General features: G+C 67.4%; 44 protein-coding genes and 1 riboswitch (2 of these 45 cut by a window edge). Of the genes, 25 read left to right on the top strand and 19 right to left on the bottom strand.

All coding sequences use genetic code 11. The features are described from left to right. Positions 1-1,263, top strand: the 3' portion of a protein-coding gene (locus F0U60_RS34735; protein ID WP_395806354.1) for a hypothetical protein. Its footprint begins 438 nt before the window's first position; 1,263 of the gene's 1,701 nt are visible here — the last part of the coding sequence; its start codon lies beyond the left edge, outside the window; its stop codon occupies positions 1,261-1,263. Between the two features lie 9 nt (positions 1,264-1,272). Here F0U60_RS34735 and F0U60_RS34730 read toward each other — a convergent pair whose 3' ends face one another. The 4 genes from F0U60_RS34730 to F0U60_RS34715 all read right to left on the bottom strand — a co-directional run bounded on the left by F0U60_RS34730 (position 1,273) and on the right by F0U60_RS34715 (position 5,164). After that, positions 1,273-2,301: a hypothetical protein gene (locus F0U60_RS34730; protein ID WP_395806353.1), complete on the bottom strand. Its 1,029-nt coding sequence runs from the start codon at positions 2,299-2,301 to the stop codon at positions 1,273-1,275. A 127-nt stretch (positions 2,302-2,428) separates the two neighbouring features. Further along, positions 2,429-3,691 carry a tyrosine--tRNA ligase gene (gene tyrS / locus F0U60_RS34725; protein WP_395806352.1) on the bottom strand — a complete coding sequence of 421 codons (1,263 nt, stop codon included), beginning with the start codon at positions 3,689-3,691 and terminating at the stop codon, positions 2,429-2,431. Between the two features lie 58 nt (positions 3,692-3,749). Further along, positions 3,750-4,541 carry a TIGR00282 family metallophosphoesterase gene (locus F0U60_RS34720; protein WP_395806351.1) on the bottom strand — a complete coding sequence of 264 codons (792 nt, stop codon included), beginning with the start codon at positions 4,539-4,541 and terminating at the stop codon, positions 3,750-3,752. Beyond that, entirely contained in the window at positions 4,538-5,164 is a 627-nt protein-coding gene (locus F0U60_RS34715; RefSeq protein ID WP_239014312.1) for a 5-formyltetrahydrofolate cyclo-ligase, read from the bottom strand. The genes F0U60_RS34720 and F0U60_RS34715 overlap by 4 nt, the downstream gene beginning before the upstream one ends. Before the next feature lie 380 nt (positions 5,165-5,544). On the opposite strand from F0U60_RS34715, the gene F0U60_RS34710 reads away from it, so the two are divergent. The 3 genes from F0U60_RS34710 to F0U60_RS34700 all read left to right on the top strand — a co-directional run bounded on the left by F0U60_RS34710 (position 5,545) and on the right by F0U60_RS34700 (position 7,716). Then, entirely contained in the window at positions 5,545-6,480 is a 936-nt protein-coding gene (locus F0U60_RS34710; RefSeq protein ID WP_395806350.1) for a tetratricopeptide repeat protein, read from the top strand. Positions 6,481-6,484: 4 nt separating this feature from the next. Continuing rightward, complete coding sequence (locus F0U60_RS34705) at positions 6,485-7,426, top strand: serine/threonine-protein kinase (protein ID WP_395806349.1); 942 nt, start codon at positions 6,485-6,487, stop codon at positions 7,424-7,426. A 122-nt stretch (positions 7,427-7,548) separates the two neighbouring features. Then, positions 7,549-7,716, top strand: coding sequence for a hypothetical protein (locus F0U60_RS34700; RefSeq protein WP_395806348.1), 168 nt, complete (start codon positions 7,549-7,551; stop codon positions 7,714-7,716). 87 nt (positions 7,717-7,803) lie between these two features. Here the strand turns inward: F0U60_RS34700 and F0U60_RS34695 are convergent, their stop codons facing one another. The 9 genes from F0U60_RS34695 to F0U60_RS34655 all read right to left on the bottom strand — a co-directional run bounded on the left by F0U60_RS34695 (position 7,804) and on the right by F0U60_RS34655 (position 19,734). Continuing rightward, positions 7,804-8,949, bottom strand: coding sequence for a cysteine desulfurase family protein (locus F0U60_RS34695; RefSeq protein ID WP_395806347.1), 1,146 nt, complete (start codon positions 8,947-8,949; stop codon positions 7,804-7,806). Then, positions 8,946-10,070 (bottom strand): bifunctional oligoribonuclease/PAP phosphatase NrnA, encoded by a 1,125-nt coding sequence (locus F0U60_RS34690; protein WP_395806346.1) that lies wholly within the window; start codon positions 10,068-10,070, stop codon positions 8,946-8,948. Before F0U60_RS34690 ends, F0U60_RS34695 begins: the two co-directional genes overlap by 4 nt. Positions 10,071-10,081: 11 nt before the next feature. Then, positions 10,082-10,879, bottom strand: a complete 798-nt coding sequence (locus F0U60_RS34685; protein ID WP_395806345.1) for a deoxyribonuclease IV — start codon at positions 10,877-10,879, stop codon at positions 10,082-10,084. Between the two features lie 39 nt (positions 10,880-10,918). Further along, positions 10,919-11,755: a Fic family protein gene (locus F0U60_RS34680; protein ID WP_395806344.1), complete on the bottom strand. Its 837-nt coding sequence runs from the start codon at positions 11,753-11,755 to the stop codon at positions 10,919-10,921. A gap of 134 nt (positions 11,756-11,889) precedes the next feature. Further along, entirely contained in the window at positions 11,890-13,224 is a 1,335-nt protein-coding gene (locus F0U60_RS34675; RefSeq protein ID WP_395806343.1) for an AAA family ATPase, read from the bottom strand. 67 nt (positions 13,225-13,291) lie between these two features. Beyond that, positions 13,292-14,239: a branched-chain amino acid transaminase gene (locus F0U60_RS34670; protein WP_395806342.1), complete on the bottom strand. Its 948-nt coding sequence runs from the start codon at positions 14,237-14,239 to the stop codon at positions 13,292-13,294. Between the two features lie 87 nt (positions 14,240-14,326). Continuing rightward, complete coding sequence (locus tag F0U60_RS34665; protein ID WP_395806341.1) at positions 14,327-15,751, bottom strand: patatin-like phospholipase family protein; 1,425 nt, start codon at positions 15,749-15,751, stop codon at positions 14,327-14,329. Between the two features lie 12 nt (positions 15,752-15,763). Next, the gene (gene glnE / locus F0U60_RS34660; protein ID WP_395806340.1) at positions 15,764-18,796 is read right to left on the bottom strand and encodes a bifunctional [glutamate--ammonia ligase]-adenylyl-L-tyrosine phosphorylase/[glutamate--ammonia-ligase] adenylyltransferase; all 3,033 of its coding nucleotides are present in this window, start codon (positions 18,794-18,796) and stop codon (positions 15,764-15,766) included. Next, on the bottom strand, positions 18,793-19,734 hold the full coding sequence (locus tag F0U60_RS34655; RefSeq protein WP_395806339.1) for an AAA family ATPase: 942 nt from the start codon (positions 19,732-19,734) through the stop codon (positions 18,793-18,795). The genes glnE and F0U60_RS34655 overlap by 4 nt, the downstream gene beginning before the upstream one ends. Positions 19,735-19,920: 186 nt before the next feature. On the opposite strand from F0U60_RS34655, the gene F0U60_RS34650 reads away from it, so the two are divergent. Next, complete coding sequence (locus tag F0U60_RS34650) at positions 19,921-20,139, top strand: hypothetical protein (protein WP_395806338.1); 219 nt, start codon at positions 19,921-19,923, stop codon at positions 20,137-20,139. Between the two features lie 62 nt (positions 20,140-20,201). Here the strand turns inward: F0U60_RS34650 and F0U60_RS34645 are convergent, their stop codons facing one another. Both F0U60_RS34645 and F0U60_RS34640 read right to left on the bottom strand, forming a co-directional pair. Beyond that, on the bottom strand, positions 20,202-24,251 hold the full coding sequence (locus tag F0U60_RS34645) for a response regulator (RefSeq protein ID WP_395806337.1): 4,050 nt from the start codon (positions 24,249-24,251) through the stop codon (positions 20,202-20,204). Positions 24,252-24,374: 123 nt separating this feature from the next. Continuing rightward, positions 24,375-26,606, bottom strand: a complete 2,232-nt coding sequence (locus F0U60_RS34640; RefSeq protein ID WP_395806336.1) for a glycosyltransferase family 4 protein — start codon at positions 26,604-26,606, stop codon at positions 24,375-24,377. 132 nt (positions 26,607-26,738) lie between these two features. Between F0U60_RS34640 and F0U60_RS34635 the strand changes: the two genes are divergently transcribed. The 3 genes from F0U60_RS34635 to F0U60_RS34625 all read left to right on the top strand — a co-directional run bounded on the left by F0U60_RS34635 (position 26,739) and on the right by F0U60_RS34625 (position 31,738). Next, positions 26,739-28,553: a DUF4912 domain-containing protein gene (locus F0U60_RS34635; RefSeq protein WP_395806335.1), complete on the top strand. Its 1,815-nt coding sequence runs from the start codon at positions 26,739-26,741 to the stop codon at positions 28,551-28,553. Between the two features lie 10 nt (positions 28,554-28,563). After that, positions 28,564-30,153: a glycoside hydrolase family 57 protein gene (locus tag F0U60_RS34630; protein ID WP_395806334.1), complete on the top strand. Its 1,590-nt coding sequence runs from the start codon at positions 28,564-28,566 to the stop codon at positions 30,151-30,153. Positions 30,154-30,289: 136 nt separating this feature from the next. Beyond that, on the top strand, positions 30,290-31,738 hold the full coding sequence (locus tag F0U60_RS34625; RefSeq protein ID WP_395806333.1) for a trypsin-like peptidase domain-containing protein: 1,449 nt from the start codon (positions 30,290-30,292) through the stop codon (positions 31,736-31,738). 112 nt (positions 31,739-31,850) lie between these two features. Here the strand turns inward: F0U60_RS34625 and F0U60_RS34620 are convergent, their stop codons facing one another. After that, the gene (locus tag F0U60_RS34620) at positions 31,851-33,758 is read right to left on the bottom strand and encodes a diguanylate cyclase (protein WP_395806332.1); all 1,908 of its coding nucleotides are present in this window, start codon (positions 33,756-33,758) and stop codon (positions 31,851-31,853) included. Between the two features lie 175 nt (positions 33,759-33,933). Here F0U60_RS34620 and pgeF point away from each other — a divergent pair, with 175 nt between their 5' ends. The 8 genes from pgeF to F0U60_RS34580 all read left to right on the top strand — a co-directional run bounded on the left by pgeF (position 33,934) and on the right by F0U60_RS34580 (position 42,784). After that, complete coding sequence (pgeF, locus tag F0U60_RS34615) at positions 33,934-34,704, top strand: peptidoglycan editing factor PgeF (protein ID WP_395806331.1); 771 nt, start codon at positions 33,934-33,936, stop codon at positions 34,702-34,704. Positions 34,705-34,775: 71 nt separating this feature from the next. Continuing rightward, positions 34,776-35,609, top strand: a complete 834-nt coding sequence (locus F0U60_RS34610) for a tetratricopeptide repeat protein (protein WP_395806330.1) — start codon at positions 34,776-34,778, stop codon at positions 35,607-35,609. A gap of 22 nt (positions 35,610-35,631) precedes the next feature. Continuing rightward, complete coding sequence (locus F0U60_RS34605) at positions 35,632-36,876, top strand: LysM peptidoglycan-binding domain-containing protein (RefSeq protein ID WP_395806329.1); 1,245 nt, start codon at positions 35,632-35,634, stop codon at positions 36,874-36,876. A gap of 182 nt (positions 36,877-37,058) precedes the next feature. Continuing rightward, positions 37,059-38,180, top strand: a complete 1,122-nt coding sequence (locus tag F0U60_RS34600; RefSeq protein WP_395806328.1) for a DNA-processing protein DprA — start codon at positions 37,059-37,061, stop codon at positions 38,178-38,180. An 8-nt stretch (positions 38,181-38,188) separates the two neighbouring features. Continuing rightward, positions 38,189-40,783, top strand: coding sequence for a type I DNA topoisomerase (gene topA / locus F0U60_RS34595; RefSeq protein WP_395806327.1), 2,595 nt, complete (start codon positions 38,189-38,191; stop codon positions 40,781-40,783). Positions 40,784-40,911: 128 nt separating this feature from the next. Continuing rightward, positions 40,912-41,649, top strand: a complete 738-nt coding sequence (locus F0U60_RS34590; protein WP_395806326.1) for a MotA/TolQ/ExbB proton channel family protein — start codon at positions 40,912-40,914, stop codon at positions 41,647-41,649. 19 nt (positions 41,650-41,668) lie between these two features. Continuing rightward, the gene (locus F0U60_RS34585; RefSeq protein WP_395806325.1) at positions 41,669-42,193 is read left to right on the top strand and encodes an ExbD/TolR family protein; all 525 of its coding nucleotides are present in this window, start codon (positions 41,669-41,671) and stop codon (positions 42,191-42,193) included. A 60-nt stretch (positions 42,194-42,253) separates the two neighbouring features. Beyond that, entirely contained in the window at positions 42,254-42,784 is a 531-nt protein-coding gene (locus F0U60_RS34580) for an ExbD/TolR family protein (protein WP_395825583.1), read from the top strand. A gap of 48 nt (positions 42,785-42,832) precedes the next feature. Here the strand turns inward: F0U60_RS34580 and F0U60_RS34575 are convergent, their stop codons facing one another. Then, positions 42,833-43,219, bottom strand: coding sequence for a TraR/DksA family transcriptional regulator (locus F0U60_RS34575; protein ID WP_395806324.1), 387 nt, complete (start codon positions 43,217-43,219; stop codon positions 42,833-42,835). A 277-nt stretch (positions 43,220-43,496) separates the two neighbouring features. On the opposite strand from F0U60_RS34575, the gene trmFO reads away from it, so the two are divergent. From trmFO to F0U60_RS34550, 5 genes are all read left to right on the top strand, one after another. Then, complete coding sequence (gene trmFO / locus F0U60_RS34570) at positions 43,497-44,852, top strand: methylenetetrahydrofolate--tRNA-(uracil(54)-C(5))-methyltransferase (FADH(2)-oxidizing) TrmFO (protein WP_395806323.1); 1,356 nt, start codon at positions 43,497-43,499, stop codon at positions 44,850-44,852. Then, the gene (locus tag F0U60_RS34565) at positions 44,849-46,459 is read left to right on the top strand and encodes a gliding motility protein (RefSeq protein WP_395806322.1); all 1,611 of its coding nucleotides are present in this window, start codon (positions 44,849-44,851) and stop codon (positions 46,457-46,459) included. The genes trmFO and F0U60_RS34565 overlap by 4 nt, the downstream gene beginning before the upstream one ends. A gap of 43 nt (positions 46,460-46,502) precedes the next feature. After that, positions 46,503-47,411 (top strand): tyrosine recombinase XerC, encoded by a 909-nt coding sequence (locus tag F0U60_RS34560; protein ID WP_395806321.1) that lies wholly within the window; start codon positions 46,503-46,505, stop codon positions 47,409-47,411. A gap of 228 nt (positions 47,412-47,639) precedes the next feature. Beyond that, a complete protein-coding gene (locus F0U60_RS34555) occupies positions 47,640-49,103 on the top strand; it encodes a beta-1,3-glucanase family protein (RefSeq protein ID WP_395806320.1) in 1,464 nt (487 codons plus the stop codon). 116 nt (positions 49,104-49,219) lie between these two features. Next, positions 49,220-51,118: an RICIN domain-containing protein gene (locus tag F0U60_RS34550; protein ID WP_395806319.1), complete on the top strand. Its 1,899-nt coding sequence runs from the start codon at positions 49,220-49,222 to the stop codon at positions 51,116-51,118. A 24-nt stretch (positions 51,119-51,142) separates the two neighbouring features. Here F0U60_RS34550 and F0U60_RS34545 read toward each other — a convergent pair whose 3' ends face one another. Further along, a complete protein-coding gene (locus F0U60_RS34545) occupies positions 51,143-51,994 on the bottom strand; it encodes an alpha/beta fold hydrolase (protein WP_395806318.1) in 852 nt (283 codons plus the stop codon). Positions 51,995-52,218: 224 nt separating this feature from the next. Between F0U60_RS34545 and F0U60_RS34540 the strand changes: the two genes are divergently transcribed. Genes F0U60_RS34540 through F0U60_RS34530 form a run of 3 tightly spaced genes read left to right on the top strand, consistent with a single transcriptional unit; the run spans position 52,219 to position 55,978 of the window. Beyond that, positions 52,219-52,755 (top strand): (2Fe-2S)-binding protein, encoded by a 537-nt coding sequence (locus tag F0U60_RS34540; protein ID WP_395806317.1) that lies wholly within the window; start codon positions 52,219-52,221, stop codon positions 52,753-52,755. Beyond that, a complete protein-coding gene (locus F0U60_RS34535) occupies positions 52,752-53,747 on the top strand; it encodes an FAD binding domain-containing protein (RefSeq protein ID WP_395806316.1) in 996 nt (331 codons plus the stop codon). Before F0U60_RS34540 ends, F0U60_RS34535 begins: the two co-directional genes overlap by 4 nt. Next, the gene (locus F0U60_RS34530; RefSeq protein ID WP_395806315.1) at positions 53,744-55,978 is read left to right on the top strand and encodes a xanthine dehydrogenase family protein molybdopterin-binding subunit; all 2,235 of its coding nucleotides are present in this window, start codon (positions 53,744-53,746) and stop codon (positions 55,976-55,978) included. The genes F0U60_RS34535 and F0U60_RS34530 overlap by 4 nt, the downstream gene beginning before the upstream one ends. A 23-nt stretch (positions 55,979-56,001) precedes the next feature. On the opposite strand, the gene F0U60_RS34525 is transcribed toward F0U60_RS34530, so the two are convergent. Next, a complete protein-coding gene (locus F0U60_RS34525) occupies positions 56,002-56,757 on the bottom strand; it encodes a class I SAM-dependent methyltransferase (protein WP_395806314.1) in 756 nt (251 codons plus the stop codon). Positions 56,758-56,891: 134 nt separating this feature from the next. Further along, positions 56,892-56,995, top strand: a riboswitch (TPP riboswitch). Positions 56,996-57,138: 143 nt separating this feature from the next. Between F0U60_RS34525 and F0U60_RS34520 the strand changes: the two genes are divergently transcribed. Further along, positions 57,139-57,671: the 5' portion of an FAD-dependent oxidoreductase gene (locus F0U60_RS34520; RefSeq protein WP_395806313.1), read on the top strand. It continues 430 nt past the right edge of the window; only the first 533 of its 963 coding nucleotides appear in the window; the start codon lies at positions 57,139-57,141; its stop codon lies beyond the right edge, outside the window.

Here is a 57,671-nt window from a genome sequence, read left to right as displayed (position 1 = left end):
GTGTCCCGGACGGTAGGCGCTCTCAAGGGTGACTCGGACGCCTTCCTGGCCCGGCTGGATCTGGACGGCACCGTGCGCTGGTTCATGTACCTGGACGGCCCGGGCCTGGACGAGGGCCGCGACGTCAACGTCTACGAGAAGGATGGGAACCGGGTGGTGTACGTCGTCGGGAAACGGGATGACGATGTGTTCGTCACCCAGGTGGACGACACCTCGGCCAGCGATCCAGCCATCGCGTGGAGCACCACCTTCGGGAGCCCGGGCGTCGACGTGGCGTACGCGGTGGCGACCAACGAATTCCACCGGGTGTTCGTGGGAGGCTCCGTGAGCCAATCCGTCTCGTCGGGCCTCCCCACTCCGCTGAATACCTTTGGCGGAGGTACGAGCGACGGCTTTATCGCTCAATTGAATCCAAAGGGCGGCACGGTGAACTGGTTCCAGTACCTGGGCGGCAACGGGCCCGATGACGTCCGGGACCTCTTGAACCAGCCAGAATCAGGCGGTGTCACGGCCGTCGGCAACAGCCTCTCCACGAACTTCCCACCGGAGTTCACGCGCAGAGGACAGGAGATCTTCCTGGTCCGGGTCGTGACCGACAACGGCGGCCTTCAGGAAAAGAAACTCCTGGTCGGCGAAGGTGGCGAGTACATGGAAGGCCATGCCTCGGCGGACGTTGTTGGCAACATCTATTTCGGTGGGAGTACGACCTCCCCGAACCTGGCCCTCAATGCCTTCGATCCGCACCTTGACCCCGGCACCTTCCAGAACGATGGCTTCGTCGCCATGGTGGATCCGGACCTGACGGGGTTCGTCTGGGCATCCTACGTGGGAGGACCCGCCTCCCTTTCCGAGGCCGTGATGGGGGTATCCGCGGTTCCAAGAGGACAACTCACATTCATGGGGCACTCCAATGCCTCGGAGGCGGGCGTGCTCGTGGTGGACGTCGGCGATGATCTCCAGCCGAACGGAGGCATGGAGGGTTTCGTCTTCCGCCTGCCGGTGGATCCGAATGCCAAACCGCCGGACGGAGGAACCACGCCTGGCCAGGACGGAGGAACCACGCCTGGTCAGGACGGAGGAACCACACCCGGCCAGGATGGAGGCCTTCCCGGGCCGAATGACGCTGGCGTCGACCCGGGACAGCCGGACGATGAGCAGCGCTCCCCGCTGGGTTGGGGCTGCGGCAGCGCCGGGGGTGGTGCTTCGGTGGGCGCGGTCGCGCTGATGGCGCTGGCCCTGTTGCTGCGCCGCGCTCGCTCCTGAGCGGGCCGACTACTCGCCGCAGGTGGAGCGCTCGTCGGTGGGGTAGAGCGAGGCGATGCCGTAGGTGCCATTGCGCGTCCCGCACCAGATGCGCCACGAGGTGCCGCCGAGGTCCGGAGCCGAGTACACGCCACCTTCCTTCTTGGCTCCATCGCGCGCGCAGCAGCGAGCGAAGGCACGGGTGCCGACGGCCACCATGGCCACCGGGTCTGTCTCCTGTGTCGTGAAGCCTCCGAGCTTCTTCTCCGCACAGGACCAGGGCGCCACGCCGCGGAAGCGGATGAGGTACTGCGAGCCCTGCAGGGGCTTGCCTTTGCGGCCCGGGCCATCGAAGCAGAGCTTTCCTTCGGACTCGAGCTGCGCGTAGCGCGGCAGGTAGTGCAGCCCGCCGATGGTCCGGGTGGTCCAGTCGTCGCCGCAGAAGACGTGGGTGAAGGCGTTGCGCGGTCCCGTGCTCACCCAGAGGCCGGTGAGCCACTCGATGTTGGCCTGGCGCGAGCCCGGGCGCCCCGCCACGGACAAGGCGCGCTGGATGCGCGGGTCGTCATAGTGCGTGGAGATGAAGCGCTGCACGTCCCCGCGGCTCACCGAGGCGTCCGGTCGCGCCGGGCACATCCCGAGCACTTCGCGATCCACAGGCGTGAGCGTGGGCGCCTGGCGGAAGAGGGGAGGTCCGTCGCAACGGGTGGCGCAGCCCCGGGCCTGGGGGACGTCGGAGGGCAGGGGCGCTGCCTCGGGGGCCCGGTCCTTGGATGCCAGGAACTCACCACTGTGACGCGGCTTCTCCGGGAGCTCCGCCGTGCCGTCGCACTTCACCCAGCCTTCGCCCGTGGCGCCCTTCAGTTTGCACCACGCTCGTCCGGGGCCACCCTTCTTGATGACCGGGTAGGCCGTATTCGGCTCAACGGTGAAGACGACCTTCTTGGAGTCGGGTTCCGACACGGCCTCCAGCCGGGTGCCGGACACGAAGGCGCCCGAGGCGTAAGCACTGAAGGGGAGGGTGCACAGAGCGATGAGCAGCAGGGTCAGGGTCCGCATGCCGCGCAGGATACCCGCCCTGCTTCCCCTCTGAACCAGGCAGGCTCTCCTCCGGGTGACACGGTCCGCGTGGAGAGCACGCCCGGTCAGGGCTCGAAGTTCACGGTCGTGCTCCCCCGCGGCCAGGTCAGGCCAGCTTGATGCGCGCGGACTTGTGCTTGCCCACCTGCACCAGGTACTCGCCCGCGTCCAGCTCGTGCTTCGGGTCGGACACCTTCTCCCCATTCACCCGCACACCGCCCTGGCCCATCAGCTTGCGACCTTCCGTGAGCGACGCCACCAGCTTCGCCTCCGCGAGGGCCTTGGCCAGCAGCATCTTCGGCGCCCCGCCCAGCGACAGCTCCACCAGCGGCTGATCCTCGGCGACGATCTTCTTCTGTGAGTAGCGCTCCTCCCACGCCTGCATCGCCTTGCGCGCCGACTCCTCGTCGTGGAAGCGCGCGGCCATTTCCTGAGCGAACCCGGACTTTGCCGCCTTCGGGTGCAGCTCCCCGCTCGTCACCTTCGCCTTCAGTTCGGCCAGCTCCTTGAGCGACCGGGACGACAGCAGCTCGTAGTAGCGCCACATCAGGTCGTCCGTGATGCTCATCAGCTTGCCGTAGATCTGATCCGGCGAGTCGCTGATGCCCACGTAGTTGTCCAGGCTCTTGGACATCTTGTCGCCGACGATCTTCCCGTCGACCATCTTCGCGTCCAGGCCCTCGAGGATGGGTCCGGTCATGATGACCTGCGGCTCCATTCCCTCGTCCTTCATGAGCTGCCGGCCCACCAGCAGGTTGAAGAGCTGGTCCGTCGCGCCCAGCTCCACGTCCGCCTTGAGCGCCACCGAGTCGTAGCCCTGCAGCAGCGGGTACAGGAACTCGTGGATGGAGATGGTGCGGTTCTCGCGGAAGCGCTTCTTGAAGTCATCGCGCTCCAGCATGCGCTGTACCGAGTAGCGCGCCGCCAGGCGGATCATTCCCTCCGTGCCCAGCGTGTCCAACCACTCGGAGTTGAAGCGCACCTGCGTCTTCGCCGCGTCCAGCACCTTGAAGACCTGGTCCTGGTACGTCTTGGCGTTGACCTTCACCTCGTCGCGGGTGAGCGCGGGGCGCGTGACGTTCTTCCCGGAGGGATCGCCAATCAGCGCGGTGAAGTCACCGATGAGGAAGACCACCTGGTGGCCGAAGTCCTGGAAGCGCCGCATGCGCGTGAGCAGCAGCGAGTGGCCCAGGTGCAGGTCCGGACGGCTCGGATCAAAGCCCGCCTTGATGATGAGCGGCTTGCCCGTCTCATACGAGCGCTCGAGCTTCTTCTTCAGATCCTCGGGCACCTGGATGTCCACGGTGCCTCGGGTCACTTCCTCGAACTGCTCCTGGGGGGTCGCCTTGCGCAGCGGATTTTCGGACATGACGCCGCGCAACCTAGCCGAAAACCCGGCCAGGTTGACACAGAAGGAGAGCGGGGGCCTACGTGCCCGGCAGGTGCTCGCGGATGCGCTCGATGCTCCGCGCCTTCCCCGTCTTGTCATCCATGTCGATGATCACACCCTGGAGGTAGACCAGGTTCTTGGCCAGCTCGTAGGGGACGTGGCGCAGGGTGATGAAGCGCTCGATGGAGAGCTCCTTCTTCATCCCGATGACGGAGTCCAGCGGGCCGCACATGCCCACGTCGGTGATGTAGGCCGTGCCGCCGGGCAGAATCCGCTCGTCGGCCGTCTGCACGTGGGTGTGGGTGCCCACCACGGCGGACACCTTGCCGTCCAGGTGGGCGCCCATGGCGTTCTTCTCGCTGGTGGCCTCGCAGTGCATGTCCACCAGGATGCAGGGCGTCTGCTTGCGCAGCTCCGCCACCAGCTCCGGCGCCACCGTGAACGGGTTGTCCAGGGGCTTCATGTTGACGCGGCCCTCGAGGTTGAGCACCCCGAGCTTGCGCCCATCCGGCGTCTGGATGACGGTGTGCCCCTTGCCCGGCGCCCCCTTCGGGTAGTTGGCCGGGCGCAGCAGCAGGTTCGGGTTGTCCTGAACCCAGGGGAGGATCTGCTTCTTGGTCCAGAAATGGTTGCCGCTCGTCAGGAGGTTGACCTCACTGGCGAGCAGCGCTTCGGCCGACTCGGGGGAGATCCCGGCGCCGCCCTCGCTGTTTTCAGCGTTGGCGACGACCAGGTCCACCGAGTGGCGCGCGATCAGCTTGGGAAGAAGGGTGCGCACGGCCGTGACGCCCGGCTTGCCCACCACATCGCCCATGAAGAGTACTTTCACGTGTCGAGGAAGTCCCAGTCGCGGTAGAGCCCGCGCATTGTCTCCGACTCGGTGACGACGAGGTCCATGTCCACGTCGTCATTCGTTGTCGGCATGGTGTCGACGATCTGATCGCCGAAGGCCAGTCCCACCCGGCGGCTGCGGGCCGAGGCCGCCTTGAGCGTGGCGTCATAGTAACCGCCACCCCGGCCTAGTCGCTTGCCGTCGCGCGTGAAGCCCAGCCCAGGCACCACGAACAGATCGATCTGGTCCACCGGGATGAGCTCCGCGGAGTTGGTGGGCTCGCGCACTCCAAGCCGCCCCGGCTCCAGCTCGGCCTCGGACTTAATGGCCCGGAAGGACAGGATACGTCCATGGACGTGGGACAGCGGGTAGCAGACGATCTTCTCGTCCTGCAGCGCCGCGATGAGGATGTCCCGTGTGGGCACCTCGCCCCGAATGGGAGCGTAGAGCGCCACCGTCCTCGCCTTTTGGTAGTAGGGCGTGGCCAGGAACCGCGCCTGAACCTTGAGCCCCCGCTCGTCGATGATGTCCGGCGTCATCGCCTTGCGCCGCGCCGTCAGCTCCTCGCGCAGCGACACCTTCCGAGCCGTCCCCTCTTGTGCCACCGTCTCGCTCGCCACCTGCCCCGCTCCCGACAAGAGTAAGAAAAAGTCCCCCGCAGCATGGCCGTGTGCCTAGCGTCCATTGAACCCTAAAAAAGCCAGGTGGGGTTCGAAGTCGAAGCTCCGTAGGCTTCCCTCATCCCGCGAGGGGAGGGCTTGCACATGGAGCCCGAAACGGACCCCGATATGGACGTATCGGTTCGAATTTCTGCTGGGCATCACGCGCCCCGCAGGGGACAGCCCTTCAACAAGCCTTTCCTTACTGCAAATCCCTGAAACTCCTGGAGAAACCCAGGAATTGCTGAAGGAATGATATGAACGCAGGGGGGTTGGGTCAAGCCATTGGCGCACGTTTACAAGGCAGCCGACCCCCTCCTATGATGGAGGGGCTCCCACTCATGGCGTCCGTTTCCATAACAATTGGCCTCGCGGCCGTCGTCGCCGCAGCCCCAGGAGCCGCCAGGGCGGAGACGGTCCTCCAGGGGGGCTACCAGGCGAACGTGCTGGGTCGGGTCGAGTTGAGCGCCGAGAAGGAGAGGCTCGTGGCGTTCGCCACCGGAGGAGGCCCCTGTGATTTTGCCCCCCGGAGCCGGGTGCTGGAAGGGGAGCTTCAGGGCAACGTGCTGGTGGGGCAGCTCACCTTGTGTCTGCAGGGGCCATCCTGTCCCACGATGGACACCTTGCCCATCCTCGCCCTGTTCAGCCCGGAGGATCGCACGCTGACGGCCTATGTGCGGCCGCGAGCAGGGTGTCAGGTGCCGGTGTTGGGCAAGGGGGGGGTGATGGTGCTGCAGCCGGTGGGGGAGGCGCCCTCGGCGGCCTCGGTACGTGGCGGGGCGTCCTCCATGGCGCGCCTGCGAGGGGAGAAGCGCAACCCTGAGGCGGCCAAGGCGGCGCTGGAGCGGGGCAACCGACTCCTGGGGGAGAAGAACTGGGGCGGCTCGGTCGCCGAGTTCGAGCGGAGCATCTCCTACGACGATCGCAACTGGGTGGCCTTCTTCGGCTTGGGCACCGCCTGGTTGATGCGAGGTCAGGCGTCCGATGCCATCGAGGCCCTGAATCGGGCCTGGGCGCTCAATCCGAAGGATCCGCGCGTTCATTATAACCTGGCGTGTGCCTACAGCCGGATCAGCGACAAGAAGCAGGCCTTGGCCCACCTGGGGCTGGCGGTGAAGCTCGGCTTCACCATCGCCGAGGGCTCCCTGGATGCCGAGCTGGACAAGCTGCTGGGATCGGATCCCGAGTCCTTCGGGAAGTACCTCCAGCTGACCCAACAGGCCTACACCAACCACGCCAAGGCTTCTGCCGGAAGGCGGCAACAGACGGGACCGTGAGCGCGTGAGCACCTCTCCCACGCCGCGGATCCCCCGGATCCTCGGCAACTACGAAATCCTATCGCAGCTCGGCAAGGGGGGCATGGCCGAGGTCTTCCGCGCTCGCGTCCGCTCCGGGCCGCGTCAGGGCTGGACCGTGGCGCTCAAGCGGCTGTTGCCCGCGCTCACCAAGGATCCGGCGTCCGTCGCCCTCTTTGTCGCCGAGGCCCGCCTCACCAAGCAGCTGGATCATCCCAACATCGTCCAGGTGCTCGACGTGGGGCTTGTCGAGGGCCAGTACTTCATCGTCATGGAGCTGGTGGACGGCAGGGACCTGGGTCACATCCTCCGCCGCTGCAAGCTGCGTGGCATCCACCTGCCCCTGGACTTCTCCATCTACCTGGGCCGGGTGCTGCTCGAGTCCCTGGCCTACGCCCACTCCGTCTCGGGTCCCCAGGGTGAGTCGCTGGGCATCGTCCACTGCGACATCTCGCCCTCCAACCTGTTCATCTCGCGGCTGGGGGACATCAAGCTGGGCGACTTCGGCGTGGCCCGCCTGCGCGTGGATGGTGTGCTCCAGGGCGGTGAGGTGCTCGGCAAGCCCTACTACCTCTCGCCCGAGGCCCTGCAGGGCGCTATCTCGCCGCAGGTGGACCTGTGGGCCGCTACCGTCGTGCTCTATGAGCTGCTGACGCTTCAGCGCCCCTTTACTGGCTCTACCCCGGAAGAGGTCTTCACGAAGATCGTCTACCGGGACTATCTGCCGCCGAGCCTCATCCGCCCGGAGATCCCCGAGGCCCTGGACGAGGTCATCCACAGGGGGTTCTCGGTCAATCCCGAGGACCGGTTCCCCTCCGCCGAGGCCTTCGCCGAGGCCCTGGCGCCGCACTATGACGAGCGGGTGGGCACCTCGTTGGCCATCGCCGCCGTCGTCCGCGGGTTGTTTGGGATCACCGACGCGAAGTGAGCCAGCTCCCTCTCCCTCTGGGAGAGGGTAGGGGTGAGGGTATTCGCTCCCTTGTCTGCTCGCTCCTGGATGCCGGTTGTCCCTTCGATGCCGATCTTCCCCTCCACGAGGGAGGATTCGAGATGGCGACCGAGAAGGAGAAGAAGCCGCAGGAGACCCGCGAGGCCGATACCGAGCGCAAGGTCGAGCACAAGCCGGACAACCCCAAGGAGTCCCACGAGGGCTCTCCGGGCTATGGCCAGCCCCCGGGCGACGTTCGCGAGAAGCAGCTCCCTGATCAGAAGTGGTGAGCCCGGGGTTTTGGGTTCAGGGGGGCGGAGTTGAGGCCACGGGAGGGCATACCCTCACCCCAGCCCTCTCCCAGAGGGAGAGGGGGCTTACACGTTGAGGGCACGGGCCCTCGGGACGTGGGTGGTGAGGGCCTCTACGACCCGGAGCACCTCCGCCTCCGTCGTCGTCGGGCCAAGGGAGAAGCGCAGAGCGCCGTGCGCCTGCGCGGGCGTGAGTCCCATCGCCAGCAACACGTGCGAGGGGGTGAGCGTCCCCGAGGCGCACGCTGCTCCCGACGACACACAGATTCCTTCTAGGTCCAGCGCGATCAGCAGCGCCTCGCCGTCCGCTCCGTGGAAGCACAGGTTGCTCGTGTTCGGCACCCGCAGCGCTCCCTCTCCGTTCACCGTCACGTCCGCGAGACGCGAGCGTACCTCGTACTCGAAGGTGTCTCGCAGCGTCTGTACCCGCGCCGCGTGCGTCGGCTGCTCTTCGTGGGCCAGCTCCAGGGCCAGCGCCAGGGCCTCTGCGTAGGGCACGTTTTGTGTCCCTCCGCGCAGTCCCGCTTCCTGGTGTCCCGGTGTCAGCGCTTGGACCTCCACGCCCTTGCGCACTACCAGCACGCCCGCTCCCGCTGGGCCTCCGAACTTGTGCGCCGACAGCGTCAGCAGATCCGCGTCCACCTCACGCAGGTGTGTGGGCAGCTTCCCCGCCGCCTGCACCGCGTCCGTGTGGAACAGGATGCCCCTCTGCCGGCAGGCCCTCGACAGCTCCGCCACCGGCTGCACCACGCCCGTCTCGTTGTTCGCCCACATCAACGAGCACAGCACTGTCTCCGGTGTGAGCGCCTCCAGCATCGCCTCCAGCGCCACCTGGCCGTTCCGACCCGGGCTCACCCGCACCACCTCCGCCCCCTGCGCCTCCAGTTGCTTCAGCGCCGCCAGCACCGCGGGGTGCTCGATGGTTGAGGTCACCACGCGCCGCCGCCGTGGCTCCTTCCGCGCCAGCCAGGCTCCCTTCAACGCCAGTGCGTCCGACTCCGAGCCCGAGCTGGTGAAGCACACCTCCTTCGGCTCGCATCCCAGCACGCGCGCCACTCGGGCCCGCGCCGCGTCCAGCCTGCCCCGAGCCTCTCGCCCGCTCCGGTGCACGCTCGAGGCGTTGCCCCAACCTCCCTCGGAGAACGCCCGCGAGAGCAGCGTGGCGACTTCCGGCCGCACCGGCGCGGCCGCGTTGTGGTCCCAGTAGATCACGGCGAAGGTGCGGACAGCAGTCCCACGGGCCGCTCGTCCGCCACTCCAAAGGCCTCGAGAAAGCGGCGTACCAGCTCGCGCTTGAGCGCCTTGCGTTGCGTCGCTCGCCCCGACAGCGGAATCCGCGCGCCCGCCATGCTGCCGTGGCCTCCCGACGAGCCCCCGTAGTCCTCGCAGATCTCCCGGATGAGCCGGCCCGCATTCATCCGCCGGTCCTTCACCCTCAACGACAGGAAGAGCTGGTTGCGGTACGTGGCGTAGGCCAGCGACCACTTCATCCCCTCGAGGAACATCAGCCGCTCGGCCACCTCGGCCACCATGTCCGGAGAGTAGACTTCCTCCAGGTCCGTCACGATGGCCGTGTCCCCGTACACCTTCGCCCGCTCGTAAGCCGTGTGGTACAGCTGGAAGTAGCGCGCGGGCAGCTCGGGGTGTTCGATCTGTCCCAGCAGCTGCTTGTCCATCCGCGGGAACAGCCACAGGTACGTGTCGATGTCCGTCTGGGTCGTCTCGCGCCCCAGGTCTCGCGTGTCCGCCTTCAGGCCGTAGAAGAGCGCGGTGGCGACCTCTGTCGACGGCTCCATCCTCGCGGCACGCAGGTACTCCACGAGCATCGTCGAGGTGGCGCCGAAGTCACCGCCCACATCCGCGAAGGGCGCCTCCAGGCTCTCGTCGCGCAACGGGTGGTGGTCAATGACGATGTCCACCTCGCCCCGCAGACGCGGGGGGATGGCGTGGTTGCCCGTGGGCGGCTGAGTGTCCACCAGGGCCAGCAGATCGTACTCGTCCAGATCGAGCTGCGCGATGGGCACCACGGGCAGGCGGAGCACCTTCACGAAGGCGATGTTCTCCGCACGGCCAATGATGCCGCCATAACCCACCCGAGCCTCCTCCACGTCAGCCCGCTCCTTCAACAGGTGGGCCAGCGCTACCGCCGAGGCGATGGAGTCGGGATCCGGGTTGTCATGGGTGAGCACCAGGGCCTTCTTGTGACCCTTGGCCACCCGGAGCAGCCGCTCCAGCTTGGCTCGCGCCGGCAGGGTCGCGATCCGTGGCGGGGGCTCGGTGCCCTCTCCGCCTCCTGGCGTCCTGCGGCTGTTGGCTGTCGGTGTAGCAGGCATGGGTGCGCTGTTTACTTCCTCCGGCGGAGCGATTCGAGAAGACTGATGGCTTCTGGATAACGTTCCGGGAAAGGTGTCTCCAGGATTCCAATGGTGTTGACGAACCGCGAATCCTTCATGAGGCAGCGGAAGGGCGTGAGCCCGATCGCTCCCTTGCCCACCTCCTCGTGACGATCCACCCGACAGCCCAACGGCTTTTTGCTGTCGTTGAGGTGGATGCAGTGCACCCGCTCCAGCCCCAGCACCCGGTCACACTCGGCCATCACCTCATGGTAACCGGCTTCCGTCGACAAATCGTATCCGGCGGCGAACAGATGGCAGGTATCCAAACAGATGCCCAGCCGCCCCGCGTCTTCTGTCCGGGAGAGCACCTCAGCCAGGTGCTCGAAGCGCCAGCCCAAGCAGTTGCCCTGGCCCGCCGTCACCTCCAGGCAAATACGGGACTGGAAGCGCGGCGTGCGCGCGTGCACCTCGTCCAAGGCCTGGGCGATCAACGCCAGCCCGCGTTGCTCGTCCGGATGGACACCGGGGTGAAGGATGAGAAAGGGGATGCCCAGGCGCTCACAGCGGGTGAGCTCCTCGACGACGCAGTCCAGCGACTTCTCGCGCTGCGCCGGCTCCTCTGTGCCGAGGTTCACCAGGTAGCTGCCATGCGCCACCACTGGCAGCCCTGTGCGCCGCACCTCCTCGCGGAAGGCGTGGCACTCCTCCTCGGTGAGGGGCGGGGCCTTCCAGCCCCGCGCGTTCTTCGTGAAGACCTGCAGGCTGCGCGCGCCATGCTCCTCGGCACGCGCCAGCGCTCGGCTCACGCCTCCAGCGATGGACTCGTGAGCCCCGACACGCACGGCCTAGTTGATGGCCTTGTAACGGCGCCCCATGTCCTTGAAGAACTTCACGCCGTTGTCCTGCGAGTTCTCGATGGCGTCCATCAGCAGCGTGCGGAACACGCCCTCGGCACCGCGCAGCGACTCGTAGTACCGCTGGCGATCGATGGAGTGGATGATCGCCGGCATGTACCCGTTGCGCAGCAACACGAGGTTGGTGAGCATCCGGCCGACCTTCCCGCTGTTCTCCGTGAAGGGGAAGATCTGCATGAACTTGTGCTGGACCACCGCCGCCTGCTTGATGGGGTGGAACTCACGGAACTCGGCGCTACCGGTGTAGTCCACCAGCTTCTCCAGCAAGGGCTGGATCTTCGCCGGCTGGGCGATCTCGTGGAAGTACGTGCGGTGCAGGGGCATGTCCTTGCGGTAGCCGCTGCGCTCGCGCTCCTTGGCCAGCTCCTTCTCCGTGCGCTCGCGCCGCTCGATGTTGGCGCGGACCGCCTGCGCCTCCGGCGTGTTGCCGCACAGCAGATCATGGATGCGCTTGATGGTGGTCAGCGTGATCTGCGTCTGCTTCTTGCCGGTGGAGGCGGCCTCTTCGCGCAGGAAGTCGCACGCGGCCTTCTGGTTGCGGATCTCCAGCACCACCGGGATCATCGCCGGATCCATGCTGGCGCGTTCGGGGAACAGGGCCGACACCAGCTCCTGCTGGGTGTAGACCGTCCCCTCGAGTGCCGCGTCGTGGTAGATCCACGACATCTCGAACCGCTCGAGGAACTCGCGGCCCTTCTCCTTGTAGATGCCAAGGTAGTCGCGCAGCGTTTCGTTCTTCTCGTCAATCTCTTGGTAGCGTTCCTTCACGGACGTGACGCTCCTTCACACCGGTTCCCCTGTATGACCGGCGGATCGGATCTGGAACAGCCCGACCAGCGGGGACAACTCCCTCATTATTGTAGAAATTCCAGGTGTTTAGGACAATTAAAACGCTACCTACCTCATAGGCTGACCAGGAAGACCTCGCATGCCTGGTCGAGCAGATCCTTGGAGAGGGCAGGCGGAATCTGCCTGTAACGCGCGGCGTCCTTGATGAGCTGCACCAGGTCTCTGGGGTGGCAGGCCCGCATCTGCATGCTGCGGGGCTTGTAGTAGTGCTCGATGAGGTAGGTGACGGCCTGATCCACGTAGGGAATGCCCGCCGCCTCGCACACCCGGGCGAAGATCTCCCGGTAGACCTCTTCGTCGGGGTTGGTCACCTCGATTTTGTACTTGATGCGGCGCAGGAAGGCCTCGTCCACCAGCTCCTTGGGGTCCAGGTTGGTGGAGAAGACGAGCAGCTGATCAAAGGGGATCTCGAACTTCTTGCCCGTGTGCAGGGTGAGGAAGTCCACCCGCTTCTCCAGGGGGACGATCCACCGGTTGAGCAGGTCCGTGGGGTGGACCTTCTGGCGGCCGAAGTCGTCGATGAGCAGCATCCCGCCGTTGGCCTTCACCTGGAACGGGGCCTCGTAGAAGCGCGCGGTGGGCGAGTAGATGAGATCCAGGGTCTCGAGCGTCAGCTCACCTCCCACCACCACGGCCGGCCGACGGCACAGCTGCCAGCGGTGGTCCATCTCCAGGGTGGCCCGGCGGCCCGCGGCGTCGCGCTCGGACTCGAGCCGGATGGGGGTGTGGTTGAGGGCGTCGAAGACCTTGATGATCTGGTTGTCGATCTCCAGACAGTGGGGGATGAAGACCTCGCCGCCGAACATGCGGCTGATGGCCTCGGCGAGGCTCGTCTTGCCGTTGCCCGGAGGGCCGTAGAGGAAGAGCGAGCGGCCCGAGTTCACCGCCGGCCCCAGCTTGTCCATCAGGTCCGCGTTGACGGTGAGGTGGGCCAGGCCCATGACCAGGTCCTCCCGGCTGATGACGGGGCTCTCCTCGGTCTGGGCGGTGATGAGGGCGTTGTACTGCTCGATGGGGACGGGGGCGGGGCCCACGTAGGTGCTGCGCTCGATGGCGCCCCGGGTGTACTCGCGGCCCTTCTCGGTGAGGATGAACTCCACCGAGGCGCGTCCGAAGCCCTTGCCGCCCCGGAGATCCACCAGCTTCTCCGCGGCAAGGAAGTCCACCACGCGCTCGATGACTCCGGGCCAGGGCAGCCGCAGCTCCTGGGCAATGTCCATGCCCGTGCCAGTGCCCTGGTAGTACAGGTAGCGCAGGGCGATGTCCGACAGCAGGCCAATCTTCAGGCCCGTCTCCTCCAGCGACTTCGGCTCCGGAGGAGCGATGTCGAGGATGGCCGGGTTCTCGAGATTGAAGGGATTGGGGGCGACGTCGTACTCGGGGCGCATCGGCTTCTCCTTCTAGCCGATCCGCCCCCCTTTCGGGTACGTCCGTGAGCCCCTGGCTGCCCTGGGCTCAGACGTAGGTGAGCCACTCGGTGTAGCGCGGCTCCAGGCCCCGGACCGCGCGGAAGTAGGTCTCCTGGACGTACTGGGTGATGAGGCCGGGCTTGCCGGTGCCCACGGTGCGGTTGTCCACCTCGCGCACCGGGGTGATCTCCGCGGCGGTGCCAGTGAAGAAGACCTCGTTGGCGATGTAGAGGGCGTCGCGGGTGACGGTGACCTCCTCTACCTGGCGGCCCGAGTCGCGGAGGATCTTCAGCACCGAGTCGCGGGTGATGCCGTCGAGGATGGGCGAGGAGAGGGGCGGGGTCTTGATGATGCCCTTCTTGTTGACGAGGAAGATGTTCTCGCCGGAGGCCTCGGCGACGAAGCCGCTGATGTCCAGGAGGATGGCCTCGTCGTAGCCGGCGAGCACGGCCTCGCGCTTGGCGAGGATGGAGTTGACGTACTGGCCGGAGATCTTCCCGCGCACCATGTTCACGTTGACGTGCATGCGGGTGAAGGAGCTCACCTTGGCGCGGATGCCCTCGCGGATGCCCTTCTCTCCCAGGTACGCGCCCCAGTCCCAGGCGGTGATCGCCACGCGGGTGGGATTGATGGCGCCCAGGCCCATGGCGCCGTCACCCATGAAGGCGATGGGGCGCAGGTAGGCCCCGTTGGCGAAGAGCTCCTTCTGCGCGCGCAGCAGCTCCAGGCACGCCTCCATGAGCTGCTCCGGCGTGAAGGGGAGCTTCATCATGCAGATGTGGGCCGAGTCGAAAAGTCGCTCGATGTGCTCGCGGAGGCGGAACACCGCAAGTCGGCCGTCGTGGGTGCGATAGGCGCGGATGCCCTCGAAGACCCCCAGCCCGTAGTGCAGGGCGTGGGTCATGACGGGCACGTGGCCGTCGTCCCATTTCACCAGCTTGCCATCGAGCCAGATCTGATCGGAGCGCACGACGTTGGAGGAAGTCGAGCTCATAAACGGGGGTCCTCTTTGTCTGGAAGGGGGAGACCGCTCTGCGGGCGGTATTCTTCCAGGAGAACGTTTGAAATCAAAGTGTCCCGGTCAGCCAATGCTCGGAAGTGGAGCGAGCATGCGCGTCAAGAAGGGCATGTCCGAGCCGAGCTGCTTGCGACCGAAGTGCATGGCCTTGGTGGCCAGCGCCACAGAGGGCACCAGCTCCAGAGGCGAGAGCGTGGTGCCGAAGCGCTTCACCAGATGGGCGTAGGTGAGGTTGGGCGCCACCGTCATGGCCGCGAGCCGTTGCAGGGGCAGCCAGAAGGGTGTGCTCAGCCGGGGCGCGAAGCCATCCAGCGCGAGGATGAAGGCGTTGCGCGTGCCGATGTTGCCGTGGTGCACCGCCTTCCACGCCGCCTTCACCGGGAGGTTGTCCACCAACCCTCCGTCCATCAGCCGGAAGATGCCCTTCTCCTCCATCAGCCCATCCAGCAGGCCCCGCATGTGCGCGTCCTCGCGCAGCATGTCGTAGTGGATGACGCCGGGCAGGGACGAGGAGAAGCCCGCTGCGTCGATCGCGTCGAACTCGGCCGTCTTGTCGTCCAGGCCCAGGTGGAGCTTCACCATGATCTCCGGCCGCGTGAAGAACTCGGCCAGCGTTCCCATGGCGGCCTGGATGCGGCGCGCCACGCCCGCGGGGCTCAACAGGCTCACGGGGCTCGTGCCCAGCAGGCGCTCGTAGTACTCGAGGGGCCTGGGCAGCATGCCCCGACGGATGCCTCCCACGGCGACGATGATGGGCACCGGCAGATCCTTCAACCGCATGCCCGCGTCCAGGGGTGAGCCCGGACCTGCGTTGAAGTAGCGGCCCAACCCTGCTCGCAAGAACAGGCGCATCGCCGCCGGCATCCCGTAGCGGTTCTCCGTGGAGATGAAGCGGAAGAGCTTCCGCCAGGAGAGGTTACGGATGATGCCCACCAGCTCGCTCTGGTCGAAGCGTGCCATCCGCGAGCGCATCAGCATCAAGATGGCGCCCATGGAGGTGCCTGCCAGCAGCGACGGCTTGAGGCCGTGCTCGTCCAGCAGGCTCATCACGCCCATGTACACGTAGGCGGTGCCCCCGCCGCCGCCGGCTACCACCACCAGCGACTTGTGCTGCAACTCACGGTGGAGCACCTCCTCGGGCATGCGTCCATGCAGGTGCTGGACGAGCTCGGCGCGCAGCTTCACGACCTGGGCACGCAGGTCGCGCACGTGTGGCACAAGCTGATCCCGTGTCATTCGGCGCGTGCCGAGCAGCACCGGGCCGAGCCTCCGCGACACGTTCTCGCGGAAGGGCGCGGTCCAGGTCTCCACCGAGTGGTCATGGCCCTCGTGGCGGAGCTTGTAGAGGCGCGAGAGCGACAGCGCGGTGCGCAGCACGGCCTCCTCGCGCGAGTCCAGCAGCGACGGCGAGTCCACCGTCGCACGCACCAGGGCCAGCTCCATCTCTTCGAGCGGCCGGAGAATCTGAAAGCGTTGCTTCAGGAGCACGGTCGGGAGAACTCAGGCACGGCGCGGAGCGCGCAGCACCCGAGCATACACGTCCCGCACGCCAGCGGCGCAGGCGCGGTACCGGGCGAGGAAGGTTTCTCCCGGGGTGGGGCCGATCTCCCCCATGCGGCGCGCGAGCTGCGCCAGGGGCCGGCCACTGGTGGGCATGTGCGCCAGGGAGCTGGCGTGCACGAGCCGCAGCCGGTTCTCCACGCGCCGCAGGAAGAGGTAGCCCTGGCGGAGGACCTCGGCGTCCTCGGGCGCAATGCGGCCCTCGGCCTGGAGTCCTTCCAGGGCCGCGAGCGTGTTGGTGCTCCGCACCCTGGGGAAGTCCCGGCCGTGCACCAGCTGCAGGTACTGGACGGTGAACTCCACGTCCACCAGCCCGCCCTGGCCCAGCTTCGGGTTGAGCTGCTGCGCGTTCTCGTGGGCCAGCTCGCGCTCCATGCGCATGCGCAGCCGGTCGATCTCCGCCGCCGCGTCCGGGGGCAGGGGACGCTCGTAGACGAGTGGGGTGAGCACTTCGTCTTGTAGCGCGCGGAATCGCGTGGCGTCTCCCGCAGCCGGGCGCGCCTTGATGAGCGCCTGGCGCTCCCAGAGCTGGGCCCGTTTTTGATGGTGCTCGCGGAAGGCGTCCTGGCTCACCACCAGCGCCCCCTGGTTCCCCGAGGGCCTCAGCCGCGCGTCGATTTTATAGAGGTGGCCCTCGCGCAGCTGCACCTGGAGCAGCGTCATCAACCGCTGCACCGTCTTGGCGAAGTACTCGTGGTGGGTGATGACGCCCCGGCTGCCTCCGCTCGTCTCCGCCTGGCCGTTGCCGCTGTAGACGAAGATGATGTCCAGGTCCGAGTGGTAACCCAGCTCGTACCCGCCCAGCTTGCCCATGGCGATGACCACCAGCCCCTCGCGCTGGCCGCTCGCGTCCAGCGGCAGGCCGTAACGTTCGCGCTGCTCCTCCTGCGCCAGGAAGAGACACTCATCGAGGATGGCGTCCGCCACCGCCGTGAGCTGCCGCGCTACCTCCGGCACCGTGAGATCTCCGCCGATGTCGTTGAGCCCGATGCGCAGCACTTCCTCGTTCTTGAAGCGCGGCATCGATGCGTGCTTGTCCTCCGCGTCCGTGTGCCGTCCCATCCGTGCCGCCAGCTCCTGCCGGATGCGCTCGGGCGACTTCATCGCCTCGTCGAGCTGCGCCTGCACCAACGCGTCCAGCAGCTCCGGGTGCCGCAGGAAGATGCGCGACAGGTAGTCGCTCTGCCCGAAGAGGTTGAAGAGGCGGCGGCTGGCTCGCGGCATGCTCGTCAGCAGCGCCAGGTAGCCCTCGGGTTGGTGCAGCCGCGCGAGGAAGTCCGAGAAGTGCAGCAGCGCCTGGTCTGGATCTGGCGTTTGGGCCAGCTCCGACAGCAGCCGCACCGCCTTCACCCCCAAGCCCCCATGGATGAAAGGAGATTGGGGCACTCGGGAGAGCCGCTCCAGCTCGGCCAGGGCCCGCTCCGGGTCCTCGAAGCCCCGCTTGCTGAGTGCCTCTTGGCGCCCCTCCGGTGGCACGTCTGGATCCAACGCGAGCGCCAGGAGGGGTTCATCGGGGAGCTCGTCCCGCGCCGTCTGGCCCAGCAGCGTGTTGAAGGCCTCCAGCACGAAGCGCCGGTGTCGCTCCAGCTCGGCGCGGAAGGCGTCCCAGTCCCGGTAGCCCAGGGAGGTTGCGAGACGGCGGCGCTCGCGCTCACCCGTGGGCAGCGCCTGCGTCTGCCGCTCCTCCAGCATCTGCAGCCGATTCTCCACCCGACGCAGGAAGACGTACGCCTCCTCCAGCGCGTCCGCGTCCGGCCCCGAGACGAAGCCCGCTCGCTCCAGCTTGCGCAGCGCGCGCATCGTCCGTGCTTCGCGCAGCGTGGGGTCCTTGCCTCCCTGCAACAGCTGGAGCGCGTTGACGAAGAACTCCACCTCGCGGATTCCCCCGGGGCCCAGCTTCACGTCATCCGCGCTCGCCTTGCCACGCAGGTCGATCTGCGCCTTCAGATCTCTCAGGCCGTCCACCGCCGACAGGTCCAGGCTCCGCCGCCAGATGAAAGGCCCCAGCTCGCTCAGCAGCTCCTCCGCGAGCCCTGCGTCTCCTGCCACCGCCCGCGCTTTGAGGAGCGCCGCCCGCTCCCACATGCGTCCGAACGACTCGTAGTACGCCAGCGACGCCGACAGCGAGAGGACCATGGCCCCCGCGCGGCCCTGAGGGCGCAGATTCAGGTCCACCCGGTAGCAGAAGCCTTCCTCCGTCACCTGGGTGAGCGCCTGCGTCACGGCCTCACCCAGCCGCGTGTAGTACTGCACGTTGGGCAGGGCCCCCGCGCTGCCGCCCGTCGTGTGGCCGTCCGCCCGGTACAGGTAGACGAGGTCCACATCCGAGCTGAAGTTGAGATCCTCGCCTCCCAGCTTGCCCATGCCGAGGATGCAGAAGCCCGGCGTGTCCGGTGTGCCGTACTTCGCTTGGACGGAGCGCTCGGCCCACGCCAGCGCGGCACCGATGAGCGCATCCGCCAGCGCCGTCTGCTCGCGGCCTAGCTCCGCCATGGGCGCGCGCAGGGTCGCGTCCCGGACCATGAGGCGCAGGAGCTCACGGTATTTGTAGCGGCGCAGGCGGCGTCGCAGTCCCGCTGCGTCCGTTGGGGCGATGCGGCGAGTGGCCCCCAGGGCCTCGCGGCGGTAGTGCTCCCGGGGTTTCTCCCGAGTCAGGGTGCGTGAGCCCGCGAGCCAGCGCAGCAGACCGGGCCGAGCGGCCAGCAGGCGCGGAGCAAAGGTGCTCGCGTGGAAGACTGCCGGCAGCCAGTCCAGCAGACGCGAGAGGGCCGGTTCGGGCAGACCCTGGAGTCCTTCCTGGATCCGGTCAAAGGCCGCGATGATTTCGTCAGGGACCGAGGTTCGCTTCGCAGCCTGGTGGAGCCGCTCGGCCACGGGAGCGCCGAGTGCAGACACCAAGGCCGAGAGCTCCTTGGCGGCGCGCTTCGGGTTCTCGAAACCCTCCGCGCTCAGCGTTTCCTCGGTCCAGGTCATGCCTGCGCGATCTGCGCCAGGTTGCTCTTCGCCTTCTCGATGTCCCCCTCGTGTTTGAGCACCAGGTTCAAGGTCGCTGCCACCAGGTCCGCCGACAGCGTCTCCGCGTTGAGCAGCGCCAGGCTCTGCACCCAGTCCAGCGTCTCGCTGATCGACGGAGCCTTCTTCAGGTCCAGCTTCCGGATCTCCGCCACCGCCTCCACCACCTGCTCGGCCAGCGTCTTCGACACCTCGGGCAGCCGCTTGCGGATGATCCGCAGCTCCCGCTCGCGGTCCGGGAAGTCGATGTGCAGGTGCAGGCACCGCCGCTTCAGCGCGTCCGACAGCTCCCGCGCGTTGTTCGACGTCAACACCACTCGCGGCACGTGCTTCGCCTTGAACGTCCCCAGCTCCGGAATCGTCACCGCGTTGTCCGACAGCACCTCCAGCAGGAAGGCCTCGAACTCCGGATCCGCCTTGTCGATCTCATCCACCAGCAGCAGCGCCGGCCGGGGCGACAGCAGCGCCTTCAGCACGGGCCTCGGCAGCAGGAAGCGCTCCGAGAAGAACACCGCGTCGCTCGCGGCCAGCCGGTCCGCCGCCTCGGTCAGCGTCCCCGCGCCCTGCACCGTCTCCCCGATCTTGTCCTTCAGGAGCTGGGTGTAGAGCAGCTGCTTGGCGTACTCCCACTCATAGAGCGCCTTGGCCTCGTCCAGGCCCTCGTAGCACTGCAGGCGGATGAACTCCCGCCCCAGCGCCTGCGCCAGCGCCTTGGCCAGCTCCGTCTTGCCCACACCCGCGGGGCCTTCCACCAGGATGGGCTTCTCCAACCGGTCCGCCAGGAAGCTCGCGGTGGCGATCTCCGGGGACACCAGGTAGCCCACCTGCTCGAGGCGCGTCTCCGCGTCCTCCACGCTGGTCAGGATGTGCGCTTCGGCTGAAGGGGAGGGGGTGGTCACGCCCCTGAACTTAACCGAAGGGTTTTCAGGCCACTGCGGCAAAAATGCCAGACCTGCCGCCTTTTTCAGGCCACAGCTCCGCTTGCTTACTCTCCAAGTGGCCGGAATAACTTGAGAAATATTTTCGCCACTGTGGGCACAGGACGTGCAATAGAGCCGCGCGTTCAGTCCTTGGAGGCGGCGGTCATGTCCTGGTGGGTGCGGATGATGTTGGTGGTGGCGGTGGCCCTGATTCCGGGAGCCTTCGTGCTGCTGCTCGCCTACGTCTCCACTCGAACCATGTGGGAGCGCTGGCAGCAGGCCCAGCTCCAGGCTGAGAAGAACGGCACCCAGGTGTCCTTCCGGGACGTGCTCGCCACCCTGGAGCTCAAGGACCTGGTCCGACAGGCCCGCGCCGCGCTGTAGTCACGTCACGGGCGGGTTTCCCGACCGCGCGCGGCACGAAGGCCACGCGCGGCCGGAAGACTTCACGACTTGTCGAGCTCGTCCACCAGCGAGGTCCAGTCGGCCTCATCCGAGGCGGCAGCCGGATCCGCGGGGATCTGCATCACGACCGTGCGATCCGAGGGCTCCTCGTCGGCGACAGGAGGCGGCGCCGCAGACTTCTTCGCCACGGTGTTCGCGCCCTTCGCGGCAGGACGGGCAGCGGTGGCGGGGCGGGCCGGCGCGGCGGGCGCGATGGTGTTGACCTGCGTGGTGAGCAGGGCGTCATCGTCCTCCACGGGCGGCTTGGTGACCGCCTTACCGGCCGGAGTGCCACCGGCGGCGGGAGCCTTCGTCTTGAAGCGGGCCAGCTCCAGCTCGGCGACCTTGAGCGCCTTGCTCTTCTCCTGCACCGACTGCTGCAGGCGGGCGATCTCCTGGGCCTTCAGCGCATCGCGGCGCTCCAGCTCCGCCTTCTGGCGAGCGGCGAGGTCCTCGAGCTCCTTCTGCTGACGGGCCTCGAGCTCCTTGCGCTCCTTCTGGGCGGCAGCCAGCTTCGCCGCGGCCTCGTTGATCTTGGCGTCGGCGGCGGCCACCTTCGCGTTGAGCTCCTTCTCCACGCGGGCCTTGACGCCCGCCGCGTTCTCCACCGCGAGCTCGAGCTCCTGGATCTTCTTCGCCCGAGCGGAGAGCTGGGCCTGCGCCTCCTTGACCTTGGTGTCGGCCTCGGCGGCGCGGGTCTGCACCTCCTGGGTGAGCTGGGCGGCACGGGCCTCGGCACGAGCCAGCTTCGCAGCCAGCTCGTCCGTGGCACGCTTCGCCTCGGCACGCTCCTGGGCCTGGGCCTGCTGGAGCGCCTGCATCTGCTCCTGGGCCTCGGCGAGCTGAGCGGACAGCCCATCGCGATCGGACTGGAGCTTCGCCTGGTTGTTGCCGGCGACGCGGAGCTGCTCCTCACGCGCGGCGAGCTGCTTGCGCGTGTTGTCCAGCTCGCCATTGAGGGCGGCGGCCTGCCGGTTGAGCTCGTCGACGTTGCGCTTGTTCTGCTCGGTGTCCTGCTGACGACGGGCCTCGAGCTGCTTGAGCTGCTCGGTCTTCGCGGCCACCTCGCGGGAGAGGGCCTCGCGCTGGCGCTCCTTCTCCTGCGTGACGATGCTGAGCTTCTGGAGGGTGTCCGACAGCTCCTGGTTCTTGCTGGCGGAGTCCTGCTCCAGGAACTCGATGCGGCGCTGCGACTCCGTGGTGAGCGTGTTGAAGCGCTCCTCCAGGGTGTGGCGCTCCTCCTCGGACTGCGCGAGCTGCGAGCCGAGCTGGGTGACCTCGGCGACGCGGCTGCCCAGCTCCTGCTTGGTGAGGAAGAGCTGCTCCTCCTGCTCCTGGAGCTGGTCGCGCGTCTGGGCGAGCTGGGCCTCCAGGTCCGCCTGGACAGCGGAGGCCTGCTGCTGGGTCTGCACGTGGGCGGCCTGCTCGCCGGCGAGCGCATCGCGCGTGGCCGCGAGGGCTCCCTGCGTCTCGGCCAGCTCGTTGCGCACGTGGCCGAGCTGCTCGGAGAGCTCCTCCTCCATGGCGGCCTTGAGGGCCTCGGTCTCGTTCAGGACGCCGGTGACGCGGGCGATCTCCGCGTTGGCGGCAGCCAGCTCGTTCTCGCGCTCGGTGCGCTCCTGAACGGTGCGGGCGAGCTCGTCGCGGGTCTGCTCGAGCTGACCCTGCGTGTTGACGAGGGTGTCGTGCGTCTGCGCGAGCGATTGGCTGGTGGCCTCGAGCTCACCACGCGTGCTGGCCAGGGTCTCCTCGGTCTGGGAGAGCTGGTTCTGCGTGTCGGCGAGCGACTGGGCGGTGGCCTCCAGCTCGCCGCGGGTGCTGGCGAGGGTCTCCTCGGTCTGGGCCAGCCGACCCTGGGTGTCGGCGAGGGTGGCCTGCGTCTCGGAGAGCGTGTTCTGCGTCTCGGAGAGCGCCTGGGTGGTGGCATCCAGCTCGCCGCGGGTGGTGGCGAGGGTCTCCTCGGTCTGGGCCAGCCGGTCCTGCGTCTCGGCGAGGGTGGCCTGCGTCTCGGAGAGCGTCTGGGTGGTGGCATCCAGCTCGCCGCGAGTGCTGGCGAGGGTCTCTTCGGTCTGGGCCAGCCGGTTCTGCGTGTCGGCGAGGGTGGCCTGGGTCTCGGAGAGCGTGTTCTGCGTCTCGGCGAGCGTCTGCGAGGTGGCGTCGAGCTCGCCGCGAGTGGTGGCGAGGTTCTCTTCCGTCTGGGAGAGCTGGCTCTGCGTGTCGGCCAGCGTCTGGGACGTGGCCTCCAGCTCGCCGCGCAGGTTGGAGATCTGCGTGTCGCGGTCGGCGACGGTCTCCTGGAGCGCCTGGATCTGCCCGTTGAGCTCGGCCTCCAGGGCGTTCTTGGAAGCCTCCAGCTCGTCGCGGGCCTGGGTGAGGGCCTCGAGCTCGGCGGTGAGCTCGGCCTCGCGGTCGGCCAGGTGAGCCTTGACGGCCTCGACCTCGCCCTCCAGCTCGCCGATGCGCTCCATCTGCTGCTGGATGTTGGCGTTGAGCTCGGCCTCGGTGTGCTCGTTGCGAGCGATGGTCTCCTGCAGCTCGCGCTCGAGCGTGGCGACCTTCGCGTCGCGCTCTTCCAGCCGCTGGGTGAGGTCGCTCTCCAGGGCGTCCTTGGCCTGCTGGAGCTGGTCGCGCTCGCCCGTCATGCGGGCCAGGTCCGACTCCAGGCCGGCGATCTGCTCGTTGAGCCGGGCCTCGAGCGCGTTGCGCTCCTCGGTGATGCGCAGGATCTCCGCGTCCGCCTGGGCGCCATGCGCCTCGGCCGCGGCGGCACGGTCCTCGAGGGCGCGCACGGTGGTGTCGCGCTCCTGCTCGGTCTGTGCCAGTCGCTCCTGCAGCGCCTGGATCTCCCCGCTCAGCTCGGAGTAGCGCTGGTCGCGATCGCTGATGGTCTGGGAGAGCTCGCCCTCCAGGCTCTCAATCCGCTGCTGGCGGCGGCCCAGCTCGGCCTCATGGGCCTGCACCGTTTCGGTGAGCTTCTGCTCCTTGACCTCGAACTCGAGCGTGACGATGCCCAGGTGCTTCTCGAGCTTGTCGTACTCCTCGCGGGCGTAATCCAGCTCACCGGCGCGGCGCGCCAGTTCGTCATCGCGGCTGGACACCTCGCGGCGAAGGACGTTGATGTCCTTCTCCTTGGAGGCCACCACCTCGATGAGGTCCTTCTCGGCGGAGAACTTCTGCAGGAGTAGGTCGTCCACGGTCGCGCCGTGCTCACGCTCCTTCTGCAGCATGGACTGCTGGGCCTCGTTGAAGCGGCGCAGCAGGTCGTCCACCTGCATCTTCAGGCCCTGCAGCTCCACGTCCTTCTCGTGGAGCCGGTCCTCAACGGAGACCAGCTCTCGCTCGCGGACGTTCCAGATCTCCGAGATGCGGGCGATCTGCGCCTCGCGCACCTTGAGCTCGTCGCGCAGCAGCTGGACCTTGCCCTCGGGCGTGCCCATCAGGTCGCGCCGAGGGGGCGAACGCTTGAGCTGGCGGGACTCGGCGAGCAGCTCGGCCTTGCGGTCCGCGATGGACTGGAAGGAGCGCTCGAGGAAGCCGCGATCCTCCTCGGTGATGGCGCTGCGGCGCTCGCGCTTGGGCAGCCTGGGAGGAGCGCCTGCAGGGCCGGGGGCGCCCTTCAGCGGCGGCGGCATGGCCGGAGGACCGTCCTGCGGCCCGGCCTCCTGCTGCGGCTCCTCTTCAGGAGGAAGGATGCCGACGCTCATCGAGGCCAGCTCTCCCATTTCGAAGGGGATGATGAGGTAGCCATCCGCGGCACCCGGTGTCTGGCGGTGCTGGTTGAGCCCCTCCATGCCCGTATCCGAGGACAGCAGCAGGACCTTGAGGTTCTGGCCCCACTTGCCCTTCTTGATCTGCCCGCAGAGGGTGAAGCCGGACTGATCCGGCAGCTCGGCCCGGACCACGATGAGATCCGGTCGACGCTTCTCCATCTCACGCTGTGCGTCAGCGGCGTTGGCCGCCATGGCCGTTTGATAACCCGCGCTCTTGAGCACGGTCGCCATGCTGAGGGCGAAGTCGTTCTGGCTTTCGACGATGAGGACCCGGCGCTCCATGCAGCCCTTTTACCCAAGAAAAGTGCAATGAAAACCGGCACATCCTATGCACGCGCGAAGAAGCTTGGAAAGTTTCCGTGCCAAGCTCGGTCGGTTGCTACACGCGTTGCGGACAATTTCACACTACGAGGGTTTGCCGCGGGCGGTTCCCTGGGCCTTGGCGGCAGGGGGAGGGACGGGGTCGTCGTCACGGCCGGGCATGGTGGTGGGCGGCGTGTGGCGAGCGAACTGCGTCCCCTCTGGCGGGCAGTAGCCATGGGCCAGCTGGGCGAACCAGGGGTTCAACCGTGATTCGGGCGGCTCCCGGGGCGGCGTCTCCGGCGTTTCGGCCTCGTGGATCTCCGCGCTGCTGATCTCCTCCAGATCCTCCAGGGGTTGCGCGTCTGTGGGTGTCGGAGAAGCGTCTACTTCGTGAACTTCCTCGGCCTCGGCGAGCTCCTCGGGCTCCTCGGCCTTGACGGGCGCGCGCTCCAAGGGAGGAGGGGGGGTGAGGGGCGTCTCGACGGGAGAGAGCACCGGTGGCACCGCGGGCACCGCGGGACGGGAGCCGCTCGAGGGCCGGGGGCGAGGAGGCAGCGGGGGGATGGAGATGGACGGACGGAGCACGGGAGGCTCCGCCGGTCGAGGTGGGGGACGCTCCTCGCGACGGGGAGGAAGGGGAGGAAGCGCGGGAGGCCGTGCCGGAGAGGGCTCGGGAGTCAGGGTGGGGCGGCTCTCGGAGATCGCGCGGGTGCTCAGGCTCGCGCGGGGCGGAAGGGGTGGCGGTGCGACGGGCGGGTCGCGCAGGGGCAGCCCCATGACCACCGGAGGCCCTCCTGGACGCACTTCCTGCTCGGTCGGCGCGCTGTCCTGGGAGGAGGGCTCGCGCAGGGGCAGTCCCATCACCACGGGAGGCCCCTCGGGCCGCGCGGTCGCGGGCTCGGTCTTGATGAGCCGGGAGTCGAGGCTCTCCTCCCGCAGCGTGTGGCCCACGATGAGCGGCGGCTCCTCGCTCACGGGTCCACCGTGTCCCGGATCCGTGTCCGGGATGGGCTCGCTCCCAGGGGGCTCCGCGCTGGAGGTGGGGGCCTCAGGCTCCGGCGGGCCCGCGCTCACGTTGCCCTCGAGCCCGAGGACGCGGTTGGTGGGAGTGCCCGTCATCGTCGGGTTGAGCTCCCGCTCGGAGGCGCTCTCTGTTGGCACCGGCCTCTTTCCGAGCAGGCCATCATAGATGTCCAGCAGTTGACCGCGGATGAGGCCGGCGTCGAGCCACTGGTTGGCATACGCCCGGGCCTGCTTTCCGAGCGTGATGCGCCGGGGCACATCCCTCGCGAGTTCAATGATGCGATCCGCGAGCGCCTGCACGTCACCGGGCGGGTAGAAGACGCCGGCCGAGGAAGGGATGAGCTCGCGGGCCACGGGCAGGTCGGTGGCGAGCACCGGACGACCCGCGGCGAGGTACTCGGACACCTTGGCGAGCGCGCCGCCCTGTACGCGGTTGCGGTCCACGTCATCGAGCGGCACCACGCCCACGTCCGCGAGCGTCAGCACCTTGGCCACGTCGTCATGGCCCACAGGGGGCTGGAACTCGACGTGCTGCTTGAGGTCCAGCTCGGCGACGAGGTCCTCCAGGTGGGGCTGCCAATCCGGGTGGCGCGCGCCCACGAGGGTGAGCCGGACGTCGACCTGCTTTACTGCCAGTGCAAGTCCCCGAAGCAAGCCGGCGAGCCCCTGCCATGCCACCTGGCTGCCCAGGTACATCAGCCGCATGGGGGCGCCGTCCGGTGTTCCGAGCGCCTCGGGCACGTAGGGCCCCAGGTCCACCGGCGCGCGCACCACGCGCACCGACTCCCCGGCCACACCCAGGGATTGGATGAAGGCGCTCGTCGTGGGCGAACCGGTGACGACCAGGTCGGCGTTCATCAGGCAGAACAGCTCCTGGCGCCGGACCTTGGAGAGGAACTTCCGGTCCCCTTCCAGCTGGGGGTGGGTGTAGCGCAGCTCCTGGGAGGGAAAACCCTGGGCCTCGTAGATGAGGCGGTAGCCATAGTCCCCCTTCAGCTCGCACAGGGCGTAGCCGCCGAAGGGGTCGGTGAAGTGGGCGAGCGCGTATTCCTCGCTCTCCAGCTGGCGGCGCACGGCTCGCTCGAAGGCTTGGATGCGCGAGGCGAGGTCCCCGGCGCCCACCGGCACGCGGAGCAGGCGCGCGCCCTCGTACTTCTCGATGTGCGAGTGGTCCGGCGTCTTGACGGAGAGCACCACCACCGAGAACCGGTCGGGCAGGGCTTTCAAATACTCCGTCAGCCGACGCGACGAGCCAGACGGGCCGGGGATCACATCGAAGCTGCACAGCAGGAGTCTGGGCAGGTCGCTCAAGGCGGGCGGAAGAATACAAAGCCGGGTCCCGGCTTGTCACCGTCCCCTGACAGCTCGCGAGGTATGACCACGAACAGAAGTGAAATCGCTCGTTGACCCCCAGGCGTTGAAGACCTAAGCCGAGGACCGCTTATGGCCGACCTCAAGAGCGTTACGGTGGAGTACCTGCGGGAGCTCGCGCGCAAGCATCTGGGGCGTGGGCACAGCAAGCTCAAGACCAAGAAGGACCTGCTCGCGGCTCTCGCGAAGCGGGTGCCCGGGCTCGCGAAGCTCGCGGGCGTCCAGGTGTCGGAGACGGTGAAGGACGGGAAGGGCTCGGAGAAGGCCCAGCGAGGGGCGCGCAAGGCCCCTGTTGCCGTCTCGGCGGCCTCGCGGACAGAGAAGCCCGAGGAGCGCCCTCCTGCAAAGGAGCCCTCCGCCCCCGCGCATCCCCTGCCCGGAGATGACGACGAGAAGACCCCGGTCCGCCACCCGCCGCGGCCCGCGGAGGTGGTCAACTTCCCGCCCAAGCCCAAGCAGAGCCGGCTCTCCGTCGACGACGAGGAGCCCACCCTCTCAATGCCGGTGGAGACGTCTGCGTCTTCCGGGTCCGAGCCCACCCACACGGCCCAGCACGCTGCGGAGCCGCTGGTGGAGGGCTTCTTCGTGGCGCGCATGGCGGGCGAGCAGGAGGCCTGGCGCCACCACCTCACCGAGTCGCAGCGCAGCAGGCCCCGCGAGACACTCGGCTCGCCGGACTATGACGAGCAGCTCGGTGAGCTGCCGCTGGACTACGGGGACGACACGGCCCTGCTGCTGCCGCGCGACCCGCATACGCTCTTCCTTCTCTGGGACTTCAGCTCCGCTGCCAGGCAGCGCGCCTTGGATGGGCTGGAGTCGCCGCGTGCCGTGCTGCGCGTCTATGACGACCAGGACATCCTGGTGAAGGTGCTCGACGTGGCGCTCGAGTCGCGCAGCTACTACATCCATGGCCTGGCGCCTGGCCGTCCTTATCGCGTGGAGGCCCACTTCGTCGGAAGCAGCGGGCGCTCGCGCCGCATCGGCCACTCCTCCAACCGGGTCTTCCTGCCGCCGGCGGGTCCGTCCTCGGACACCTCGGTGCGTTTCCTCCGCATGCCGCCCGTTGCCACCCGGAAGGAGGCCAGCATGGAGGCGGTGGCCGCGAACGCGCCCACCCGCAACGCGTCCATCGAGGAGCGCGAGTACATCACCTGGCGCCGCGTGCCCCTGCCGGGCAGCGGTGAGTTCGAGGATATTCCCGAGCGTCGGCGAGAGCGTATCGGGCCTGGCGCTCCAGAAGAGGGGGCTCCTGGGCAGGACTATCTGCATGTCCGCCGTGCCGAGGGCTCCTCGGAGCAATGGGCGCGGCCGGTGGGTCCGGCCGGCTCCTCCGAGCAGTGGATGAGGTCGGCGGGTCCGGTCGGCTCGTCCGAGCAGTGGCTGAAGTCCGCCGGTCCGGCGGGCTCGTCCGAGCAGTGGGTCTGGTCAGCGGGTTCGGCGGGCGAGTCCGGGCAGTGGATGAGGTCGGCGGGTCCGGCGGGCTCATCCGAGCAGTGGGTCTGGTCAACGGGCCCGGCGGGCGAGTCCGGGCAGTGGATGAGGTCGGCGGGTCCGGCCGGGTCATCCGAGCAGTGGGTGCGGTCGGCGGGGCCGGCGGGCGCGTCCGGGCAGTGGGTGCGGTCGGCGGGTCCCGCGGGGTCCTCGGAGCAGTGGACGGGGTCGGCGGGTCCGGCCGGGTCCTCGGGGCAGTGGGTGTGGTCAGCGGGGCCCGCGGGCTCGTCCGAGCAGTGGGCGTGGTCGGCGGGTCCCGCGGGGTCGTCCGAGCAGTGGGTATGGACGTATGGCCCGGTGGGAGCGTCCGAGCATTGGGCCGGGGGTCGGCGTCCGACAGGGGCCTCTGAGCAATGGGCCTGGGCGCGTCCCACTTCTTCTGGCCAGGGTCGTTAGGGGAGATGACATGAGCATCGGCTCGCTTGCGCTCGTCCTGCACGCACACCTGCCGTTCGTCCGTCACCCTGAATACGAGGACTTCCTCGAGGAGGACTGGCTCTACGAGGCCATCTCCGAGACGTACCTTCCGCTGCTGCTCGTCTTCGATCGGCTGGCGGAGGAGGGCGTGCCCTTCCGGGTGACGATGACGCTCACGCCCCCGCTCGTCACCATGCTGCGCGACGAGCTGCTCATGGGCCGCTATGGGCGGAAGTTGGATCAGCTCTGTGAGCTGGGTGCGCGCGAGGTGCACCGCACCCGGAACGACCCGGTCTTCAGTCGGCTGGCCCACTTCTACCGGGACCACTTCGAGTCCCTGCGCAGCGCCTTTCGTGAGCGCTACAAGCACGACCTGGTGGGCGCCTTCCGCCGGCTCCAGGACGCGGGGCACCTGGAGATCATCGCCAGCAACGCCACGCACGGCTTCCTGCCGCTGATGCAGCAGACGCCCGAGGCGGTGCGCGCGCAGATCTCCGTGGCCGCCAACCACTACCGACTCACGTTCGGCCGGGACGCGCCAGGCATCTGGCTGGCCGAGTGCGGCTATTACCCCGGGGTGGAGAAGTTCCTCGCGGCCGAGCGCATCCGCTACTTCTTCGTGGACACCCACGGGCTGACGGATGCCTCGCCCCGGCCGTTGCATGGTCCGTTCGCGCCCATCTACACGGAGGCGGGCGTGGCCGCGTACGCGCGCGACCCCGAGAGCAGCCAGCAGGTGTGGAGCTCCGAGTACGGCTATCCTGGCGACCCCGTCTACCGCGAGTTCTACCGGGACATCGGCTGGGACCTGGACCTGGACTACATCCGGCCCTTCATCCAGCCCACCGGGGATCGCAAGAACACCGGCTTCAAGTACTACCGCATCACGGGCAAGACGCAGGACAAGCAGCCCTACGATCCGGACGCCGCGCGCGAGCGTGCTGTCACCCACGCGGGCAACTTCCTCTTCAACCGCGAGAAGCAGTTCGAGTGGCTCTCGGGGAAGGTGGGGGGCCGCAAGCCGGTGGTGGTGGCGCCCTACGACGCCGAGCTCTACGGCCACTGGTGGTTCGAGGGCCCCTGGTTCCTCGAGGCCCTCATTCGCAAGGTGGCCTCCGAGCAGAAGACCTTCCAGCTGGTGACGGCCTCGGATGACCTGAACGAGTACCCGGAGAACCAGGTGGCCACGCCGCCCCTGAGCTCCTGGGGCGCAGGCGGCTACGCCAACATGTGGCTGGACGGCTCCAATGATTGGATCTACCGGCACCTCCACCACTGCGCTCGGAAGATGGTCGCCCTGGTGAAGGACTTCCCTGACGCCTCCACGCTCTATCGGCGGGCGCTCAACCAGGCTGCGCGTGAGCTCCTGTTGGCCCAGTCCTCGGACTGGGCCTTCATCATGAAGACGGGGACGATGGTGGACTACGCCGTGCGCCGCACGAAGGAGCACCTCCTTCGCTTCCTGAGGCTGCACGATCAGATCCGCAACGGGAGCATCGACGAGGGCTGGCTGACCCACATCGAGGGCAAGAACAACATCTTCCCCGAGATCGACTACCGGGTGTACCGCCCGGCCTGAGGGGGGTGGGGGTGTAGCGCCCACCCCCTTGCTTCCATTCTCGGGAAGAGAGGGGGGGCTGCATTGTTTCCCAGTCGGGCGGGCAAGGCCGGTGTGCCTTGCCTTGAAGTCTTTCCGTCTTATTTGGGGAGAGACCATGACTATGCGACTGACCTCTCAGCGGAGCGCCCTCGTTGGCGCCCTTTTCGTTGCGCTGCCGATGCTGGCCGGCGCCCAGAACGCGGCTTCTTCCGCGACCTCCCTGCAGCCCGCCACCCGGGAAGCGCAGGCGCTGCCTTCACTCGCCCCGCTGGTCGAGTCGGTGAAGGGCGCCGTCGTCAACGTGGACGTGCAGGCCAAAGCCTCCGGAGGCGGGGAGAATCCCTTTTTCGAGCGCTTCTTCGGAGGTGAAGGCGACCCTCGGGGACAGCGGCGCGAGCCCATCCGTCAGGGCACGGGCTCGGGCTTCATCATCGACCCCAAGGGGTTGGTGCTGACCAACAACCACGTCGTGGAGGGGGCGGTGTCCATCATCGTCCGCCTGGACGACGGACGGAGCTTTGACGCGGAGATCGTCGGGAGGGATCCGCTCACCGACGTGGCCCTCATCCGGCTCAAGGGCAAGGTGGACAACTTGCCCACGGTGAAGCTGGGAGACTCGGACGCGCTGCGAGTCGGAGACTGGGCGGTGGCCATTGGCAACCCGTTCGGGCTGGCCTCCAGCGTGAGCAGCGGCATCATCTCCGCGCGTGCCCGCAACATCCACTCGGGCCCGTATGACGACTTCCTCCAGACGGATGCCGCCATCAACCCGGGCAACTCGGGTGGCCCGCTCTTCAACATGAAGGGCGAGGTGATTGGCATCAACACCGCCATTGTGGGTGGGGGTACGGGCATCGGCTTCGCGGTGCCGAGCAACCTGGTGAAGGCGCTCCTGCCGCAGCTGGAGAAGGACGGCGCGGTGACTCGCGCGTGGCTGGGCATCAGCATCCAGGACCTGACGCGGGACCTGGCCAAGGCGATGCAACTGCCCGTGAGCGAGGGTGCGATCGTGTCCTCGGTGAACGACAACTCCCCGGCGGGCAAGGCGGGACTGAAGGCGGATGACGTCATCGTAGCCATCGACGGCCAGCAGGTGGGCTCGGGTGGCCAGCTCACTCGCACGGTGGCGCTGAAGAAGCCGGGCAGCACCTCCACGCTGGACGTGTTCCGCGACGGAAAGAAGCAGGCGCTGAAGGTGCAGCTGGGGACGCGGCCGGACCTGGAGGGCCTGAGCGTGCGCCCGAATCGTGGCGGCGACGACTCCGAGGAGTCCTCCAAGGCTCGCGTGGGGGTGTCGCTGAACAACCTGGATCCGCGCGTCGTCGCGCGAGCGGGGTTGAAGTCAGCACAAGGGGCGTTGGTGACGGACGTGATGCCGGGCTCTCCGGCGGAGCGCGCGGATCTGAAGCCGGGCATGGTGGTGGTGGAGGCGGATCACAAGCCGGTGCGGAACGCGGAGGAGCTGGCGAAGCTCATCCGGAAGGCGCCCTCGGGGAGCACGCTGCTGCTGCGCGTGGAGGTTCCGGGCAACGGACGCTTCCTGCGAGCCCTGCTCATCCCCTAACTCCCTCTCCCTCTGGGAGAGGGTCGGGGTGAGGGTATTCAAGCCCGTGCCATTCCTGGGGTGGCACGGGCCTTTTCATTGCGGGAGCTTCGAGGCGGGGAACTTCAAGGCCTCAAGCCTTGGCCAAGCTGGGCGAGGAGGGATCGTTGGGACGAGAGATCCCGCGCTCGCGGCCCGGGTGCAGCTCCATGCCGGGCGAGTAGCTGGTGACGAGATTACGCCCGCCGCGCTTGCTGGCGTAGAGGGCGGCGTCGGCGCAGTCGACCAGTGTGTCCTGGGTGGTGGCGTCGTTGGGGTAGGTGGCCACGCCGATGGAGACGGTGATGTGGCCGGTGGGCTGGGTGGGGGAGGCGAGCTGGGGGGCCTCCACCACGGCGCGCCGCAGCTTCTCGGCCACCTCGTACGCGTCCTCCTTGGACACGTTTGACAGCACCAGCATGAACTCCTCGCCGCCGTAGCGCGCGAGCGTGTCCACCTTGCGCACGCGGGAGCGCAGCACGTCGCACACCTTGCGCAGCGACTCATCACCGGCGCGGTGGCCGGCGGCGTCGTTGAGCCGCTTGAAGTGGTCAATGTCCACCATGAGGATGGACAGCGGCGTGCCGAAGCGCTGCGAGCGCGCCACTTCCAGCTCCAGCCGCGAGAAGAGGTGGCGGCGGTTGGGCACCCCGGTGAGCGGGTCCGTCATGGTGAGCCGCACGGCCTCGGCGTGGAGCATGGCGTTCTTCACGGCGGTGGCGGCCTGGTCGGCCACGGCGGTGAGCAGCTCCAGCTCTTCGGGCGCGAAGCTGGCCACCTCTGGGCGCTGGAAGTTGAGCACCCCCAGCACCGAGTCCGTGTGCACCATCGGGATGCACAGCAGTGCCCCGGTGGCATGCCCCGACATCAGCGCGCGCCGGGCGAAGATGCTCGAGGTGTCATTGATGTCCGGCACGTACACCACGCGCTGGGTCTCCGCCGCGCGGCCGCACGCGCCCTCTCCGAACCGGAACGTCATCCCCTCCAGCTCCGCGTTCTCCGGGAAGGTGCTTTTGATCTCCAGCAGCCCGTCCGTATTGACGAGCATGATGGAGAAGTGCGGGATGTGGAGTCGCTCGGGCACCAGCTGGGAGATGCGCGAGAGCAGCTCGGACAGCTCGATGGTGGAGTTGACGGATTTCGCCACATCAAAGAGGAGGGCCAGCTCGGCGATGCGCTCTTCCAGCTCCTCCTTGAGGGACAGCTTCCACTTCGTCACCTGGAGATCGCGGTGGGTGTCGATCTCCTCGGCCTTCATGGAGGTGAGGCGCGCCAGCATGGCGTTGAAGGCTGCGGCGAGCCGGGAGATCTCATCCGTGCCCCGCACCTCCGCGCGCACCAGGAAGTCACCCTCCTCAGCGCGCCGCATGGCGGCCGTCAACCGCTTCAGGGGGCTGGTGAGGAAGAAGTGCAGCGACATCCCGGTGGCGACGATCAACATGCTGCCCAGCACGAGCACCGCCACCAGCGCGCCGCCGAGGGCATCCGTCAGCTCTCGGTGAACCTCCGGCTCAATCACGCGCAGGTGCAGCAGGCCCACGGGACGCGTCTGCGCGCCCGGGTGACAGCTCTCGCAGGACTTCTCGCCGAGCGGGCGGAGCACCTCTGTCTCGTGAGCATCCGAGCGGGCCCACTGGGGTCCAGGGGCCGTCAGGCGCTCCGTATCGGGGTGCCGGGTGCCTGCTTCCTCGGACCTGACGGACCAGCGGATGCGACCGTCTGGCGACAGCACGTTCAGCTCTGTCGTGGCGCGCAGCAGCTGGCTCTCCGAGCGCAGCAGCTCGGCGACGGGGGTGTGAGGAGGCAGGCCTTCGGGCGTCGGCAGCCGGAAGGTGGTGCCGATGAACTCCGCGAGCTCCATCGCCTCATCGTGCGTGGCGTCCCGCGCCGCCAGTTGTGCCTCACGCCAGAAGTAGCCCATGCCCAGCAGGGCCGCGAGCAGTCCGGGCAGTGCAATGCTCCACAGGAGCTTCCTGCCTACGGTGTCGACACCGAGTGCCATGTGCGCGAGGGCAGGGGCTTCGGCCCGGTGCCTTCATTCCCCTCTGGTTGTACGGTTCTCGGATTGTCGGATCGGCTAACGCGGACTGTCAAACGGACTTCGTTGGAAATTATTCGGAGCTGGGGCGTTGATATTGCGTGACGCGCCGCAGGGTGTGCTCCGCTTCGCTCTACTCATGACTGATCCGTCCTCGTCCTTCGTCCTCTCCTCGCTCCTCCCCGTGCCGCACGGCTTCTCCACGCGGGCCGGTGGCGTGTCCGAGGGGCCTTATGCCTCGCTCAACCTGGGCTTCGCGGTGGGTGACCTCCGAGAGCGGGTGGAGGAGAACCATCGGCGGCTGGCGGTGGCGGCGGGCGCGGCGTTGGACGCGCTGCACACGGTGAAGCAGGTGCACGGAGACCGCGTGGTGGAGGCGGACGCGGGGGAGGGGGCAGGCACGCTCCGGACACCGGAGGGCGAGGCAGACGCGCTGTGGACGGAGCGACCCGAGCACTGGGTGGCGGTGGGGACAGCGGACTGCGTGCCGGTGCTGCTGGTGGACACCGAGGGGCGGCGGGTGGCGGCGGTGCACTCGGGGTGGCGCGGTACGGACGCGCGCATCGTGGCGCGGGCGGTGGAGGCCCTGGTGGCGAAGGGCTCCCGGCCCGAGCGATTGCTGGCAGCGGTGGGCCCCTCCATTCAGCGCTGCTGCTATGTCGTCTCCGAGGAGCTAGGCGAGCGCTTCTCCACTCGCTTCGGCCCGGAGGTGGTGGCGCGCTCGGGGGGAGACGTGCGGTTGGACCTCGCACGGGCGGTGCGTGACACGCTGCTTGGCGCGGGGCTGAAGGCCACTCACGTGGAGGTGCTCCCTCATTGCACTGCGTGTGATGCGGACCGATTCTTCTCACACCGGCGTGACGCGGGGCGCACGGGCCGTCACCTCAATTTCGTGGTACACCGGTTCTGATCGGCGTCCGGGCCGATTTCTTGACGGTCTCCGACCGCCCTTCCTATCCTTCCGTCCGGACCCCCGAATCCGTGCCGGAGCGCCGCATCATTCGCCGACTGCTTTCCATCGCGCCCCTGTGCGCGCTGACCGCCTGCGCCACCGCTGGTTCCGCTCGTACGTCGGAACTGGAGGAGCTGAAGGCCGAGGTGCGCGCCATGCGCGAGACCCAGGCACGCCTGGAGAAGCGTCTCGAGCGCATGGAGTTGCACGCCAGCGTGACCCAGGCCCGCGCTGCCTCTGCCGCTGCTCCAGCCCGGGACGCATCCGCCCCTTCCGCGACCGCGTCTGCGCCTGCTCCCGCCTTCACCACGCCGGAGTTGACGGTGGTGAAGCTCAAGCCGCGCAACGAGCCCGCGCCTCCGCTGCCCACCCGGGTGGCCGTCGTCGAGCCCGCGCCCGATGACATGGAGATGTTCATCAGCCCCGCCGCGGAGAGCGACAGTGCTCCCGCGGACGCCGACGAGCCGAAGGAGCAGATCGACAGCACCGTGCTGGACGCCCTGTTCGAGCAAGCGGTGGCGGCGCTGCGTACCGGCAACGTGGAGGGTGGGGTGGAGCGCCTGCTGAGCTTCGCGCGGGAGAACCCTCGCCACCCCCGGGCCGACAACGCGCTCTACTTCGGCGGGCTCGGGCAGATGGGGCTCAAGGACTACGCCACCGCGGCGAAGAGCTTCGAGCTCCTCATCGAGAGCTACCCGGCCGGCGACGCCGTGCTGGATGGAATGCTGCGGCTGGCCGAGTGCCGGCTGCGGCTCGATCAGAAGGCAGACGCGCGGGCGCTCTACACCCGCATCCTCACCCAGTTCCCGGGGACGGCCGCCGCCAACCAGGCGGAGCAGCGGCTCGCGTCCCTCTCGCCCTAGCAGTCCGAAAGGAAGTCGTCCGATGCGCTCGCGGATCCTCTCCTCGCTTCTCCTCGCCACCGTGCTCGCGCCACCCGCTGTGTGGGCGCAGAACGCGGACGATCAGGAGCCCGAGGCTGGCGACGAGACCGAAGGGTCCGAGGTTGTCGACGAGCAGCCTGCTCAGCCTCGGCCCGGTCAGGTCACCATTCCCCCGGGCCAGGGCGGCCGCGAGTCCGCTCCCGGAGAGATTCACACCGTGGAGAAGGGTGACACGCTGTGGGATCTCTCGCAGCGCTACCTGGGCAGCCCCTGGTACTGGCCCAAGGTCTGGTCCTACAACCCGGAGATCGCCAACCCGCACTGGATTTACCCGGGCAACCCGGTGCGCTTCTTCCCCGCGGGAGAGGAAGTGCCCTCGCGCGTGGAGGCGGGCCTCGGTCCGGCGCCCTCGGAGATGGTGGCCGAGGCCGGGGAGATCGCCGAAGCCACCGAGATGGATCCCTCCAGCGGGGAGGAGATGGTGCAGGTGAGCGGCAAGCTCACCTACGAGCCCAAGGCATCTCGGACGGTGATGACGCAGGGCTTCGTCACCTCGCGCGAGCTGGATGAGGCGGGCCGCATCGAGGGCGCCACCAGCGGGGCGGAGATGCTGTCCTTCCCGGACGTCGCCTACGTGCGCTTCAAGCGCAAGGCGGATGCGAAGCTCGGGGACAAGTACGTGGTGTTCCACACCGTGCAGGACGTGAAGCACCCGGTGACGGGCAAGCAGGTGGGGTTCCTCACGGAGTTCGTCGGCACCCTGCGCGTGGTGGCACTGGGCGACAACTACGTCAAGGCGCAGGTCGTGGACACGTGGGATGCCGTCTCGCGCGGGGATCTGGTGGGCCCGTACGGCGAGAAGATGGTGGACCAGGTGGTGCCCCGGCGTAACGAGAAGGAGCTCAAGGGCTACGTCGTCACCGCGCTCGTGCCGTACCTGACCCTTACCGCCGAGCACCACTTCCTGGTGATCGACAGGGGCAGCAGCGATGGCGTGCAGGTGGGCAACACCTTCACCGTCACCCGTGAGGGAGACCCTGCCCGCCAGGAGGTGCTCCAGGTGGATCCGGCGCTTGGCAAGAAGAAGGGCAAGACGCCGCTGCCCTCGGAGAACATCGCCCTGTGCCTGGTGACCGAGGTGAAGGAGCGCACCTCCAATTGCATCCTCACGTACTCCATCCAAGAGGTGGCGCCTGGGGATGCCGTGGTGATGCGGGTCAATTCGTCGCCCACGGCGCAGCGCTGAGACACCCGGGCTTCTCGACGGATGCCCCCCTGGTGGGGGCACGTAACCCCTTGGATCGGCTTGGTTGGCCCCTACTGCAGGGGACGTGCCGCTTGACCACCGCCGGACGGGTGTTTATGTGTCCCGCCCCCTCGCCGTCGGACCCATCTTCTATATAGGTGGGCCCAGGAGGGGGGTTGGGTATGGTGGACGTCACGACGGACAAGCACACGGCGGAGCAACGGACGCTCCTGGCACTCTGGGCCGTCCCCGGGCTGGGCCCGAGGACCTTGGGGAACCTGCGTGCTTTTGCCGGGGGCTCGCTCGCTCGCCTGGCTGCTTGTCCGGTGAAGGACTGGCTGGTGGAGGCGCCGCTGCCCATGCCGGTGCGCCGGCGTCTGGCGGAGGTCCCCGAGCTGGGTTTCCTGGCAGATCGCGTGCTGGAGCGCTGCGCGGCCGTCGCCATGGGCGTGGCCTTCCAGGGCGAGCCGGCCTACCCCGCGCGCCTGGCTGAGACGGAGGATGCCCCTCCGCTCCTGTTCTACCGGGGGCAGGTGGGGCCGCCGCGCCGCCGGGTGGCCATGGTGGGCAGCCGGCACCCGGATCAGGGCTTCCTTCCCTTTGCGAGGAGCTTCGCCCGGCAGGTGGCCGAGGGTGGGGTGGGGGTGGTGTCCGGAGCTGCCGCCGGGGTAGATCGGGCCTGCCACTGGGGCGCATTGGACGCGGGCGGAGAGACGTGGGCCTTCCTCGGCTCGGCGCTGGACGCGTTGGATCCCGCCCAGGCGAAGCTGCTGCCGCACTTCCTGGCTCGGGGCGGGGTGTTCTTCAGTGAACTGCCGCCCGGCGTCCGGGCGAGCACGACGACCTTTCCCCGGCGCAACCGGCTCATCGCTGGCGCGTCGGATGCGGTGTTGATCCTCCGAGCGGGGGCGGCTTCTGGCAGCCTCTACACGGCGGAAGCGGGACGAGCGCAGGGCCGGCCAGTGTTAGCCCTGCCCGGTGATGTGATGAACGAGGGAGCGGCCGGCTGCAACGCGCTCATCCGTGATGGACACGCGCGGGCCTGTCTCTCCGTTCATGAAGTCTGGCGGGCCGTGGGGTTTCACCCCGAGCGGTCGGTCCCGCCAGGAGAGGGTTCGTCGTGGGATGAGCTCTCGGTGGAAGCGAGGGGGGCCTACCAGGTGTTGGACAGGGTTCCCAGGTCATTCGATGAGGTGCTGGCCGGTAGCCAGCTCTCGCCCGCGGCGCTCTCCAGCGCCCTGGTGGAGCTCGAGCTGTCGGGGCTCGTCATCCAGCATCCTGGAAGGTTGTTCGAGAAGGTTTGAGGAAAATCATGGCGACGCGCACGAAAAAGACGGCAACGGCGGGCGAGATGGAGGGCGAGGAGACCGCGGCCCCCAAGAAGGCAGCCAAGAAGCCGGCGGCGCGCAAGAAGACCGCCGCCAAGAAGAAGACGGCCGCCAAGAAGGCCTCCTCGCGCCGCAAGGTCAGTGACGAGGCCCTGCCCACCGTGGAGGCCTCCGCCGAGGATGGCGAGGCCACCGACTCCCCCAAGCGGGGCAAGGGACCGCACTACCTCGTGGTGGTCGAGTCGCCCGCCAAGGCGAAGACCATCAAGAAGTACCTGGGCTCCGGCTACACGGTGAAGGCCTCGGTGGGCCACATCCTGGACCTGCCCAAGAGCAAGATGGGCGTGGACCTCGAGCGCGACTTCGAGCCCCAGTACGAAGTCATCAAGGGCAAGGAGAAGGTGCTCAGCGAGCTGAAGAAGGCCGCTCAGGGCGTGGACAAGGTCTTCCTGGCGACGGACCCCGATCGCGAGGGGGAGGCCATTGCCTGGCACATCAACCAGCAGCTGGGCCACCAGAACGCCTACCGGGTGATGTTCAACGAGATCACCAAGCCGGCCATCCAGGAGGCCATCGCGCACCCGCGCCAGCTCAGCCAGGAGAACTACGACTCCCAGCAGACGCGCCGCATCCTGGACCGGCTGGTGGGCTACCAGATCTCCCCGCTGCTCTGGAAGAAGGTACGCCGGGGCCTGTCCGCGGGCCGCGTGCAGTCCGTGGCCGTGCGCCTCATCTGCGAGCGCGAGGACGAGATCAAGGCCTTCGTCCCCCAGGAGTACTGGACGCTGGATGCCCTCCTCGAGGGTCCCGCCGGGCCTCCGCCCTTCAAGGCCAAGCTGGCCAAGGTGGATGGCAAGAAGGTGGACCTGAAGGACCGGGACACCACCCAGGGGCTGGTGGAGGAGCTGAAGAGCTCGTCGTTCGTGGTGTCCAAGGTGGACAAGCGCGAGCGGCGCCGCAACGCGCCCGCTCCCTTCATCACCTCCAAGCTGCAGCAGGAGGCCGCCAACCGGCTCCACTTCACCGCCAAGAAGACCATGGCGCTGGCCCAGCGTCTCTACGAGGGCGTGCCGCTCGGTGAGGAGGGCCAGACGGCGCTCATCACGTACATGCGTACGGACTCCACCCGTCTGTCGGATCAGGCGGTGGCGGCGGTGCGCGAGTTCATCGGCCAGACCTATGGCGCGGACTACCTGCCGGAGGCCCCGGTGGTGTACCGCACCAAGAAGGGCGCTCAGGACGCGCACGAGGCCATCCGGCCCACGTCGCTCGAGTACCCGCCCTCCAAGGTGAAGCACTACTTCGACTCGATGAACGACGACATGGCCGCGGACATGTTCCGTCTCTACGAGCTCATCTGGAACCGCTTCGTGGCGTGCCAGACGAAGCCGGCCGTGTATGACCAGACGAGCGCGGAGATCACCGCGGGCCGGGCCACCTTCCGGGCCTCGGGCTCCACGCTGAAGTTCCCCGGCTACCTGGCCATCTACGGCGCCAGCCTCACCCCCGAGGAGGAGGCCGCCCAGGAGAAGGCGCGCGCCGCCGGCGAGGACACCGACGAGGACGGCGTGGGCGAGCTGCCCGTGCTCAACGACGGGGACGCGCTCTCCCTGCAGAAGCTGCTCGACGAGCAGCACTTCACCCAGCCGCCTCCGCGCTTCTCGGAAGCCACCCTCGTCAAGGAGCTCGAGGAGCGGGGCATTGGCCGTCCGTCCACCTACGCCGCCATTCTCTCCACCATCCAGGAGAAGAAGTACGTGGAGAAGGTGGAGGGCCGCTTCCGGCCCACGGACCTGGGTGTCATCTGCAACGAGCTGCTCGTGAAGCACTTCCCCCACGAGCTGGACGTCGCCTTCACCGCCGGCATGGAGGAGAAGCTGGATCAGATCTCCGAGGGCGAGGCCAACTGGAAGGCCGTCCTCAAGGACTTCTACGGGCCCTTCAAGGAGACGCTCGAGAAGGCCGAAGCGGAGATGCGCGACGTCAAGCGCGAGGAGATCAAGACCGACGTGGCGTGCGAGAAGTGCGGCAACGTCATGGTGATCAAGTGGGGGAAGATGGGCCACTTCCTCGCGTGCTCGAACTACCCCGAGTGCAAGAACACCAAGGACTTCAAGCGCGACGCCGAGGGGAAGATCGTCATCATCGAGGAGGAGACGACCGACGAGAAGTGCGAGAACTGCGGCAAGAACATGGTGGTCAAGCGTGGCCGCTTCGGGAAGTTCCTCGCGTGCTCGGGCTACCCCGAGTGCAAGACGTCCAAGCCCATCTCCATCGGTGTGACGTGCCCGGACTGCAAGCAGGGCTACCTCACCGAGCGCCGCAGCCGCTTCGGGAAGATCTTCTTCGGCTGCAACCGCTACCCAGACTGCAAGTTCGCCGCCTGGGACCGGCCGCTGCCGGAGGCGTGCCCCAGCTGCCAGTCGCCCTACCTGGTGCAGAAGTACTCCAAGCGGGACGGCCCGTTCATCGCCTGCCCCAACAAGGAGTGCGACTACCGGCGGCAGATCGTCGAGCCCGAGGTGGCCGCTGCTGCTACACCCGCCGCCAACGGCCCCAACGCTTCCTCGGCTGCTTGAAGCGCTGAAAGTTCAAGGATTTCAGGGGCATGGCCCTGCCCCTGGCTTGACACCTCCGAGGAGGGTCTTCTAGAAGTTCAGTGCCTGCTCCCAGGGCAGGCCCGGGCGTCGAAAGGACCCTCTTCGCGATGATTCCCATGGTGAGCGAGCTGCTGGACGTGGTGTTGACCCAAGTCCCGGCGGCCGCGCCGGCCAAGCTCGGCGTCGTGGACTCCGTCATCAAGTTCTTCAAAGACGGTGGCCCGTTCATGTTCGTCAATCTGTTCTGGCTGGCCGCGGCGCTCGCGGTGGCCCTGGAGCGGATTGTCACGCTGATGTTCCGCTACAACCTCAACGCGCCGCCCTTCATGGAGCAGATCACCAAGCTGGTGATGACCGGCAACGTGGACCGCGCCGTGAAGCTGTGCGCTGCCGCTCCTCACTCGCCGCTGGCCAAGGTCATCCGCGCCGGGCTCACCCGCGCCAACCGCGGGGAGATCGAGGTCGCCAAGTCGGTGGAGGAGGCGCTCGTCGAGCACAGCCCGCACGTGGGCGCGCGCATCCCCTGGCTGTGGTCACTGGCCAACATCGCCACGCTGGTGGGACTCGTCGGCACCATCTTCGGTCTGATCGGCACGTTCCAGGCGCTCGGCAACGTGCCCGCGGAGCAGAAGCAGGCCCTGCTCTCCGACGGTATCTCCAAGGCCATGAACAACACCGCGTTCGCGCTCTCCATCGCGGTGCTGTGCATCATCTTCCACCTGTTCCTGACCTCGTACGCCAAGAGCATGGTGGAGACCATGGAGCTCAACGCGCTCAAGCTGGAGAACCTGCTGGCGCGCCGCGCCGCGGGCGAGACGACCATCGACGAGGCCCGGGCCGCTTAGGCCACGCGTCGGAGGGGTCATGGCGTTCCATTACTCGCGGCGCAAGCTGAAGCCTCGTGAGGAAGAGGAGACGGGCGAGCTCAACATCGTCCCGTACCTCGACATCCTCATGAACCTCATCCTCTTCATGCTGCTGTCCATCAACGGGCTGGCGGCCTTCGGCATCCTCAACGTCAACGCGCCGAGCTACGGCGGGCCCAGCTCCACGGTGGCCCAGCCGCAAGACGCGGACAAGCCGCAGCTGACGCTCAGCGTGCTCATCAGCAAGAAGGGGCACTTCGTCAACAGCGAGAACGCCATCCTCGGCAAGAATGACGGCGCTCCCACCATCCCCCTCAAGGCGGATGGCGCGTACAACTACGCCGCCCTCAACGCGCAGATGGTGGAGATCAAGAAGGCCTTCCCCTCCGAGACGAAGGTCATCGTCGCCGCGGACCCTGAAATCCCCTACGAGGCGCTCATCCAGACCATGGACGCCATCCGCGAGACGCAGGAGCGGCCGCACCGCCTGCTCTTCCCGGACGTCACCCTCGGAGCCATCTAGATGTCGACGACGGGCGAGAGCACCACGCAGGTGTCGGTGGACAACGAGGCGCTGCAGCGGATGCGCTTCCGCAAGGCGCTCGCGCGCAAGAAGCGCAAGGAGCGCGAGGCGGCTGGGGAAATCAAGGAGCTGAACATCACCGCGATGATGGACATGATGACCATCCTCCTGGTGTTCCTCCTGAAGTCCTTCGCCTCGTCGTCAGCGGCCATGACGGCCAGCGAGGACGTGCGGCCGCCTGTGTCCTCCACGCGCGCCACGCCCAAGGACACCGTGGCCGTCACCGTCACCCCCAAGAACATCCTCGTGGGGGAGAAGGAAGTGCTGCGGCTGAGCAACGGGCAGATTCCTCCCGAGGCGCTCCAGGGCCGGCTCGTGCTGCCGCTGGATGCTCAGCTCAAGAAGGAAGTGGAGAAGCTGAAGTACATCGCCGAGCGCAACCCGGCGGCGCCCTTCAACGGGGAGCTCTCCGTCATCGCGGACAAGAGCATCTCCTACGACATGCTCATCACGGTGCTCTACACCGCGGGCCAGAGCCAGCTGGAGAACTACCGGTTCGTGGTTCTCCAGGACGAGGGCAAGCCGCAGTAGGGCGCTCCGACTCCCAGGCGCCCTACCTGGCTTCGTGCGTTGGATGCGCTAGAGGGTGGGCGTAGCCTGCGGACCGCCGCGCAGCTCCAGCTCATGGCGCGTCGCGTCCTCCTCGCACCGAATGGCGAAGGGCAGCGCCTCCAGCCGCTCGATGGGGATGTCGTAGCCGCAGTCCACGCAGGATCCGAACACGCCCGTGTCCATTCGACGCAGCGCGGCATCAATCAGCATCACCTCGCGCCGCTGCGCCTCCATCAGGCTGGAGAGCGTGTAGTCCGCCAGCTCCGCCTGCGCGTTCTCCTCGTATTCGGGGTCGCGATCCTGGTCCTTGAGCGCACTCAACTCGCGCTGGGCGCCCATGCTCGCATTGAGGATGTCCCGGCGGCGCCGCTGCAGGAGATCGCGAATCTTCAGAAGGTCGTTGGCTCGGCTCATGGCCTGTCGCTCCCCATCAATGGTGCACTGCGTAATGGCGCACTGCGTCGCACGGATGAATTTCCCGGTGCGATGAACGGGCAAAAGCTAGGAGCCATGAGCAGGTAGGGAAACTGTTTCCGAATTTCCTACCTGTCGCAGGGCCGGAGAGCGAGCGGGGAGGCAGGAGCCGGATGACCGGAGGGTGGACATCCAGGAGCGGAAGGGTGGGACAGGGCGGGGTGGTCCTGCTAACAGTTGCCGGACGGGCCCAGAGAGCGGGCTCGCGGAGAGTGTGATGGAGGACGTGAAGCTTCAGCGGGTGACGGTGATTGGCGGTGGACTGGCGGGCAGCGAGTGTGCCTGGCAGCTGGCGCGGCGCGGGGTTCCGGTGACGCTGAGGGAGATGAAGCCGCACCGGCGCTCGCCGGCGCACAAGACGGACCAGTTCGCGGAGCTGGTGTGCTCCAACTCGTTGCGCTCGGACAACCCGGAGAGCGCCATCGGTCTGCTGCACGCGGAGCTGCGGGCGCTGTCGTCAGTGATCCTCGGGAACGCGGACCTGCACCGAGTACCTGCGGGTGACGCCCTGGCGGTGGACCGGGAGGCCTTCTCGGCAGCGGTGACGAGCGCGGTGCACGGGGCTCCCGGCGTGGAGGTGGTGGCGGGCGAGGTGGACACGCTGCCCGAGGGCACGGTGGTGGTGGCCACCGGGCCGCTCACCTCGGAGGCGCTGACGAAGGAGCTCGAGCGCTACGTGGGGGAGAAGCTCTACTTCTACGACTCCATTGCCCCCATCGTGGCGGGGGACTCCATCGACATGGGGATCGCCTTCCGCGCGAGCCGCTACGGCAAGGGAGGGGGCGACGACTACATCAACCTGCCGATGAACAAGGAGGAGTACTACCGGTTCATCGCCGAGGTGAAGGCGGGCCAGAAGCTGCAGCCGCACAGCTTTGAGGAACCCAAATACTTCGAAGGGTGTCTGCCCATCGAAGTGATGGCGGAGCGAGGCGACGACACGCTGGCCTATGGGCCGATGAAGCCGGTGGGGCTGAAGGATCCACGCACGGGCGAGGAGCCCTACGCGGTGGTTCAGCTGCGCATGGAGGACCGGGAGGGGACGGCGTGGAACATGGTGGGCTTCCAGACGCGCCTCACGTGGGGCGAGCAGAAGCGCATCTTCACCACGTGCGTGCCGGGCCTGGCCAACGCCGAGTTCCTGCGGATGGGGCAGATCCACCGCAACACCTTCATCGACTCGCCGCGGCTGCTGGGACGGGACTTGTCGCTCAAGGCGGAGCCGCGCCTGTTCTTCGCGGGGCAGATCACGGGCGTGGAGGGGTACGTGGAGTCGGCGGCGTGCGGCTACCTGACGGCGCTGGCGGTGTACGCGCGGCTGACGGGGCGTGAGTTCGTCCCGCCTCCAGCCACCACGGCGCTGGGCTCGCTCTACCGTCACGTGACGGGCGAGGCGCACCCGCCGGACTATGACTACCAACCCTCGAACGTCATCTTCGGACTGTTCCCGTCGCTGCCGGGGCGGGTGAAGAAGGCGGACAAGCGGGCAAAGTACGCGGAGCGGGCCAGGGCGGACCTGGCTGCGTGGCTGCCAAGCGTGCCTCCCGCGCAGGAGCTCCAGAGGACTGCATGAGCCGACGAACCGTGGTGGCGGGCGCGCTGATGGCGCTCGCGCTGGTGGGGTGCAAGCGCAGCGACGAGAAGAGCAGCGGAGGGCAGCAGGGAGGTGCCCGGTCGGGAGCCGCGGGCGCGGTGGGCGGCGTGGGCTCGATGCTGGCCGAGGGTCCGGCGGATGACCTGCGCGTCACCGCGGATGGGCAGTTCGCTACGTACCTGCGCAAGACGCACAAGCCTATCGTGGAGGGCATTCCGCCCCAGATGCGGCTGGGCGAGCTGTACGTGGTGCCGGTGACGGGCGGCGTGCCGCGCAAGCTGGGAGACGGGGTGACCAACTATCCCGGTGGCCAGCTCTTCACCCCGGACTCGAAGTTCGTGCTGTACCTCACGGGGTACAACGTGGCGAACCAGTCCGGTGCGCTGCACGCGCTGGCGCTGCGCGAGCCCACCGCCGAGCCCCAGAAGCTCGGTACATCGGTGTCGTACTTCCTGCCGAGCCCGGACGGCTCGAAGCTGGCCTTCGTGGACGGTGGGGTGCTGAAGCTGGGGTCGCTGCCGGCGGGACCCTTCCGCCAGGTGGCGGGCGAGGTGTCCACGGCGGGCTTCTCCCCAGACGGCACGATGCTCTTCTTCAAGCGGCGTCTGGCCGCGGCCGGTGGGCTGCTGGCAGTGCCCGTGGAGGCGCCGGAGGGCAAGCCGACCGAGCCGCTGAAGCTGGCGGACCAGGTGGGCGACTTCGTGCTGTCCGCGGACTCCAAGCACGTGGCCTACCAGGTGCGCAGCACCTCGGTGCAGGGCACGTATGACCTGTACGTGGCGGATCTGCCGGAGCTGAAGGGGCGCAAGGTGGCCTCGGGCACGACGGCGTTCGCCTTCTCGCCGGACTCGAAATGGCTGGCGCGCAACGACGGGAGCAAGCCGGAGGCGTTGGGCGACCTGTACGTGGGCCCGGCCTCGGGCGAGCCGGGACGCAAGGTGGGCGAGCGCGTGAAGGAGCTGGCCTTCTCGCCGGACTCTCAGGCGCTGGGCTTCCTGGCGAAGTACGACCAGCCGGCGGGCGCGGGGCTGATGGGCGTGGTGGCGCTGCCGGATGGCGAGCCGAAGCTGGTGGGCAGCCGCGTGCCCAACTTCATGTGGGGCAGCGACGGTAAGTACGTGGCCTTCCTGTCGCGCTTCCTCAAGCCCATCTACTCGGTGGACCTGATGCTGTACCAAGTGGGCGCGGAGAAGGCGGAGAAGGCCCAGCCGGGTGTCTTCGGCTACGGCTTCACCCCGGGGAACACGGCGCTCGTCTTCCGCTCGAGCTGCATCCGTGAGGGCCGTGCCTGCGACTTCAAGGCGCTGCCGCTGCCCCGGGCCGAGAAGGCCGAGCCGCAGACGTGGCTACAAGGCATCTACAGCTACAAGGTGTCCGAGGACGGCAACCGGATCCTCGCCACGTCGGCGCGGATGGACTCGGACACGTTCGACGTCGCCATCTACGACGTGAAGACGCAGGCGCGAAAGACGCTCGACCAGGGCGCGCAGCTGCCGGCGTACTTCGCAGGTCCGAACGACTCGCTGGCGGTGTACGTGCTGAAGGGCACAAACCCCGGCGTGTACGTGGCGCCGGCCCAGCCGTGAGAAGCTTGCGGGCGGCCCGGTTGCGTCTACGCTGGAGCCGCCCATGAGCACCGCCGAGCTGTCGCCGCTGCTGGAGAAGTTCCGCGCCCACCTCGAGGACGAGAAGGGTGCCAGCCCCCACACCGTGCGCAACTACCTGATCGACCTGGTGGACTTCGAGCGCTACCTGGTCGAGCGGATGAAGCTGACGCTGCTGTCGGCCTCGCACGCTGCCATCCGCGGCTACATGGGGACGCTGGCGGTGGACCATGCGCCGTCCAGCCGCTCGCGGCGGCTCGCGAGCATCAAGAGCTTCTACAAGTACCTGGTGCGGCAGAAGCTGCTGCCGGGCAGCCCGGCGAAGCTGGTGAAGAGCCCCAAGCAGCCCAAGAGCCTGCCCAAGGTGCTGCCCGTGGACGAGCTGTTCGCCATCCTCGAGATGCCGTCGCAGAAGACGGTGCTGGGCCTGCGGGACAAGGCGATTCTCGAGATCCTCTACGGCGGAGGCCTGCGCATCAGCGAGCTGTGCGGGCTGAACCTGCTGGATGTGGATAGGAGCGGCCGCATCATCCGGGTGATGGGCAAGGGCAGCAAGGAGCGCCTGTGCCCGGTGAACGCGCAGGCCATCCGCGCACTGGAGGCCTACCTGGCGCGTCGGGACGAGCTGCTCGCGGTGCCACGCCCCGGGCAGGACGAGGAGGCGGTGTTTCTCAACTACCGGGGAGGCCGGCTGACACCTCGGAGCATCGCGAGGCACCTGGACACCTACGTGGTGCAGTGCGCGCTGCAGCGCAAGGTGAGCCCCCACGCGCTGCGTCACTCGTTCGCCACGCACCTGTTAGGGGGTGGGGCGGACATCCGCAGCATTCAAGAGCTGCTGGGCCACGCGAGCCTTTCCACCACGCAGCGGTACACGCACGTGAGCTGGGAGCAGCTCCAGGCCGTCTACGACGCGGCGCATCCAAGAGCCTGACATCCCCTCTCCCCCTGGGAGAGGGACGGGGTGAGGGTAGAGAAAATCTCGAGTTGAACCGGGCTGGGAGGCGAGAGCGCTTCCCGGCCCTTTCTATTTGCGCCCATAAGAGGTGTTCACAAGACCACGTTTTCTCCGTAAAAATGAATTGTCGCTGTTAACCCGTTTTCCCCATTACGTCGCTCTATGGGGGGCTCCGTTGGTGTTGGAGCGCAGAGGAGTAGCGACATGCCAAGCACAGAGAGACGGAACGGGCGGTTCACGCGGATGGGTTGGAAGAGCGCGTGGGGTGTGGGCGTCGCGGGGTTGATGATCACCACGGGAGTGGCCTGTGACGTCAGGCCCGAGGCCGATGAGGACGGAGCCCCGCTGGAGGTGACGCAGTCGGTCATCGTGGGGAGCCGGTACCAGGCGGAGAACTGGTCCTCCAGTGGCACGACGGGAGTGTTCAACGAGGGCGGCGGCGAAGGGCAGTCCGTGGCGGGCTTCCAGGTCAACGAGCAGATCCACTACCCGTCGGTGAACTTCACCGGAGCGGATCAGATCCAATTCCGCATCGCGGCCCCATACGGAGGAGGCCGGGCGGAGATCTGGGCGGATGCGGTGGGCTCTGGCACGAAGGTGGGGACGGTGGACCTCCTGTCCGCCACCGGGAGCGACTGGAACGCCTTCATCACCCGGACCGTCAACATCACCGAGCTCTCCGGGACCCGCTCGCTGTACCTCAAGGGAGTCGCGACGGGCGGTGACTGGCTGTTCAAGCTCGACTGGTTCGAGCTGCACGACACCGGTGGCACCACCCAGCCGCCGACAACTCCCACGGGCACCATTCCGGTCAAGGTGACCAACAAGTGCCCGTACCCGCTCCATGTCACGTTGACGGGCGTGTATAGCATTCCGCTCGAGAAGGACGCGGCGGGCAACCCCATCTACCGCGCCCTCGCCACCGGGCAGAGCTACACCTATGCGACCCCGGCGAACTACCCCAGCGGCCGCGTGAGCGCATACAAGACCTTGCCGTCGCCGACCTCGCCCCGCGAGCTGGAGAAGGCCGAGTTCACGCTCGAGAAGCCCAATGGTGGCTCGCAGCTCCTCCACTACAACCTCACGTACGTGGACCACGTAGGTCTGCCCATGCAGATCACCGGCGTGGGCACGGGTTCCAGCTGTGTCCAGGTGCAGTGCAACAAGTCCGCGAGCGCCATTCAGTCAGCCATCGATACCCAGTGTCCGGATGGCTTGCGCTACTCCATGGGTGGCGGAAGCATCTGCCTTGCCCCGCGCTCCTTCTGCCTCGATGGCGAGTACGCGAGTGATTATCGTCGCGCCTCCGTCTGCACGCGCCTGGACAGCGAGATCGCCCGCTGCGCGAGCAAGTACCCGGGTGTCTGCACGCCGGGGACGGCGAAGACGGCGCAGGTCTACGCGTGCTCGCCGCCGTTCTTCGACCAGAGTGCGAAGTGGTGCGCCGCGCTGAACCGCGGAATGCTGGACGCGCCCGACAGCACCAACGTGGCGCAGTACTACAACACCGGGAAGCCGTATAACTTGTACGCGAAGTGGGTCCACGACCAGTGCGGCGCCGTGTACGGGTTCGCCTATGACGACTACCCAATGGCTGCGAACCAGGCCGGCTTCTACACGTGCACCGGCGGGCAGCAGCTCAACGTGACGTTCTGCCCGGCGGGTTGATTCCTCACACAGCCGTCTCACCCTGACGTCCCCGCGCCTGGTCATCTTCCGGTGACCGGGCGCGGTCTGTTTTCCAATCCAATCCCCCCCACAACAAGCAGGAACTTCGCATGCATATGGGTTCATCCCGAAGCCGGAGCATCAAGAGCCAGCTCGCGACCGTGGTGCTGGTCTGCGCGCTTCCCCCCGCGAGTGCGATGGCCGCAGGCGAGTCCGTCCAGGTCTGGCTGACGACCACCTCGGGCAATTCCCTCTCCAAGAAGCTCAGCGCCGAGCCGGCCAAGACGTTCGGGCCGGAGAGCAGCACGCCCACGGCGATCACCATCAACGAGGCGACCACCTACCAGACCATTGATGGCTTTGGCGGCGCGCTCACGGATGCATCCGCGTGGCTGATCTACAACTCGCCCCAGCGCAACGCGATCATGAACGACCTGTTCAGCATCGGCAGTGGCGCCGGGTACAACCTGGTGCGGCTGCCCATGGGCGCGTCCGACTTCTCCAGGAATAGCTACACCTACGACGACACCTGCTGCGACCTGAATGACTTCTCGGTGGCTCACGACACGGCCTACATCATCCCGCTCCTGCAGCAGGCGCGGCAGCTCAACCCCGAGCTCAAGATCATGGCCCTGCCGTGGAGCGCTCCCGCGTGGATGAAGTTCAACAACTCCCTGAATGGGGGCGGCTACCTGCGCAACGATCTCTATGGCACGTATGCCAATTACTTCGTGCGCTTCCTCCAGGCCTACAACAGCTACGGCGTGCCCATCCATGCCATCAGCATGCAGAACGAGCCGCATAACGCCAACAGCACCTACCCGACGATGCAGATGGAGGCGAGTGATCAGTCAAACTTCGCGGCCCAGAACCTGCGGCCCGCGCTGAACAACGCCGGGTTCGGTTCGGTCAAGATCATCGGCTGGGATCACAACTGGTACGACAATGGCGGCCCCGCGGGCTTCCCCCATGAGGTGATGAGTCACAACAACAGCCAGGCCCGCTCGGCGGTGGCTGGCGTGGCCTATCACTGCTACGAGAGCCCCGAAGGCAGCTACAGTGTTCAGACCACCTTCCACAACGCCTATCCGGACAAGGAGATCCACTTCACCGAGTGCTCCGGTGGTGATTGGGCGACGAGCCAGGCCGGAAACCTGGAGTGGGAGCTCCAGAACAACATCATGGGGCCGCTGCGGCACTGGGCCCGAAGCTCGCTGTACTGGAACATCGCGCTCGATCCGAACCATGGCCCGAGAGTGGGCGGCTGCACCGATTGCCGCGGCATGCTCACCGTGAACAACAGCACGGGCACCTACACCAAGAACGAGGATTACTACGCCTGGGCGCATCTGGCGAAGGTGGTACGGACCGGTGCGGTTCGTATCGACTCGACGACTCAGGCCGACGGTGGCATCCAGACCGTCGCCTTCAAGAATCTGGATGGCTCGCTGGCCCTGATCGCGCTCAACTCCAACGATGGCAGCTCGCTGACCTTCAAGGTGCGTTGGGCCGGCCAGTCCTTCGACTACACGCTCCCTCCGCGGTCAGTGGCCTCGTTCAAGTGGGGCGGGAGCTCCAGCGGGGGCACCTGGTACCGCATCATCAACAAGGCGACCGGCAGGTGCTTGGATATCGCCGGTCCGAGCACCGCCGACGGCGCCAACATCCACCAGTGGAGCTGCCACACCGGCTCCAGCCAGCAATGGGCACTCCAGGCGACCGATAACGGTTATTACCGGATCGTCTCGCGCTACAGCGGCAAGGTGCTCGACGTCGCTGGCCCGAGCGCTTCTGACGGTGCCAACGTCCATCAGTGGACCTCCACGGGCGGCACCAACCAGCAGTTCAAGTCCGTCTCTCTCGGGAGTGGCTGGTACAGGTTCGAGGCGCGCCACAGCGGGAAGGTGCTCGACGCGGCCGACTGCTACACCTCCGGCAACGTCGATGGCGGCAATATCCAGCAGTGGAGCTGGTCCAACAACGACTGCCAGCAATTCCGGCTCGAGCAGATGTAGACGTTGGAGTTTCCCGCGGGGCCCTCAGCTCTGGGTCAGGGCCCCGCTCGCGTCCGTGGGGCCTGGAGGCAGCGAGTCTTCCAGGTCCACTCGGGCCTCCACCTCGGCCAGGAAGGCATCCAGCACGGAGTTGAAGGTCTCGGGTGCGTCCATCATCAGCCAATGGCTCACTGCCGGGAGCACTTCCACCCGCATTCCCGGCACTCGCAGGTGCAAGGCCTTCGTTCCAAGCTGGACGAGCGTTGTTTCCGAAGAGATGGCCAGGCACGGGCCCGGGTAACGCGAGAGTTGCTCCTCCGGCTGGTAGTCGAGCAGGCTCCAGGTGGCGGTGGTCACCACCTCGCGGGGCGTCGCACGCAGTGAGTCGAGGACCGCCTCACGCGTCCCTGGCTTCGCCCCCAGCAGCATCGGCTCGAACCACACCAACCGTGCTGCCTCGTACTTCTCCGGTTGGAAGCTTTCGTGAAGGGTATCGAGCGCCTCGGGCGGCAGGTCCTTCAGGCTTCCGCCTGGATCTCCGAGCACCAGTCCTGCAACCCGCCCGGGATGGCGCGCCGCGTACTCACCCACCACCGTACAACCGAAGCTGTGTCCTACCAGGACGAAGTAAGCCAGGCCCAGCGCGTCCGCCACGGCGCTCACGTCCTCCGTGAAGTCTCGGAAGCCATAGCGGCCCGCTGGGTCCGGGTCCGACTCGCCCATGCCTCGCAGGTCGAAGGACACACTGCGTTGCGCCAGATGTGCTTGCTGCGCCGCCCACTGCGTCCGGTTTCCGCTATTGCCGTGCACGAAGAGGACGGGGAGCCCTCCCTCTCCCGCCGTGGTGACGGCCAGACGGCCAGCCGGCCCCTGGATGATCCGCTTCGAGGTGCTCATACCGCGAAGGTATTCACCCCCCTCTTGCGCAGGGTGGCCTGACGCGCCTCCTGGTTGCTACGCGGGAGACCCTCCGGGCTGGAATGCGTGGTCTATTCCACAGGTACGCGCCCGTCCGCGGTCCCAGTATCGACTACTCAATAGCGTGATGACCTTTGGTCAGCCCCCGTGCTCGAGCCGATGAAGATTGGCGCTCCCGGGTGTCAAACCACGAAGGTGTTCACATGAGTACTTCAGCCAAGGATCCGACCCAAGGGGCGTCTCCGGCGGGTCTGCCCTCGACCCATCAGGTCACCCTCAAGGTCAATGGTGTGGAAAAACGGATGGAAGTCGCGCCCTGGACGACTTTGCTCGACCTGTTGCGCGAGTCCCTCGACCTGACGGGCACGAAGAAGGGCTGTGACCACGGCCAGTGCGGGGCCTGTACCGTCCTCGTCAACGGCAAGCGTATCAACTCGTGTCTGACGTTGGCCGTCATGAAGGATGGCGCGGAGGTGATGACCATCGAAGGGTTTGCCGCGGGCGAGACGCTCCACCCGCTCCAGGAGGCGTTCATCGAGTACGACGCGTTCCAGTGTGGCTACTGCACTCCCGGCCAGCTCTGCTCCGCCCTCGGGTTGCTCAATGAGGGCAAGGCGAAGACGCTGGATGACATTCGCGAGTTGATGAGCGGCAACATCTGCCGTTGTGGCGCCTATCCCAACATCCTCGCGGCCATCGAGAAGGTGCGGCGGGAGCGAGAAGGGGGCGCCGAGCGATGAACCCCTTTTCCTTCGAGCGGGCCGAGAACGTCGCTGGCGCCGTGAGCGCGATCGCCAAGAAGGACAGGGCTCGGTTCATTGCGGGTGGCACCAACATTCTCGATTTGATGAAGGAGAATGTTTCACGCCCGAGCCACCTGATCGACATCACGCGGCTGCCCCTGGGTCAGATTGAGGAGACCGGGGACGGCGGCTTGCGAATCGGCGCGCTCGTCACGAATGCGGACGTCGCCTACAACGAGCAGGTCGAGCGGCGCTACCCCTTGCTCGCGAAGGCGATCCTGGCCGGCGCCTCGGCACAGCTGCGCAACATGGCGACCACGGGCGGCAACCTGCTCCAGCGCACGCGCTGTTATTACTTCTACGACACGGCCACGCCCTGCAATAAACGAGAACCCGGCACGGGGTGCGGCGCGATCGGCGGCTTCAATCGCAACCATGCGATTCTGGGCACGAGCGACAAGTGCATCGCCACCCATCCCTCGGACATGTGCGTGGCGCTCGCGGCGCTCGCTGCGGTCGTTCGCGTGACCGGTCCCAACGGAGAGCGCGCGATCCCTTTTTCCGAGTTCCATCGTCTGCCCGGGGATACTCCGGAGCTTGATACGAATTTGCGGCCCGATGAGCTCATCACCGCGGTGGAGTTGCCCGCGAAGGGCTTCGCTGGGCATTCCGCCTACCTGAAGATCCGGGACCGTCAGTCCTACGCCTTCGCGCTCGTGTCGGTGGCGGCAGCGCTCGACCTGGACGGAGGTCACATCCGGGAGGCCCGGCTGGCACTCGGCGGCGTCGCCCACATGCCCTGGCGCGACACGCAAGCCGAAGCGCTGCTGAGCGGCAGGCCCGCCACCGTGGAGCACTTCCGCTCCGCGGCGGAGGCGATCGTCCGGGATGCAAAGGGCTTTGGTCACAACACCTTCAAGATCGAAATGGCGAAGCGGGCAGTGGTGCGCGCCCTGGAACAGGCCGCCGGGATGGAGCAAACCTCATGACGACGACATCGAACCTGCTCGGAAAGCCCATCAACCGCGTTGACGGCCGCCTCAAGGTGACGGGCGAGGCGAAATACGCCGCGGAGTTCAACGTCCCTGGTCTCCTCCACGGCTCCGTTGTGTCGAGCGCGATCGCCAAGGGGCGGATCAAGAAGATCGACACGCGTGAGGCCCTCGCCATCCCAGGCGTGCTCCACATCTTCACGCACGAGAACCGGCCGCGACTCGCCTGGTTCGACCGCAGCTACCGTGACGAGGATGCTCCCTCCGGTTCGCCTTTCCGGCCGCTCTATGACGACAAGATTGTCTACAGCGGACAGCCCATCGCGCTGGTCGTCGCCGAGACGCTCGAGGGGGCCCGCTATGCCGCGTCGCTCGTCCGGGTTGAGTACGACTCCCATTCACCCGAGACGGACCTGCGAGCCCGCCGTGAGGAGGCCTACGAGCCGCGAGAGGGAAAGGGCGGGTACGAGCCGCCGCCCAAGCCGAGGGGTCATGCCGACAAAGCCCTCGCCAGGGCCGCTGTGCGGGTCGATGCGGAGTACTCGTCGCCCGTTGAGCACCACAACCCCATGGAGATGCACGCAACGACGGTCATCTACGAGACCGACGGCATGCTCACCGTCTACGACAAGACCCAGGGCGTGCAGAACAGCCAGCAATACATCTCGAAGGTGTTTCACCTCTCTCCGGAAGAGGTGCGTGTGCGCTCGCCTTTCGTCGGCGGGGCCTTCGGCTCGGGGTTGCGTCCGCAATATCAACTGTTCCTGGCGGTGATGGCGGCGCGCGAGCTGAAGCGCTCCGTCCGGGTGCCGCTGACGCGTCAGCAGATGTTCACCTTCGGCCACCGCCCCGAGACCGTGCAGCGGGTGGCGCTCGGCGCGTCGTCCGATGGCACCCTCGAAGCCGTCATCCACGAGGCGATCTCCGAGACCTCGCGCTTCGAGGATTACATTGAGGTCGTCGTCAACTGGTCGGGGTTGCTCTACCAGAGTGACAACGTGCGGCTGAATTACAAACTCGTTCAGCTGGACAACTACACACCCATCGACATGCGTGCGCCGGGCGCGGTCCTGGGCGTCTACGCGCTGGAATGCGCGATGGACGAGCTGGCCTACAAGGTGGGGATCGACCCACTCGAGTTGCGGCTGAAGAACTACGCCGAGCGGGATCAGAACCAGGACAAGCCCTTCTCGAGCAAGGAGCTGCGTGCCTGTTATCGGCAAGGCGCCGAGCGGTTCGGCTGGGCCAGGCGCACTCCCGCCCCTCGCTCGATGCGAGACGGCAAGCAACTGGTAGGTTGGGGCATGGCCACCGGCATCTGGGAAGCGATGCAACAGCAGGCCAGCGCAAAGGCGGTCTTGAGCATTGATGGCAAGCTCATCGTCAGCAGCGCCACCGCTGACATTGGGACTGGGACCTATACCGTCATGACCCAGATTGCCGCGGACACGCTCGGCCTTCCAGTGGAGGATGTGACGTTCAAGCTGGGTGATTCCTCGCTGCCCAAGGCACCCGTCGAAGGCGGCTCGTGGACCGTGTCCTCCGTTGGTTCGGCGGTGAAGGCTGTTTGCGAGAAGGTGCGCGAGCGGTTGTTCCAGCTCGCTCGGAAGGTGCGCGGCTCGCCGCTCGCGAAGGCGAGTCTGGACGAGGTGTCATTCGTCGAAGGGCACATCCGGCTGACGAAGGAGCCATCGCGGGCGGTGTCGCTCACCGAGGCCATGCGACACGGCGAGGTCCTCAGCATCGAAGAAGAGACGTTGGCCCTGCCCAACATGCCCAAGCAATCGAGGTTCACCCGGTGCACACACTCGGCGGTGTTCGCGGAGGTGAAGGTCGACGAGGACCTCGGCACTGTGAAGGTGACGCGTGTCGTCAGCGCCATCGCGGGAGGCCGGGTCTTGAACCCGAAGACGGCGCGAAGCCAGATCCTCGGTGGGGTTGTCTGGGGGATTGGCATGGCCCTGGAAGAGGAGTCGGCCATGGATCAGAAGCTCGGCCGGTTCATGAACCACAACCTGGCCGAGTACCACGTCCCCGTGAACGCCGATGTGCAGGACATCGACGTCATCTTCGTCGAGGAGGACGATTCGATCGTCAACCCGCTCGGTGCCAAGGGGTTGGGGGAGATCGGCATCGTCGGCGTGGCGGCCGCGATTGCCAACGCCATCTTCCACGCGACGGGAAGGCGCGTCCGGAATCTGCCGATCACGCCCGACAAGCTGCTGTAGGGCGTGACGCGGTCCGCTGAAGCCTACGGCTTGGGGATGAGGATCAGATCCTCATCCTGCGTCAGGCGGTACACCCCGTCCGCCTCCTGGCAGCGTTCGGCGTGCTTGCGAATCCTGGCGTCGAGCGCGCGCGCCTCGTGCTCGCTCAGGGCGGCGAGTTGTTCTGGAGTGCAACAGTCCTCGAACACGAAGAAGCGGCAGAGCGTGTACATCTCCTCGAAGGAGGTCGCGGAGAAACCATTCAGGGTCGTGGCCACTTCGTAGGGGAGTTGCTTCTCCTTCAGGACGGCATGGAGTTGCTCGCTGCTGATCACCGTCTGTGTGAAGTCGCGATGCAGCTCGTAGTTCTGTCCGCGGCCGGAGCCGAGGACAATCAGGCAGTAGCCTCCCGGGCGCACGCGCGCGAGCAGCCGGTCGACGAACCGTCCCCAGTTGGCGACGGGCACGTGGTACAGGACGTGCGAGCAGAGGACGAGATCGTACTGCTCGGGTGACTGATAGCCCTCCAGGTCCGTGTGAAAGAGCTGGGCTCCGGGGTGCTCGAACGCGCTGAGCTGGTTTCGATTGGGCTCGAGCAGGGTGAGCGAACCGAAATGCGGCGCGAGCCGCCGGGCGACCGTGCCTGGTCCCGCGCCCACATCAAGCAGCGACGGGCGCTTGGGCATCCGGGAGAGGAGATTCTGCTCGACCCACTGCCCGATGTTCTCGTGGTGCCTGGCCGTCTTGGCGAGCAGGTGGAAGGCGGTGGCGTAGTCTTGGGGTGAGAGCGTGATGTTCATGGTGCGAGCTCCTCGGGAATCAGTCCCGACGTGAGTCCCTATCGTGCTCTCTCTGCATCAGAAGGGTAGGGGAGCGTGTCGAACATCGGGTGCAGGAGCCCCTTGCCGTCGCGTCGCCCGGCTGCTAGCCATGGGCCATTCCGTTGGGGTGCCCCTTCCCGGGGGCTGAGAGGCCAGGCGCCAACCCATCGAACCTGATCCGGCTAGGACCGGCGTAGGGAACGGAGAGCTGCAAGGGCGCGCGATCTCTCAATCGTGGCCCTGGAGCTTCCTCTGAACCCTCGCCGGTAAGAGAGGAAGCGCGATGCAGACGCCCACAGCCCTTGCGAGCACCCTCACCGCCCAGAACGCCCACCGCGTCTTCGGGGTGGAGGTCTGGGCATGAGCGGCTACACGATCCTCGGCGCCGGGGTCATGGGCCTCTGCACCGCCGTCGAGCTCGCGAGCCGTGGCGGGAGGGTGACGCTGGTTGATCCCCAGCCCGAACCGGGCCCCCATGCCTGTTCTTGGTGGGCGGGTGGGATGCTCGCCCCCTTCTGCGAGGGAGAGACGGCTGAAGAGCCGGTCATCCGGCTCGGCCAGACCGCCGCTGACTGGTGGGTGGCTCAGGGGGTGGAGGTCATTCGCCGCGGCACGTTGGTCCTCGCCCTGGGCCGCGACCGGGCCGAGCTCGACCGCTTCGCCGCCCGGACGCGGGAGCACCAGTGGGTGGGTCGCGAGGAGCTCGCCGCGCTCGAACCCGATCTCGACGGCCGCTTCCACCGCGGGCTCTTCTTCCCAACCGAGGCGCATCTGACGCCGCGCGTGGCCCTCTCCACCCTGCGCGCCCGTGCCGCGGCGCTCGGCGTCGCCTTCGCGCAGACCGCGCCCGAGGGCCAGCGCATCGACTGCCGGGGCCTTGCCGCGCGCGATGC

This window comes from Archangium minus, assembly GCF_044360475.1.
GTDB lineage: Bacteria > Myxococcota > Myxococcia > Myxococcales > Myxococcaceae > Archangium > Archangium minus.
Note: the sequence above shows the minus strand (reverse complement) of the source record. Positions and strands in the feature narration are given on the sequence as shown.

Bases quoted from the DNA above. Each gene is read 5' to 3' on its own strand.
- F0U60_RS34565 (WP_395806322.1), top strand. From the start codon at position 44,849: ATGAGCCGACGAACCGTGGTGGCGGGCGCGCTGATGGCGCTCGCGCTG.
- F0U60_RS34580 (WP_395825583.1), top strand. From the start codon at position 42,254: ATGCGCTTCCGCAAGGCGCTCGCGCGCAAGAAGCGCAAGGAGCGCGAG.
- F0U60_RS34700 (WP_395806348.1), top strand. From the start codon at position 7,549: ATGGCGACCGAGAAGGAGAAGAAGCCGCAGGAGACCCGCGAGGCCGAT.
- F0U60_RS34650 (WP_395806338.1), top strand. From the start codon at position 19,921: ATGTCCTGGTGGGTGCGGATGATGTTGGTGGTGGCGGTGGCCCTGATT.
- F0U60_RS34690 (WP_395806346.1), bottom strand. From the start codon at position 10,070: ATGCCTGCTACACCGACAGCCAACAGCCGCAGGACGCCAGGAGGCGGA.
- F0U60_RS34550 (WP_395806319.1), top strand. From the start codon at position 49,220: ATGGGTTCATCCCGAAGCCGGAGCATCAAGAGCCAGCTCGCGACCGTG.
- F0U60_RS34645 (WP_395806337.1), bottom strand. From the start codon at position 24,251: ATGGAGCGCCGGGTCCTCATCGTCGAAAGCCAGAACGACTTCGCCCTC.
- F0U60_RS34540 (WP_395806317.1), top strand. From the start codon at position 52,219: ATGAGTACTTCAGCCAAGGATCCGACCCAAGGGGCGTCTCCGGCGGGT.
- glnE (WP_395806340.1), bottom strand. From the start codon at position 18,796: ATGACCTGGACCGAGGAAACGCTGAGCGCGGAGGGTTTCGAGAACCCG.
- F0U60_RS34730 (WP_395806353.1), bottom strand. From the start codon at position 2,301: ATGCGGACCCTGACCCTGCTGCTCATCGCTCTGTGCACCCTCCCCTTC.
- pgeF (WP_395806331.1), top strand. From the start codon at position 33,934: ATGACTGATCCGTCCTCGTCCTTCGTCCTCTCCTCGCTCCTCCCCGTG.
- F0U60_RS34535 (WP_395806316.1), top strand. From the start codon at position 52,752: ATGAACCCCTTTTCCTTCGAGCGGGCCGAGAACGTCGCTGGCGCCGTG.
- F0U60_RS34590 (WP_395806326.1), top strand. From the start codon at position 40,912: ATGATTCCCATGGTGAGCGAGCTGCTGGACGTGGTGTTGACCCAAGTC.
- F0U60_RS34675 (WP_395806343.1), bottom strand. From the start codon at position 13,224: ATGCGCCCCGAGTACGACGTCGCCCCCAATCCCTTCAATCTCGAGAAC.
- F0U60_RS34585 (WP_395806325.1), top strand. From the start codon at position 41,669: ATGGCGTTCCATTACTCGCGGCGCAAGCTGAAGCCTCGTGAGGAAGAG.
- F0U60_RS34670 (WP_395806342.1), bottom strand. From the start codon at position 14,239: ATGAGCTCGACTTCCTCCAACGTCGTGCGCTCCGATCAGATCTGGCTC.
- trmFO (WP_395806323.1), top strand. From the start codon at position 43,497: ATGGAGGACGTGAAGCTTCAGCGGGTGACGGTGATTGGCGGTGGACTG.
- tyrS (WP_395806352.1), bottom strand. From the start codon at position 3,691: ATGTCCGAAAATCCGCTGCGCAAGGCGACCCCCCAGGAGCAGTTCGAG.
- F0U60_RS34625 (WP_395806333.1), top strand. From the start codon at position 30,290: ATGACTATGCGACTGACCTCTCAGCGGAGCGCCCTCGTTGGCGCCCTT.
- F0U60_RS34560 (WP_395806321.1), top strand. From the start codon at position 46,503: ATGAGCACCGCCGAGCTGTCGCCGCTGCTGGAGAAGTTCCGCGCCCAC.
- F0U60_RS34635 (WP_395806335.1), top strand. From the start codon at position 26,739: ATGGCCGACCTCAAGAGCGTTACGGTGGAGTACCTGCGGGAGCTCGCG.
- F0U60_RS34710 (WP_395806350.1), top strand. From the start codon at position 5,545: ATGGCGTCCGTTTCCATAACAATTGGCCTCGCGGCCGTCGTCGCCGCA.
- F0U60_RS34575 (WP_395806324.1), bottom strand. From the start codon at position 43,219: ATGAGCCGAGCCAACGACCTTCTGAAGATTCGCGATCTCCTGCAGCGG.
- F0U60_RS34630 (WP_395806334.1), top strand. From the start codon at position 28,564: ATGAGCATCGGCTCGCTTGCGCTCGTCCTGCACGCACACCTGCCGTTC.
- F0U60_RS34620 (WP_395806332.1), bottom strand. From the start codon at position 33,758: ATGGCACTCGGTGTCGACACCGTAGGCAGGAAGCTCCTGTGGAGCATT.
- topA (WP_395806327.1), top strand. From the start codon at position 38,189: ATGGCGACGCGCACGAAAAAGACGGCAACGGCGGGCGAGATGGAGGGC.
- F0U60_RS34600 (WP_395806328.1), top strand. From the start codon at position 37,059: ATGGTGGACGTCACGACGGACAAGCACACGGCGGAGCAACGGACGCTC.
- F0U60_RS34530 (WP_395806315.1), top strand. From the start codon at position 53,744: ATGACGACGACATCGAACCTGCTCGGAAAGCCCATCAACCGCGTTGAC.
- F0U60_RS34525 (WP_395806314.1), bottom strand. From the start codon at position 56,757: ATGAACATCACGCTCTCACCCCAAGACTACGCCACCGCCTTCCACCTG.
- F0U60_RS34555 (WP_395806320.1), top strand. From the start codon at position 47,640: ATGCCAAGCACAGAGAGACGGAACGGGCGGTTCACGCGGATGGGTTGG.
- F0U60_RS34545 (WP_395806318.1), bottom strand. From the start codon at position 51,994: ATGAGCACCTCGAAGCGGATCATCCAGGGGCCGGCTGGCCGTCTGGCC.
- F0U60_RS34605 (WP_395806329.1), top strand. From the start codon at position 35,632: ATGCGCTCGCGGATCCTCTCCTCGCTTCTCCTCGCCACCGTGCTCGCG.